The sequence below is a fragment of the uncultured Sanguibacteroides sp. genome, from assembly GCF_900543425.1.
GTDB lineage: Bacteria > Bacteroidota > Bacteroidia > Bacteroidales > Marinifilaceae > Gabonibacter.
Window position 1 is genome coordinate 115,343 of sequence record NZ_UQRQ01000001.1, and the last position, 57,671, is coordinate 173,013.

Below are 57,671 nucleotides of genomic sequence, written 5' to 3' on the forward strand. Positions count from 1 at the left end.
GCGGTGGTCGTATTCGGGTTGATCGGTATCGCTTCTGTCATTTGGTCTCATCAAGGTACTGCACCGAGGGAAAATATAAAGGTATGCCGGGAAAAAGCGGTTACCCTAACCCTATCCGACGGAAGAGAGGTCGACATGACGCAGGACTCTTTACTTTTATCGAAAGAAGTGAGAGAAGTTGTTCGGTTTCGTGAAATAAATCAACGAAAAATAGTGTATGAAATGCAAGACACTTCGGTGTTAACCGATCAGTCTGAATTGATCTATAATGAAATCGTAGTGCATGCGGGAGAACGTTTTTTCGTGCAACTATCGGACGGAACAAAAGTATGGATCAATTCGGAAAGTTCATTGCGCTATCCGGTTTGTTTCGGTAAAGCGGGCCGGGAGGTTGAGGTTCGGGGAAATCTCTATTTTGAGGTAGCAAAGGATTCTGCCCGTCCCTTTATTGTTGTTGCCCAAGAGATAAAGACCGAAGTATTGGGAACCTCTTTTGAAGTCAATACCTATGGAGACAAGGGCGAGGTGAGCACGACTCTTGTAGAAGGGAGAGTGAGAGTATATGCGGGTAATCATATTGAAATAATTCACCCCGATCAAAAGTTCCTTTTTCATACGAATAGCGGAGAATTTGAAATAAAGAAGGTGGATGCTACCAATAAGGTAAGATGGAAGGACGGCATTTTGGTTATCGATAACGAATCGTTTGACGATCTTGTTTGGAAATTGGAACGTTGGTATGGTGTTGCTATTCTAAATGAGACGGGGGTTGTTTTTACTCAATCGTTTAGTGGAGAATTTGATAGGGAGAATATTCAACATGCTATTGAGACTATTTGTGAAAATTTGAATATTTCTTATTCCATGGAAGAAGGTAGAATTTTATTGAAAAGATAACAAAAGGAGTACCTCCTCGTGCGACCAACACTTTTAGATACTCCCGGCGTTAAGCTTGTTTTTATTATAAACTTAACTTTACAAAATTATGAAAAAAAAGCGGTATTCTCTGTCCGCGTCGGTAAAAAATGCCTGTTGGGTATTTTTACTGACCTTTTTATGGACAAATTTATTGTGTTTTTCGGCGAAAAGTAATCCGATCGAACCTCAACGTGTGACGTTGGATTTGAAAGATGTTTCTCTTTCCGTGTTATTTCAGGAAATAAAGAAACAAACTTCCTACAAATTTTTCTATAACGATGAACAGGAGAAGATTTTGGGAAAGATTTCTGTCTCGGTAACGAATGAGACGGTGGAAAAGGTATTGGACAAGGTATTTGCGGGAACGGAATATACCTATAAGATTTCGGGAGAACAGGTGGTTGTTGTCAGTCGGAAGACCGAGAAAGCGGATGCTGGAAAAGAGAAGAAAATCCGGATACAAGGAAAGGTAACGGACGAAAAGAAAAATCCAATTCCCGGTGTAACGGTCATGTTGAAAGGGACGACGTTGGGAACGGCAACAACTAAGGAGGGGAATTATGTGTTGACCTTATCTTATATGGAAAAGTTTTCATTGCTTTTTTCCTTTATCGGAATGGAAACCCAAGAAATCAAATATACAGGAAAAGATACGATTAACGTGACCATGAAGGAAGATAAAATGGAATTGGAGGATGTTATCGTGACGGGGTATGCAAATGTGAAAAAATCCAGTTTTACCGGATCGGTTACCCAGGTGAAGAAAGAGGATCTTATGAAAGTGGGGACTAGCAACGTGGTTGACTTACTTCAGGTATTTGATCCCTCTTTGCGTGTTGTAAAAAATAACGAGATGGGATCAGATCCGAATACGCTTCCTGAGTTTTATGTTCGTGGTCGTTCCGGAATTTCTCAGGTAAAGGAATTGGATAAATTGCAGTCCGGTGATATTTCCGAGTTCGCTTTGTCCAATAACCCGAATTTGCCGATCTTTATTCTGGATGGATTTGAAGTAAATGTTGAAAAGGTGTATGACCTTGATTTAAACCGGATAAAAGATATTACTATATTAAAAGATGCTGCCGCTACAGCTATTTACGGTTCTCGTGCGGCAAATGGTGTAATCGTGATCGAGACGGTTGCGCCCTCTCCAGGTGAACTTCGTGTAAGTTATAGTGGTAATTTGGATGTTACTACTCCGGATTTAAGTAGCTATAATTTGATGCATGCGGAAGAAAAATTGGCTGCAGAGTGGGCTGCCGGACTATTTAAGCCAAGGCTGCAAGGATTAGGAGCCGGGTCGGATGAGCAGGAGTTAAATGCTTTGATGGGACATTATATCGAAAAAAGGAATCGTATCCTCCGGGGAATTGACAATTATTGGTTGTCTCAACCTTTGACGACCGAATTGAATCATAAACACAGTATATATGTCGAAGGGGGAACCGAGAGTATTCGTTTCGGGATCGAATTACGCTATGATAATCAGAACGGAGTCATGAAGAAGTCTTATCGGGATCGTGTCGGAGCCGGGTTGACGGTGGATTATCGTTATAAAGGATTACAGATACGGAATCAAATCTCTTATGACGTGATGAAGGCAAAAGATTCTCCTTACGGTAGTTTTAGAGATTATACGAGCAAACAGCCTTATGATTTGTGGGCGGATGAAGAGACCGGAGAGATGCTCGAGCAGACGACTCAATGGGGAAATTACGGCGGTAGTTCTAAAAATCCTTTATATGAAGCTATGTTGGGTAATTTTAGTAAGAATGATTATAAAGAGTGGACTAATAATCTTTCCTTAAATTGGTATGTCAATGATTATTTATTGATCAAAGGGCAATTGGCTATTACCACGAAAGAAGCTAATACATCCGCATTCACGGATCCTCTTTCCGGGACTTACGGCCGGGATGATCTTTTTAAGAAAGGAGATTTATACCTTACTGAGACCAGGACAAATACCTTAAATCTTAATTTGTTCGGTGCTTATAATCGTATGATCGGGAAACACAATATAAACTACAGTATGGGTATCAATATCAGGACAACCGATCAGACGTATTCAAGATCTCATTACCGGGGTTTTCCGGACGCCCAAAGACATCAACCCGCTTACGCTTATGAGATCGTGACCAAACCTAATTTTACAGATAACGAAACACGTTTATTAGGAGGATTCGTTACATTTAATTACAGTTACAATAGTATCTATCTTTTGGATGCCTCTTATCGTTTCGATGGTTCTTCCGAATTCGGAGCAGATCGGAAATGGGCTCCTTTCTGGTCGGCAGGAGCTGGAATCAACTTGCATAATTATGATTTTATGGAGCGTTTCGGTTTTATAACCTTGTTTAAAATAAAAGGAAACGTGGGAGAAACCGGTAAGGCTAATTTCCAACCATATATGGCGAAAAATGTGTATGAAGTATTGCTGGATGACTGGTATCCGACAGGAATAGGGGCATCTCCCATTGCCATGGGAAATAAGGACTTGACTTGGGAAAAAACTCTCGCGTGGAGTATTGGTGCGGAATTGGGTGTATGGAAAGACCGGATTCTTTTTAATATTGATTTTTACAATAAAACGACTAAGGATGGAATTACCGAAGTTTCACTTCCTTCTTCTTCCGGATTCTCGACTTACATGGATAATATGGGCGAGATTCAAAACAAGGGGGTGGATCTTACCTTGAATATGCATGCTTTCAGCTCAAAAGATTGGGACGTAAATCTCTTTGCAAACTTATCTCATAACAAGAATAAGATTACTAAAATATCCGATTACCTGAAACAGTATAATGAACGGGTGAACGATTATTATAATGAATATAATCAGGATAGTTATACGGGGCCGTGGGTGCTGATTACCCAGTCCAATAATAAAGAGTACGCTAAACCTCTTTTAAAGTATGAAGAAGGAGCATCCTTAACGGCCATTTACGGTATGAAGTCGTTGGGTATCAACCCGGCAAACGGTAAAGAAGTTTATCAGAAGCGGGATGGAACAATTACTTATGACTGGAATCCGAACGAGCAACAAGTGATTGGAGACGAAGAACCCGACGCTCATGGGGCGTTCGGTATAAACGTGCGTTTCCGTCGTTTTACGTTGTATACTACATTCCTGTATGAATGGGGTGGGGATAAATATAACCAAACCTTGGTCGATAACGTGGAAAACGTGAATTTGAATGACTATAATGCGGATCGACGCGTATGGACGGATAGGTGGCAAGAGATAGGTGATGTTACTCCATTGAAATCTATTCAGGATCGGTATTATGTTACGCGGGCGACCTCTCGTTTTGTACAAAAGAATAATTACGTGACTTTCAACTCGTTGTCGGTCGGATATGATTTTAATCCTACCTTAATCGGTAAAATAGGTCTTAGTATGCTGAGGTTGCAGTTTAACATGAAGGATATAAAGACTTTCTCTACCATAAAACAAGAGATGGGATTGTCCTATCCTTTTGCACGTACGTTTACGTTCACGTTAAATGCCAGTTTTTAATGCTAACAAAAAGAGATTATGAAAAAAATATGGATTTATATATTGTTACTGGGATTATTACCTTCCTGTAACGATTTTTTGGATGTGACATCCGATACGGAACTTGTCGAAGAGGACTTGTATGCGGATTACACGGGGATACGAATGGTTGTAAATGGAGTTTACAAATCGTTGTCTTCAACTGATTTATACGGTAAGAATTTAACATGGGGATTTGCCAGTGCTATTGGACATAATTATGAAACCAGCAGTACTTCTTATCTACCGAATGATTTGTATTATGCCGCTCAGTTTGATTGGGAAAATGCAGAAAATGTTACGGATGCTATTTGGAGTAAGGCTTATAAGACGATCGCTTCCTGTAATGATATCATTCAACATGTAGAGGCAAAAGATACCACTTTTTTTGAACTCGGGTCCGTTGAAAAAAATATGATATTGGGTGAAATGTACGGGGTGCGTGCTATGTTGCATTTCGATCTTTTTCGTCTTTTTGCTCCGGCTCCCGTCGCTAATTACAGCGGAACCACTATTCCTTATGTGACCCAATATCCGGATCATCAACCGGTACACAAAAATGCGAAAGAGGTAATGACTTTGATTATCGAAGATATGGAAAAGGCCAGAACCTTGTTGACAGAAGTGGATACCGTTTTCTGTGTTTCCTGGTGTAAATCTACTTCTGCCCGGTTGCGTTATTCGAACTCTTGGTCATCCGCTCCGCCTAATGACTTTTTCAGTTATCGCGGTCATCGGATGAATTATTGGGGAGCAACAGCTTTACTGGCACGCATGTATCTATACCTGGGAGATGAGGAGAATGCTTATAAAAATGCCTGGATTTGCTATCGTTTTCATCAACGGAACTGGTTTCAATGGACTTCTTCCTCCTATCTGGGGCAGATTACGGATAAAGATTATATTTATCCGAAAAAACCGGATGAGATTTTCATGGCTTTTTCCAATAATAATAACTATGATAATTGGGAAAGTACGATCGGAACGAGCAATTATGCTTTCCGAATGAAAAATATGAATGAGCTATTCGAAGGAGATGCGGATGATTATCGGTTGGTCGGATATTACAATCGGTATGGTTATCAAAGATATCTCACTTGGATCAGACCTGCCGGAACTTCTTACACGGCTACCTCTACTGCTGCCAATCAGGGGCCTTATCTTCCGATTATCAGTTTCCCGGAGATGTATCATATTTTAATCGAGTGTATGATAAATAAAGGACAGATAAAAGAAGCCGTCGACTTGTTCAATACCCTCAGACAGAAGAGAGGGGCCAAAACCAATATTCTGGAGACGATTCAGGCTGACGAATTAAAGGAGAAGTTGGTGATAGATATCATTCGGGAGACATTGACTATGGGACAAACTTTCTATATGTTTAAACGGTTGAACCGGGATATATTTAACGGGGCAACGAATATAAAGATGAATCCGGAAAGTTGGATTATTCCGTTACCGCAAAGTGAAACAAATTATCAATTCTAATGCAGAAAATTATGAAAAAGATATATACGTTATTGTTTGTAGCTGGTTTTTGGGGGATGATGCTCTCTTGTGACAGGGATGACATTATGTTATACACTGCCGGCGATTATATCCAATTTGTCAAGAATCTTGTCGATTCTTCGACTTGCTCTTTTCTGGCTTATCCGGACGATAATCAATTACTCTTTCCTGTCGTGGTAGAGGTCGTTGGAAAGCCGTCGACAGAAGATCGGAATTATAAGATTGTGGTTGCCGATGAGTATACGAATGCGACAACGGCCAATTATGATCTTCCTGCCAGTTTTGTTATGAAAGCCGGAAAGGTAATCGATACCTGTTGGGTTACGTTTAAGAAAACAGATGAGATTGCAACCAGAGCTTTGAGGTTGTCTTTAAAATTGGAGGTAACTCCTGATTTTAGGTTAGGACAAACGGATCGTTTGGGAAATATTATTTATGTTTCCAATATGATTGCCAAACCGGATTGGTGGAATTCTACCGTAACGAATAGCTATCTCGGAGAGTATTCTGATAAAAAGTACCGTTTATTCATTCAGGAAACCGGTATGGCAGATATCGATTCCGACAATACGGACGAGTTACGTTATTACACGATTATATTTAAAAATTATTTATTGAAAGAAAAGGATAAAGGGACTCCGGTTAAGGAAGAGAATGGAATGGAGATGACGGTTGAATTGATAGGTGGATAATTTTAAAGATTTGGATTATGAAAATAAAAATAGCAATTATAACGTTATGGGCATCTTTATTAGTTGCCTGTTATGAGGATAAGGGAAATTATGATCTTGTGGATTATAATAAAATCACGATTACCACGAATAATGCGGAAACGAAAACAACGGTTAACCTGGGAGAGACAGTAAAGATAACCCCTAAAATAACTTGGAAATATCCGGATCGGGACACGACCACGAATGCTTTTGAATTTGCTTGGGTTCATACCTGGGGAGGAGATACGTTGGCAAAGACCAAAGTGTTGGAGTATACTCCGGAGGAGTGCGGTCAATTCAGTTGTTATCTGTATGTAACGGAAAAAGCGACCGGAGTGGTAACTCGCTGGCAAGCGTCTGTAACGGTTAATACCCCGTACAAGAACGGTTGGATTATTCTAAGTGAGAATAACGGTAAGGCCACTCTAAATTATATTCGCCGCGATTCATGGAAAGATGATGAGAATAAAACCCATTATTTCTGGACGAATTTTATCGATCTATATACCCAACTACATCCGGATGATCCTTTGGCTTCCGAAGTACCTTTAAGGGCTGATTCTTATATCGTAAGTGATAAGGATGACGAGGTAGTTGTTATTTTCGAAGGAGGAAGGGCTTCCGTGCTGAATGGATTAGATTTCGGGAAGGTGTTGGAAATTAAGGATGAATTTCCGGGAGGTGCCTATCCTGCCGATTTTAAAGCTAAACAGTTTATACGGGGAGGATACTGTGACTTTGTCTTGGGAACCAACGGTAGTTTATACTGGAGAAGAAATTCGGCAACGACAGAAATGAAACATGAGCAGATGTTTATGAATGTAGCTGTTTATTTCCCCGGTGGAGGAGCGGAAATCTCTGAGTTTTTCGATATAAACGTGTATAAGGCTGATTTTATCTTGGGGTATGATCAACTTCATAAAAGATTCGTGGCCTGTTACACGAGCTTCAGTTCCGGAAACTCGTATTTGGGAGGAAAAATAGATATAATTAATACGGTGGATCCTACTACGTTTGCCGATATTTTGAATCTTGACGGGTATAAATTGTTGTATTGCGGAGATTTTACGGATGGAAAGAATTACGTGAATATATTGAAAAATGAAAGTACGGGTAAATATTTGATACAAACCTATAAATTATCCGGAGGTACTACCAGTTTAACCGTGCAGGAAGCTTCTCAGGAAGAATTTGTGGGAGGAGATAAGGTTTCCGACAATACCGTGTTCCGTAGATTACGTTTGGCCTCTTACCTCTATTTTGGAGAGGGAAATAAACTGTATTTCTATGATGTCAATACGAAGCAGGTTAAATTGTATACCGCTTTTCCGGATGGCGGTAGAATTACTCATATGATGGAAGATGCCGAAGGAAAGATACTGGGAGTAGCCACGGATAACGGGTATTTCTATTTGATAGATGCTGTCAGTGCGGAAATTTTAGGCGCTCCGGATCCCGGAACTGTCGGTATTATACATCAAGTTTCCGGCTTGGGTAAGATTAAAAGTCTGACCTGGAAATGGGGAGGATCTTTTAATTGGATTTTTGGCGGATATAATTATTAAATATTAAAATTATGGTGTGAAACGATGTAATTCATACCTATCGTAGATTTTTTTCAAATAAATGCGCATCGAGGGAGTATCCAAAAATATTCCCTCGTTTTTTACTGTTTAAGGTTTACCTATTTTCCGTTCTTTTGAAGATAAAACTGGAATTGATTTTTTTGAGTATGTACGATTGTCTGATTCATAATGACGAACTATAGTGGCCGATGATCGGTAATATTAGATGTTTATGTGTTAATTATGGAGTTTATTCGTGATAACATTTGTGTATTTATAATATATACTTATTTTTGATATTCCAATCTGAAAATAGAAACTTGGAGAAGATCGTAAGTGAAGTGTGAAAAAAACGGTTTTATAATTTTTATGGAAATTCATATTTTAAATATATATGGTTAGGAATTACTCGGACGATAGCGAATTGCAAGATCTGTTAAAACAGGGAAAGGTTTCTGCTTTCGTCCATATTTATACCATGTATTACAGTTCGTTGTTAGATTATGCTTATAGATTATTGCATGATATGGAGGCGGCACAGGATGTTGTTCAACAAGTATATTATAAAATATGGGAAGGTCGGGAAGTTTTATCCATAACCTTTTCCGTTAAGACTTATCTTTTTAAATCGGTTTATTATCGAAGTTTAAATACATTGGCTCATAAGAGGAATATTCAAAAATATGAGCGAGAACAGTCGGAAGAGGTTTATTACTCTACGATTATTCAATTACCCGAAGCCGAATTGAAGTTGCAGCAAACGGATATTGATGCGGCCATAAAAGAAGCAATAGCCACATTACCTGAGAAATGTAGAGAAGTGTTTATTTTGAGTAAGTTGAATGGACTGAAAAACAGGGAAATTGCTGAAAAATTAGCTATTTCCGAGAAAACGGTGAAACGTCATATCTCTATTGCTTTGAGTAGATTGCGTGAAAAATTGGATTATCTGTTACAAATTATTTTATTTATTTAAATTTTATCTTTGAAATAAAACTAATTTGAACTATTTTTTGAGATATGAAGACGGAAAAGTGATTAGGATGATCTTTGTATGTATGTTTTTATCTCCATATAATGAAATTAATAAAAAAATAAATGAATAAATAATTTTTTTTTAAAAGCATTCATCTTGTAAGAAGGTTTGCGGTGTCTTAATAAAGAATTGTAATAGATATTGAAGTTAAATCCATGTACTATTAAGAAAGGAGGTAAAAGAAGAAGGTATCATGAATTTTTCTATTGTTCCACACTAAATTTTAAACATATGAAAAAAGTATTTTTTTGGAAAAAAGGTGTTTTTGTCGTGCTAATAGTGATTGTAAGTACGATAGTCGTTTTCGCTCAGCAACGAACCGTTTCTGGAAAGGTTGTAGACTCTTCAGGTACTCCAATTATTGGTGCTAACGTAGTAGTTAAAGGAACTACCATAGGTACTGCAACAGATATAGACGGAAATTTTTCTCTTAATGTACCTCCCGGATCAACTTTGCTTGTTTCTTATATAGGGTATGCAACACAGGAAATCTCTTCATTCGGGACTAATTTAAGAATAACTCTAAGAGAAGATTCTGATGGGGGAGCAAATGATTATTGGGAAGCCGGGTATTTTTATTGTCGTTGTAAAAATGATAGTGGCGGAAGTAAGAATTGTTATGGAGGAAATGCTGTTTCGTTAAGAGCTAATTGCTATAAGGGAACAACGAGTATAAGTTGTTCGTCTTATAATGCGAATTGTCGGTAATAAACAAGGGGGAGGTTATTAAAAGCTTGGAAGATTTGATAAAATTCTAAGCTTTTAATACTTTCCTCAACAAAAGTAGAATATGAAGAAAAACCTATGTGTTTTGCTATTGTTGATCCTTGGAGTCGGATGTAGACAGATTCAAATTCCAGAGGGACGAAATAAGATCGCTTACGATGCTGTTGAAAATTATTCGTGCAGGGATATAGCATATCCTACATCGTTGTTTTTGGATACACTGTATTTTAGTGCAAAACAGGCATCGATGGAAGGAGATTTTTTGATAAAAGATGATACTCTTTATTTTGTAGATCGGGTTTTATCGTCAGTTCTGGTCTATGATAAAGAGGGGCGATATGCTCGTTCTGTTTTGGGTTTCGGGAGAGGAAAAAATGAAGTATCCGGTTTAAACCAGATGACGGTGGCAGACCGGGATCGTTTCATCATTTTGGATAAGCAATGGTTTATTTACCTTCTGGATAGTAATTTGAATGTAGATTCAAAATTTTTTATTCGTTGGGATGGAGAGTTTATCGACAGTAGTAAATTTGAACACCCCGATCCTAATAATCCGAATATTTATGAAGTAGAGTATGGGAAAAATAAAATAATTGCTTATGACGAGTATCTGTTTTTTCCGGTAGTAACCGAACACTTTAAATTTAATGCTTACGGGGAGGGACATACCCCACAATATTATTCGGAAAGTTTTAATTTGGCAAAACTCTCTTTAAAAAACGGGATGATTGAACAGTTGTTATGCAATTATCCGCCCGTGTATAAGCGTTTCCGTTATCTTTCAAATTTTAAGTATTTGTTGTTTGACTTACATAGAGATAGTTTATTTTTTTCCTTTGAGGTAGACACTCTTATCTATCGTATGAATTTGAAGGATTCTACGGTAATTTCATTTGGTAATAGCGGGATGAATATGAATACAGCTTATCCTGAATTTAGAACTTTTGAGGATAGTGATATTCATTTTAGTGAGTGTCGTCAAAATTATGGTTATTATCGGTATTTGAAATGGGTTCCGCAAACAAATGTTTTGTTTCGAGGTTATCAGAAACAGAAGGCTCCTTTTGAAGATGGTTTGCAGGTTTACCGGGATCGTTGCCTTGTTGCAGATTTCAATGTCCCGCGTGGATTTGAAGTTATAGGGTATATCTCTCCCTGGTATTATGCGAGTAGTAAGCCGGATTATGTGAATGAAAAGTTTATCATTTATCGTTTTAAATTATGAGAATTAGAATGTACGTTTTAAGATTATTGTTGTTGTTTGTATTCGTGTGTTGTGTTTGTGTTTTGCATGCCGAATCACTTCCTGATTCTTTGAGAGTACAGGTAACGAATACTTCTTCTGATCCCTTGTTCGGGGTTTATGTTGTTAACCCGAATAGACATTGTCTTGTTACGACAACAGATGAAAAAGGGTATTGTAGTTTCTCAACCAGAGGTATCTCCTTACTGGATTCTATTCAATTTTCGTATTTGGGCTATAGAGATTCTATCGTTGCTGTTCGGGATTTGGTGTCGATGAAACGATTGGCTCTTTCTACGAAAATGGAGTTTTTGCAAGATGTAAATGTTGTGGGAATGAAGAGTGCTGATTTATTAGAAAAGGTGATAAAGGAATTACAACCTGTTTCTCCGAAAAATAATATGAATTTTTACGGGAAAGCCCAATACACGAAAATAACGACCTGTTTTTCCAAGGCTGTGGAATACAGAAGGGAATATGGTTTTTTTTTAACGTCGGGACATGTGAAGCAAAAAGAGAAATGGGATTTGGACTATAATTTCGAATTTATTCCCGTCTATTCGGCAAGGAGTTTTAATTTACTTCCTGATCGTTCGGATACATTAAGGACTCCGTATATAGAGTCGTCTTACAATGCGGAAAGTAAAAAGATTTTTCCAGCCTTGCGTGCTGTATTTTTATGGGGACCGTTGTTTTCCAAATTGAAATATTATGATATACAGCCGATTGAGCCGGATAGTAATTGTTACAAATACGTATTTTCGACGCGGGAAAAATACTATCCTCAAGATATAAAAATTTATTGTAAAGGAGTTTTGTTTATCGATAAGGACGATTTCAGATTAAAAAGACTTGAGATCGATTACTTGGATTACCATTTTTATCAATTGGTCAATTTAACCAAAACTTATGCCCCTTTTTCGACAAAGATGCAGATAGAGTTGGCTTATGACGAGGAGGGAAACGTGTTTGTTCACTCGTGTAGACAAGAGACCGTCTGGAAACATAAATCGGACCAGACCGAATTTGGAAGTATTGAGATGCCCTCGAGGCGTAATCCGGAGAAAAATATGTTGGTTGAAACAGAAGCTTTCCAAAGTATGACTTATCAGAGAATTCCCGCTTATGCTCAGATGCAGTTTTTACGAGAAAAAGCGGTTCTTGTCGCTTCATATCCTTTTGGAATATATGATACAAGAGCGTTTGATGGGTTACCGGATTTGCTCAATAGCGGTCAGGCTATTACCGACCTGAGCGAGTATAAGGATATAGAAGCTCAATTTTTACATCATGGTAATAAACCGTACTATCCGCAAAGTTATTTGACAACTTTGAGACGCAATGATTTTACTCCTACGATTCCTTTTGTTGTAAAGACAAAAAATGGATTATTAAGATTGTTTTTTAAATAATAGACGTGATGAGAATTATTGTCATATGGATGTTAATGAGTCTGTTTTTCTCTTGCCAGAGTAATGAAAAGAGGATAGAGAAAAATATGCAGAAAGAATGGAAGGGGAAAAAGATAGCTTTTCCTTCGACGTTAGAAGCGAAATTTTTAGGTGAAGATACAACGTGTAATGATTTATTAAATAAATATTATTCTATTCTTGTATACGTGGATTCGAACGAATGTTCGGAATGCAGGCTTCAATTATACGAGTGGTACAAAAAGATAAAAGAAACTCAGGCATACTCGGATTCTCTTGCATTTTTGTTTGTTGCGCATGTAGAAAATCCGAAACAGGTTGTTATCCTGTCTAAGCAAAATAATTTTAAATATCCCATTTTTTTTGATAAAAAAGGAGGCATGGGAAAATTAAATAAATTCCCTGATAACTATCAGTTTAAGACGTTTTTGTTGAATGAAAAGAAAGAAGTTGTTTTAGTGGGAACACCTATTGGGAATGACGAGCTTTGGCGATTGTATAAGGAAGTCATTGCAAGAGGTATAAAAAGAAAATAATATGAAAACTGGAATGATTGCATGGGTCGCTTATTATGAGTACCGTTTGCTTTGGCGTAACGGGGTATTCCGGCTATTGGCATTTTTACTATGGATCCTTGTTTTCTGTTGTCAATATGTATTTCAGGGAGATCTTGCAAGCCTTTGGTTTATGTTGGCTTTACCTTCTTCCATGCCTTTTGTAAATGCCTATCTTGTAAGTGTTTTTCAATCATTTCTGGTTATATATTCAGTATGTGAATGGAGATCGTCAGAGGGACAGGCGGATAGTTTAGAGGCAATAAGGATACGTCCGGTTGACAATGCGGAATATTTGTGCGGAAAGGCGATCGGTGTGGTGATGACAATTGTGGTTGTGCAATTCGTTTCGATGGTGATGGTTTTTTTGTTGAATTTGTTCGGTAGTGATTCTCCTTTTGGAGGATGGGCGTACTTGTTTTATTGGTTGACACTTTCGTTTCCCGCTTTGGTATTTTGTACCGGTCTGTCAATGGGTATTACCGGATTATTCAGAAAGCAGGGAATTGCTTTGCCGGTGCTGATCCTTTTTTTTATCGTGACCTATTGGTGGCTTGCGGGGGTGTTGCACGGGATTCTGGATTTTGTTGCAACGGATTTACCGAATGTGTTTTCTGATGTTGTAGGGCATGTCGGCTTGGGGAATTACCTTTTACATCGGTTTGTATTCCTGTTGTGGGGTGTCGGCATATGTTTATGGACGGTTGGTAAGGAAAATAGATTGCCGAACCGGAACGGGGGCCGGATATGGGTCGTGGTGGTCGGGAAAGGACTGATGCTGTTAGGTATATTATGTGGTGTTTTTTATTTGTATCCTTACGAAAAGACTAACCGGGTTCGGGATCATTATACGGAGACAGGAAAAAAGTATGATAATGATCGTTTTATTCGTGTAGTACGGCATGATTTGCAGGTGAAGCAGATTGATGACAGGATAGAAGCCAGTAGCAAATTGTCCGTGGTAAACCGTGGTCATGAGCCTGTTTCACGTTTTGTTTTATATTTGAATCCGGGGTTAGAAATAACCCGTTTTTCAGATAAAAAGGGTCGTTCCGTTAAGTTCACTCGGGAGAATCAGGTGGTGGAAGTTAATTGCCCCTTGGGGAGCAGGGATACGGTAGTTTTTTATTTGGAATACGGGGGAAAAATAGATGAACGGGTATGTTATTTGGACGTGGAAAAGGAAGCGTATTGGAAAATGCAATGGCGGAATTGCCCGTTGCGTTTCGGGAAACGTTATGCTTTCATAGGAGATCGATACACATTATTGACACCGGAGACGATCTGGTATCCGGTAGCAGTTCCTCCCGTGAATTTGTCCTCCGTTTATATGACTGCGAAAGATTTTACGGATTTTTGTTTACGGGTTGTCGATCCAGGGGAACGATCAGTAATTTCTCAAGGTGAATTACGACGGAAAGGAGATACGGTATATTTCCGAAACGAGCAAAGTTTGACGGGGTTGACTTTATGTATAGCTACTTACGAGAGCAAGACGTTAAATGTGGATTCTGTCAAATTTGAACTTTATTATTTTAAGGGACATGATCACGTGATGTCTTTGTACGAAGGGATGCCGGAAGAGATGCTGCAGAAAGCGATAAAGGAACAAGAGAATAAATTTCCCTCCTATTCTTTTCGTAAATTTGTATTGTTAGAGACTCCCGTTTCTTTCGGGACGTATGATCGTAATTGGAAAAACGGAAGTGAATTCGTACAACCGGAAATCGTGATGTTCCCGGAAAAATGGGTGACCAATCAAATCATGTATATCGAGCGTTCCGTGATGATGATGGATAGTTATAGGCGGGAATTAATAGGGTTGGTTGAGGATAAAACAAACGGGGAGTATTTTTTGGATTTATTACAGTCCAGTTTAAGACAACCATCTGTATATTATATGGATAAAAATATTTTTTTGACTTTTTTCCCTTGGGGAGGGGTACAAAAAAACGTGATGAACGGACAATGGGTATCTCCGATGTTTCTCAATTACCTTCACGCCGTTTTTTCAACGGAATATCCGGTAATGGATAGAGTGTTATTTACAATGTCTGACAGGAGAAAAGCTGTAAGAGCTAACTTTTCTGGGAATGAAGCAGCATTTCGGGCTACTCGTTATTTGGAGAAGTATAGTTTCGAAGACGCTTTACAGGATGGTTCTCTTTCAAGAGATATATTGGAAATGATTATTCAGTTGAAAGTGGATTATTTGAGAGATTATATAACGTTAAAGGTACCGTTGGATCGATTTTATGATTTTTTGACAAAGTTTGAAGCCCGGCATGCTTTTCAGGAGTTTTCTTTAGAAACATTGTGTGACGAGTTAAGGTCTGAGTTGGGAATTGACCTAATGGGTATTCTGCCGGATTGGTACCGACAACGGGGAATTCCTTCCTATTTGGTAAAAGATGTCGGAAAGGATAAAGTACTTGTCGATGGGGAAGAAAAGTATCGCGTACGCTTTAAGATATTTAACACGAGTACAACGGATGGAATTATACGATTAACTATTGCTGATATAGAGAATCGAGGCGTTGATTATTGTTATTACATTCCGGCCGGAACTTGTAAGGAAATAAAAAATATAGTGGATTATTTGCCTGTTTATAACCTGAATTTGAATTTATCCCGCAACTTCCCGGCGGGTTATGATGAATTATTGTTATTTACGGATGTTGCAGAAGTTACAGATACTGCTTGTGGTGTTTTTGATACTGATAAACGTTTTTTTCAACCGGACCACAACGAATTTATCGTGGATAATGAAGATCCGGGGTTCTGTTTGATAGATTCGGATAAACGTCGGGGTCTATTTACTTGTTCCGGAGAGGAAGAAAGAAAGTACGTTTACGCGAATGAAGTATTGATGAATATCAAAAGTAAGTTACCGCTCCGTTGGACCTATTGTATGGGTACCTTAATGTATGGTGATGTAATCCGGAGTTCGGTTTACAAAAAGACTGGGAACGGGGGGTGTAAAGCTGAGTGGAGAGTCGATTTACCCAAGGAAGGAAAATATGAAGTTTGGGTTTATATCGGGTATCGTCAGGTTCGTTACACGGGAGAGGCTGCTCAATATTACGAGTTATCGAGTCGGAATGGGAATCAGGATATTGTCTTACGAACCAATATGCAGGAAGAGGTAGGATGGTTTTCTTTAGGAGAGTTTGATTTGAATGCCGGAGAAAATCGGGTGGTTTTGAGTGATCGGGGGGCAAATGAAGAACAAGTGATTTATGCCGATGCGGTAAAATGGATCTGGAAAGGAAAATAATAGGCATTTAATAGGTTGTAAATAGCTTGTGATGAGATAAATCGATTGAATATCAATCGGTTTATTTTTTTTGTGAAAAAGTTTGATGTAATTTTTATGTATTTTCTTTTTGCAGTTGTGGCTTTTCTTATTTATTGTTCTTTTAGGGAATAAAATCATGATCGGGATACATTACCCGAGAAATGCAAAAAAGTTTTTATCTTAAATAAGATCGATGGGTTGAAAAACAGGGAAATTGCTGAAAAATTAGCTATTTCCGAGAAAACGGTGAAACGTCATATCTCCATTGCTTTGAGTAGATTGCGTGAAAAATTGGATTATTTGTTACAAATTATTTTATTTTTTTCGATCTTTCGTTGGGACTAAAACCATTTTCAACTGTCTTTAAGATATGGAGACGGAAAAAATGAAATCCGACAATTTTGACATAGATGAATTACTGGTTTGTATTTTGATGGATTGTGCAAGCCGGGAAGAGATCGTTTATTTTATAAAGTGGATAAAACAAGAGAAGAATCGGATCTATTTCGAGAAATTTAAGAAGGTATGGCATCTGACTTCGGGTATGGATGTAGATCAGGAGATATTAAAAAACGGTTTACGAGATTATCGTCGTTTTATGAATACACCTTCGAAACGTAAACGTCACGTGAAATGGTTGTGGTCTGTTGCCTCCGTGGCAGTAGTCGGATTAATCGGTATCGTCTTAATTGTGTGGCCCCGTATGCCTAAAGAGGTTGTTTCGTTGGAAAACAACTTGGAAATATGCCGGGGTAAGGAGATCACTTTGACTTTGTCCGACGGGCAAAAGGTAAGTGTGATGCAGGATTCGTTATCCTTACCGGATGAGTTAAAAGAAGTTGTTCGGCTTCACAAGATAAATCGACGGGAGATCGTGTATGAGGTAAATGGCTTTTGGGAGGAGACGAAGCATTTTGAAAATATTTATAATGAGATGGTTGTGCCGGCGGGAGAACGTTTTTCCGTGCAACTGTCTGACGGGACGAAAGCGTGGATTAATTCAGAGAGTTCGATCCGTTATCCGGTTTGTTTCGGAAAGGAGAAAAGGGAAGTGGAAGTTCGGGGAAACGTCTATTTTGAGGTAGCGAAAGATTCGTCTCGTCCTTTTATTGCCGTTGCCCGGGAGATAAAGACCGAGGTGTTGGGAACCTCTTTCGAGATGGATACCTACGGGGATGAAAATAACGTGAGTGCGACTCTTGTCGAGGGGTCCGTACGGGTACATGCCGGAGAACATGCGGTTACTATTCGTCCCGATCAACAATTTTTGTTGAATACGGGTAACGGAAAGATAAAGATCATGGAAGTGAATGCGGCAGATAAGGTAAGATGGAAGGAGGGTATCCTTGCTATCAATAACGAACCGTTCGATGAATTGGTTCGAAAATTAGAACGTTGGTACGGAGTTCGTATCGTGAATGAAACGGGAATCGTTTTTAATCAATCATTTAAAGGGGTATTTGAAAAGGAAGACGGTGTTGAGGTAGTCATTTACTCCATGTGTAGAAATTTAAATATTACTTATACTATAGAAAAAGATCGAATTATTTTGAAAAGATAACAAAAGGAGTATCTCCTGTGCCTCCAACACGATTAGATACTCCCTGCGTTAAGCTATCCATTTAGTATTAACTTAACATTACAAAGCTATGAAAAAAAAGCGATGTTTTTTGTTCGTGTCGATAAAATTTATCTGTAAGGTATTTTTATTGATTCTTTTAGGAACAAGTTCATACTGCTTGACGGCAGAAGGTCGTCCGGTAGACCCCCAGCGGGTGACTTTAAACTTGAAGAACGTATCTCTTTCCGTATTGATTCGAGAGATACAAAAACAAACCTCCTATAATTTTTTTTATAACGACGAGCAGGAGAGAGCTATAAAGGAAATCTCTGTTTCGGTAACGAACGAGACCGTGGATAAGGTGTTGGATAAGGTATTTTCGGGAACAAAATACACTTATGAGATATCCGGAAACCAAATTATAGTATTTCGTCGGGATACTAAAAATGTCTCGGAAAAAGAGAAAAGAATCCGAATTTTAGGAAAAGTGACGGATGAAAAAGGGAGGTCTATCCCCGGGGTGACCGTTTTGTTGAAAGGAACTACCTTGGGAACAGCCACGGACAGGGATGGAAAGTACGTTTTATCCTTGCCTTATCTGGAAAAATTTTCTTTGCTGTTTTCTTTTATCGGAATGGAGTCACAGGAGATCAAATACACGGGGAAGGATACCGTTAACGTGGTATTGAAAGAGAATGTGAAACAGGTAGATGAGGTGGTGGTGACCGGTTACGCGAATATCCGGAAAGAGAGTTTTACGGGTAATGCGGTGACGGTAACCAAAGATCAGCTATTAAAAGCCAATAATAAAAATGTGATTGCTGCTCTTCAGGTTTTCGATCCCTCGTTTCGTATCCGGGAAAATTCAATATGGGGGTCCGATCCGAATGCTTTACCCGAATTTAATATCCGGGGTGAGTCCAGTATTGCCATGACAAAGGGGTTAGACGTGGAGGATGCGAAACGAACGCAACGAACCAGTTTGAAGGATAACCCGAATTTACCGATTTTTATTCTGGACGGATTTGAGGCGAGCGTGGAGAAGATTTACGATATGGATATGAACCGTATCGAGAGTATTACGATTTTAAAAGATGCTGCCGCCACGGCCATGTACGGTTCTCGGGCTGCCAATGGGGTGGTTGTAGTGACTACCGTTGCTCCTAAAATGGGAGAGATGCGTGTGAATTATAGTTTTAACGGAGGAGTTGAATTACCGGATCTGTCGGATTATAACCTTTGTAATGCGGCTGAAAAGTTGGAGGTGGAACGACTGATGGGAAAATACACATCGGAGGACCCCAATTTACAACCGTTGAGGGATATAGAATACAACATGATACTGCAACGTATTCAGCGGGGTGTGGATACGGATTGGTTGGCCCAACCTTTACGGAATGTGTTTAATCATAAACATAGTATGAGTATAGAGGGGGGAGAGAAGAGTATGCGTTATAACTTAAATTTCAATTACGACAGCAACAAAGGGGTTATGATCGGTTCTCACAGAACCAGAGCCGGAGCTGGTCTGACATTAGATTTTAGAAGTAAAGAGTGGTTGCAGATCCGAAACGATATCTCTTACAGTTCGACCCGTTCCGAAGATTCTCCATACGGTAGTTTCAGTACCTATGCGACATTGCAACCTTATTATGAAATTTATGATGATCAGGGAGAGTTGGTAAAAGAGCTGGTTGGAGCGGGCTTTGATAGAAAGGAAAATCCCTTGTGGTCGGTTGAACATTTGAAAAGTTATAGCGGTAGGGTTCGGTCCAATGATCTTACAGATAATTTAAGTATCAATCTATTTATTATGCACGGACTGCAATTTAAAGGGCAATTTAGCATAACAAAAACAGATTCGAAGAGTGAGTCTTTTACAGATCCCAAGGATTTTTCTTATGAAAGGGTACCGGATAAAGAACGGGGAGAGTTGTTCCGGTCTTTTTCCGATGGTTATAATTGGAATATCAATGCGATGTTTTATTTTAACCGGCAGTTTGGGAAGCATTTTATTAATGCTACTGCCGGAATTAATGCCAGAGAATCTTACTCGGAATCAACGAGTATGCGATTTAAAGGTTTTATGATTGGAAATCTGAATAAACCGGCCGATGCGGCCATTCAACCTAATAAATCGGATGTCTCCTCCACGGAAAGTCGATTATTCGGTCTTTTGGCCTTGTTGAACTACTCCTATAATGATGTTTATTTGTTGGATGCCTCTTACCGTCTGGATGGTTCCTCCCAATTCGGTTCGGATAAACGATATGCTCCGTTCTGGTCTTTCGGTGCCGGAATAAATTTTCATAATTACAGTTGGTTAAAAAACAATTGGCTGATCAATATGTTACGGATTCGTGCTTCATATGGAAGTACCGGTAAGGTGAGCTTCCCCGCTTATGCCGCGATTACTACTTTCAAAACGGATAAGGATAATTGGTATTACACGGGACCGGCTAATTCGTTGGTATATCTTGGTAATCCAGATTTGACATGGGAGACGACGAAAACATTGGATACCGGTATTTCAATAGGCTTTTTTAATAATAGACTCTATTTGTCTGCCAGCTATTACCGCAAAAAAACAGAGGATCTGATTGATGAAGTGACTATTCAGAGTTCTTCCGGTTTCGGTACCTATAAATCGAATAGCGGTTCGGTACTTAACAAGGGATTTGAGATTAACATGAATGCTACGGTCTATCAGGATAGAAACTTTAACGTGGTGGTGAATGCCAACTTAGCTTCTAATAAAAATGAGATTGTAGAGTTGGGAGCAGCTTCTAAAGAGTACAATAAGAAAGTTCTCGATAATTATAATTCCGATTGGCCAAGTTATAGAGATCTTATAACAACACCTTTGATTATGTATTACGAGGGAGCTTCCACCACGGCGATTTATGCCGTTCGTTCGGCAGGTATCGATCCGGCAAACGGAAGAGAGAAATTCATTAAGAAAGGAGGAACGAGTACCTATACCTGGAACGCAAATGATCAAGTAGTTGTAGGAGATCGCCTTCCGGATGCACAAGGAAATATCGGAATAAATATAGGTTTTCGGGGTGTTTATCTGAATGCCTCCTTTCTGTATCAGTGGGGTGCGCAAACCTATAATTCAACCCTATTGACGAAGGTGGAGAATGCAGATATTGATTATTCTAACGTGGATCGGCGAATTCTTTCCCAAAGGTGGATGAAGGTGGGAGATATAGCACCTTTTTATGATATAAAGAATAAGATTACCACCAAGCCAACCTCTCGTTTTGTACAGGATTACAGTTTTTTAAGTTTTTCCGGTTTATCCATAGGATACGATTTTGACCAAAAACTAATAAGTAAAATTCGGTTGACTTCTTTAGGACTCCGTTTTAATGCTAATGATATATGTCGTTGGTCGACGGTAAGGGAGGAGAGAGGAACCGGTTATCCTTACGCGAAGAATTATAGCTTTACGGTAAATGTGGGTTTTTAATTTAAAAGACAATGATTATGAAAATCTATACTTTTATACTAGTAATGTTGTCCTTTCTATTCTTTACTTCTTGTAATGATTGGTTGGATCTTCAACCTGAAGGGCAGACGACGGAAGAGCAATTGTTTAAGACGGGAGATGGATATCGAACCGTGTTGAATGGATTATACAAATCCATGGCGACTAATAATTTATATGGTGGGGAACTTAGTTTTGGTATGGTAGATTGTATCTCCCAGCAATATAATTTGGAGTTGATGGCCCGGGGATATCCGTTTACTCAAAAATATATTGCAGCCGGTGCTTTTGATTATGACGATATTTATGTCAGTCCGATGATCGAGAAAATCTGGAAATCGGCTTTTAATATGATAGCCAATGCCAATTGTTTAATACAGAATGCAGAAAAGGCTTCTCCGGAGCTGTTTTTCAAAGGGGATATAGAGCGAAAAATGATCATTGGGGAGGCATATGCCTGTAGGGCGCTTATGCATTTCGATCTGTTGCGTTTGTTTGCTCCCGCACCGATAAACGATGATAAAAAGATTTATGTTCCTTACGTGGAGAATTATCCTGATATCCATGCCGTTCGTGTGGGAGTAGAACCCTTTTTAGAAAAAGTAATTGCGGATTTGGAAAGGGCCTGCAATTTAGTGGCAGAGTACGATACTTCCGAATTGGGTAAAGGCGTTAGCGCCACGGGAGAAGCACGTTTTTACAATAAACTTGAATGGGATATGCCGGGATATGGCGATAGTTCAGTTGAGTCTTTTTTTAAGGGCCGCGGATATCGGTTGAGTTATTACGCGATTGAGGCTCTTTTGTCTCGAGTATATCAATATGCCGGTAGAGACGATGATGCTTTTAAAATGGCTGAAAAGGTGATGTCATACGAGTTAAAAACAGACTATTCTCGTTATTCTTTCTTCTCGAAGGATGATTTCAGTGGAGTGAAGGCAACAACCTCATTCGAGTCGAAAAAGAATTTGAAAATAGTTTCCAATCTGATTTTTGCTGTTTATAACGAAAAAGCTTACGAAGATTACAATATGCGTAATTGCTTCTGGAAAGGTAATAGTGCAATCTCTTGGTTAATGGTGAATCATGAGCTGCAGAAAACGTTTTATACATCTGGTGGAGAGATCAATGAATTCAATAAGGATTACCGTTCTTCGTGTATGATTTTTTATCCTCGCGGGGATAGTCGTTTTCCGGTGTCTGGCAAATGGTATATAAGTGATAATGAAGAGATACGGGATAATAATATTACGATTATGCCTATTATTCGTTCCACGGAGATGCGTTATATTATGGCTGAGTATTACGCCCGGAAAGGTAATTTCGGAGAAGCTCAGAATATTCTGAATCAAATTCGCCAAAACCGGGGATGTACGGAATCCATTACGGTAACGGATTGGAACTCTTTCGTTAAAGAGCTGATATGTGATGCCCGTAGAGAGTGGATTTCGGAAGGACAGCTTTTTTACCTCTACAAACGATTGGATGCACCTGTCGATTTTGGAAAAGGGATTGTACGTTCATTAAATAGGAATGAATATTTGCTTCCGATTCCGGATGATCAGATTTTGTAAATTTTTTAAGTATATAAACTATGAAAAATAAATTAGTTATCATATTCCTGTTTATGGCTATCGGTTTTTATGCTTGTAGCGAACGGGAAACGACACTGTTTCAGGATGGACATGAGATCTATTTTAAAAAGTTTTACGTCAATGAAATGCATCCTGGTACGGCAGAAGCAGATTCTACGGTAGTTTCGTTTTTCTTTTACCCGACCGGAACGGAGGACGTGGAGGCCGAGTTGATTGTGAATTTGTCCGGAACACTTTTAACTTCCGATATTGATTTCGGGATTAAGGTTATTCCTGAAGAGACAACGGCCCGTCCGGATGAATACGATTTAGATGAATTGTATACCTTCCATGCAAATACGGTGGGAGAAGATGCAACTGAAATTAGCGATACCATTCGGATAAAACTGCATCGCAGTACACGGTTGGATAATATGCCCGAAGGAGTGAGACTTGTGTTGGAGTTAGTTCCTAACGATAACGTTCGCTTGGGACAGGTAGAACGAATACGGGCTAAAGTGATCATAACTACCATGGCACGAAAACCGGATTGGTGGACCAAGGAGGTCGAAATTAATTTGTTGGGTGACTATACACCGAAAAAGTATAAGTTATTTTTAGACCATGCGGACAAAAAAGCCGAGATGAGTCTGGATTTAATAAAGAATAAACCGGATCAGGCTATCCGTCTGGCCATGTTGTTCAAACAATGGTTGAACGAGCAAACTCCTCCCGTAACGGAAGATGACGGAACAATAATGAAATTACCAATTTAAAAATGAATCGTATGAAAAATATTGTTTTATTAGGTTGTTCCTTGTTATTATTACTATTGACCGGTTGTTTTGAAGATAACGGAAGTTATGATTATAAGGATCTGAATGCTCCGACTTGGTTGCTGGATGTAAATTCAAGTATAATTCGGATGACATGTTACGAAAATAGACAGGCTAAATTTGCGGGACGTGATTATTTTAAATGGGAAACAGATTCTGCCCTGCATGAAGCCAATGTACGCTATGAGTGGAAATTGAGGGATAAGGTATTCGGAAAAGAGGCAGATTTTGTAATAGAGACTGATTCGTTGATGAAAATTCTTGAATTGGAAAATCCGTTTGATGAAAAGGGGCATGCGGGAACGTTCAGCATTATTGATCAAACGACGGGGATTGCTTTTATGGTAAGATTTTACCTTAAAATTAAAGCTCGTTATTCTGAAGGGAATTGGTTGGTATTGTCTGAAAAAGGAAATCAATCCAAACTCTCTTACGTGGAACGAAAGTCAAGGTATGGAGTTTCCGGGGCAATAGAAGTATTTTATGAACTTACGGATGACGTTTTTAAAACGGTAAACGAAAATGATATTCCGGGAAAGCCCGTCACTTTAGCGAAAGCAGTAGCAAAAAATGTTGGCAGTCTTGGTTCTACAACTATATTGACGGATAAGGTTGCTTATGTGATCAATAATGAAACGATGATTAAAGTGAGCGAGTTAAAGGATGAATTTCTGAATGGTACACCCGAAAATCTGCATGTAGTCGATCGGCATGATTGTGATAATTATACTTTTATTACTACCCTTGACGGGAGAATATTCCGAAGAATTATGTCTGAGAATTATTTGGGAGGAAAGTTCGTATCCGAACCTTATAGTATGGATGAAAAAGGATATCATGTACGTACCTTTGGCCATTCTGAAAGTAATATAAAGAATGTCCCTTGTTATGATGAGAAAAATAGACGAGTGTTAAGGATTACTTTTAAAAGACAAGTTATATACAATCCTGGTTATCAATTAATCACGATGAATACGATTTTGCCTGTGACAAAAGGAGTCGGGAATAAGGATAATTTTCCTCCCGTGTGGGAGATGCCGGAAGGAACGGAAGTTTTATATTTGACAAGGTATAATACAAGGGATAACAGTGGAGAATGGTATACTATTTTTTATAACGATCCTAGTGGAAACACTTATATGGGAGATTTTGCTCTTTCTCCCGAATGTGTCTGCCTGGCGTTTGACGGGACGTATGTACAACCTTTTCCCGGGGGAAATTTGGATAAGAACTCTTTGTTTCTAACCAGTGTTATTTATTCCGGACCTCAAAAAATCGTCATGTATACAAAAGGCAACGAGATTCGTTATGTAGATAGAGAGGTAAATAGGGATTATCTTTTTATACGATGTGCTTCAAAAGTGACGTATATCGGATATCCGACTCTTTATTCTACTGATTCGTATAAAAAATTTGTGGTCGGACTTGAGGACGGGACTCTTTTATTTTATGAATTTAATCCTGGAGATCGGCAAATACCACCTAAATTATTATCGAGTCTGAATGTGGGAGGAAAAATCGTATCCGCAAAAGAGTTAGGTCACACGTATAGCGGTGATGCCTATTAACTGGCTGTTCGTTTTTTAATTAAAATCTATTGTATGGAAGAATCAATTGTAAAAGTTGAAAACTTGTCCCATCGTTACACGATTCAGTGGGCGATTCGGGACATCAATTTCGAGATTACCAGGAACGGTATTTACGGTTTGCTCGGTTCCAATGGAGCCGGCAAATCCACGACTATGAATATCATGTGCGGTGTATTGCGACCTACGGAAGGTAATGTGTATATAAAGGGGGTGAGTATCCGGGAGAATCCGGTTGAGGCGAAACGACATATGGGTTTCTTGCCTCAGACCCCGCCTTTGCACCCCGATTTGACGGTAACGGAGTACCTGGAGTATTGCGCCGGTTTGCGTCACGTGCCTGACAAGGATATCTCCAAGGCGGTGAAAGAGGCGATGGGCCGCTGTGGGATCAGTCATTTCAATAAGCGATTGATTCGTAATCTCTCGGGCGGTTACCAGCAACGTGTGGGTATAGCGCAGGCAATCATTCACAATCCCGAGTTCGTAGTTTTCGACGAGCCGACGAACGGTTTGGACCCGAACCAGATCGTGGAGATCCGTCATTTGATTAAAGAGATTGCGGAGGATCGGACGGTTATCCTTTCGACGCATATCCTTTCCGAAGTTCAGGCGACTTGCGATTACATCCGAATGATTGAGCAAGGGAACCTGGTCTTTGCCGGCACGGTAGACGAGTTTGATAATTACATCATTCCTAATACCTTGGTGGTTACACTGGTAGCAGCCCCTCCTGCAGACGAGTTACGTTCGATACTTGGTGTCGGAGTCATCGAGGAGCTGGGAGGGATGAAATACCGGGTTCAATACACGGACTTTCAGGAGGTAACGGAGCGTTTGGTAGAGACAAGCGTGGCGCGTGGCTGGCGTTTGACCGAGATCTATCAAGAGAAGAGTTCCCTTGATGCTGTTTTTGCCGAATTATCCAAGAAGTAATAATTTAAAAACACGTTTAGAATGAAGACAATATTGAAAATAGCAAAGACGGAATTGCAAACGTTGTTCTATTCCCCGATCGCCTGGTTGATCCTGATCATATTCACGTTTCAATGTAGTATGACCTTTTCCGGTTTGATTGAAAATTTTGTGCGCCGCGAATCCTTGGGTTATGGAAATTGGGCGCTTACATTGGGGCTTTACGGGGGATGGAGCGGTTTATTCACGGCCGTTCAATCATATCTTTACCTTTACATCCCCTTGTTGACAATGGGTTTGATGAGCCGGGAGCTGGGAAGCGGTTCCATTAAGTTGCTTTACTCCTCGCCGGTAACGAACACGCAGATCATCATGGGAAAATACCTCTCGATGATGGTATACGCTCTTGTTTTAATCGGCGTTTTGACGGTTTACACGATTTACGCCGCTTGCGTTGTAAAGGATTTTGATTTTCCGGTAGTTCTTTCGGGGATGCTCGGTATATACCTTTTGATCTGTGCTTATGCGGCGATCGGTCTGTTTATGTCGAGTTTGACCTCTTACCAGATTGTTGCTGCTGTCGGCACCTTGGCTATCTTAGCAGCTTTGTCTTACGTGAAAGGATTGTGGCAGGAGATCGATTTCGTGCGGGATATTACTTTTTGGTTAGCTATTTCCGGACGTGCCGGGGAGTTTGTAAACGGTTTGATCTGCTCGGAAGACGTGCTTTATTTCTTGATTGTTATCGTTTTATTCCTCTCGATGTCTGTCGTTCGTTTGCAATCGCGGCGTCAGAAAGCATCTTGGATGGTAACATGGGGAAAATACGTCGGTATTTGGTGTGTGGCCATGTTTATCGGTTATCTCTCCTCCCGTCCGGCGTTGATGTCGTTTTATGATGCTACGCAGACGAAGACAAACACGTTAACCCCGAACAGCCAGAATATAGTGGCGAGGATGGACGGCAAGTTAAAAATTACCACTTACGTGAATGTTTTGGATGGTTTTGCCTGGTATGGTTTACCTTCCAGTCGGAATTGGGATTTGCAGCGTTTTAGACAATACCTTCGTTTTAAGCCGGATATGGAAATGAGATACGTTTATTATTACGATTCGGTGAATATGGAAGAATTGGACAAGAGATTTCCTAATACGACAATGGAGTGGAAGGCTAAAAAGATGATGGAAAGTTTCGGTTTGGACTCTAATAAAGTATTGAAGCCGGAACAGATTCGTGAAAAAATCGATTTGTCGGGAGAGAAAAATCGTTTTGTTCGTTTACTGGAACGAGAGAATGACCAGAAAACCTTCTTGAGGGTATTCGATGATCCTCAAGTTTTTCCCGGAGAAACGGAGATTTCAGCTGCTTTTAAACGTTTGGTGATGAAATTGCCGAAAGTGGGCTTCTTGACCGGACATGGCGAGCGTAACACCGAACGTGAAGGCGATCGTGATTACAGTAGCTTTACCCAGGATAAACCTTTTCGTTATTCTTTGATTAATCAAGGATTCGATTTTGAAAATCTCACTTTGAATAAAGAGATCCCGGAAGATATTAATATTTTGGTTGTAGCCGAGATGCGCTACCCGATGACGGAAGTAGAAAAAGTGAACTTTGACAAGTATATCGCCCGAGGCGGTAACTTGTTTATTGTCGGAGAACCGAAACGCCAGGAGGTGATGAACCCCGTAATCGAGCAATTCGGAGTGCAGTTCATGCCGGGTATTCTTGTACGCCCGACGGAAAACTTCCAGGCTGATCTTATCGTTGCTACCCCGACAAAAGAGGCTGCTGATTTCTCTTATATTTACAAACGTATGAAAGCCTGGGGATACGTGGCCACGATGCCGAGTGCCACGGGGTTAGATTATGTAACGGATAAGGGGTATACGGTAACGCCTTTATTTGTCAGCGACACGATCGATTGCTGGAACGAGTTACAGATGACGAATTTTGTTGACGACACGGTACGCTTCAATCCGGAGACAGGAGAGTTGCAAAAGACTTTCGTAACCGGTTTGGCATTGTCCCGCAAGGTGGGAGGGAAGGAACAGAAAATTATGATTTTCGGGGATGCCGATTGTGTAAGTAACGGTGAGTTCAGTCGTTCTCGTAAAGGCATCAATGCTTCTAACTACATGATTATACAGGGAGCCTTCTTTTGGCTATCGGATGAAGAGGTGCCTATCGATGTACGTCGTCCTCCTATTCCTGATAATAAAATATACGTGGGAGAAACGGGGGCTCATATTATCAAAATAATGTTTATGGGAGTATTTCCTGTCGTCTTACTTTTCTTTGCTCTATTTATCTGGATCAGGAGAAGAGGAAGATAAATGTCCGGCCTTTTTCGATCCAGAGAACGCGAGGAAGATTACAAGGGGAACGAATATGATTCGCTCCCCTTACTTGTGTGCGGAAAAGATTATTGCTGCTTTTTACGATAATCGATTGAAAAATGCTTGCTTTTCTTTTGGAAAACTTTCCGGAAAGTAATTCATATTTGCAAAAATTTAAATACTATGGCAACAGTAAAAGTTAAATTACGCAATTCAACGGTCGCGGGAAAAGCCGGAACGGTTTATTATCAATTATCCCACAGGGGGAAAAGTCAGCAAATAACAACTCGGATACATCTGTTACCTGACGAATGGAATTCGAATACCGGGCAGGTAATCTCTTCTTTTAGAAATGTGGTTCCGATACAAAAACAGATAGATAATGACCTGATATACCTGAAACATATTATCAGACTTCTCGATCGTCAGGGAAGAACATACACGGTAAGTGATATTGTCAGACGTTATAAAACCGCTAACAGTCCAGTGTCTATACTGGCTTTCATGCAAATGCAAATCGAATTTTTGCAACGTTGCAATCGGTGGGGAACGGCAAAAAATTATGAACGCACGAGGAATAGTTTTTCTTCGTTTCTTGCCGATATGGATCTGCCTTTTGTGGCTATGACCGAGGAGCTCATCGACGATTACAGTATTTTTCTTGTCAGGCGCGGGATTGTCCGTAACTCCATCTCTTTTTACATGCGTGTTTTGCGGGCGATTTATAACAAGGCGGTCCGGCAACGTATAGTCGAGCAGACCTACCCGTTTCAAAATGTCTATACTGGTGTGGACCAGACGCGTAAACGTGCGGTTGATGAACAAATCATACGCCGGCTTCATAAACTCGATCTGTCACGGAATGCAGCATTAGCATTTGCCCGTGATCTTTTTATATTTAGTTACTGTACGAGAGGTATGGCGTTTGTGGATATCGCCTACCTGCGTAAATCGGATATTCAGAACGATATGATTTGTTATACGCGACATAAGACCGGGCAACTGCTTTGTATTCGGCTTGAACCCAGTATTCGGGCTATTATCGTCCGATACGAGAAAGCGACTGAAGATTCGCCCTATGTTTTCCCGATACTGACGACGGACGATAGGTCAGTAGCTTACAGGCAATACTTGGCTGCATTAAATAATCATAATCGCCTGCTTCATAAATTGTCCGGATTATTATTGGCGGGATGTAAAATCACTTCATACACCTCCCGGCATAGTTGGGCAACTATGGCCCGCAATTGCAATGTTCCGATTTCTGTTATCAGTGCGGGATTGGGACATACGTCCGAACGAACGACTCAGATTTATTTGACAATGCTGGAAAATTCTATCATAGATTCTGTGAATCAGGAGATTATAGAGATGTTGGATCAGTAGATCTCTATGCAAGAAACATGATATATTACTCGCAAAAATAAAATATTTTCGTTATTGAATCAAAGAAATTACAGCATCTTTTAACTAAAAAAAACTATTCAATTGTGTAGAATGCTATATAATAGTATTTTATATACATAGTTAAAAAATCGAGATTTAATCATTTAATGTTAATAATAAATAAAATTTAAGATGGGATTATGAATCTGGAAAAATAAAAAATTATAAAATATATAAAAATCAAATCACGTCTTTTATTATTGTTCTAATAGTCAAATATTTAATCTACATAAAGATTTCTTGCATAGAGATCTGCAATTTATTGTAGTGTATGTTGTCGTAGATAAAATATAGATATGAGAAAATGAAGATGAAAGTCGAAATTAGAACAATTCTGTTTTTATGCATGGCACTGGGGAGTCTTTGTGCCAAAAGTCAAAATGTGGCGGTTAAAACTAATCTGCTTTATGATATTGCCGCTTATACTGTGAATGCAGGTGTGGAGATGGGACTTGCATCCCGTTGGACCTTGGATGTATCTGCCAATTACAATGGCTGGACGCTTTCGCACGAGCGAAAATGGAAACATTGGCTCCTTCAGCCGGAAGCCCGTTATTGGTTTTGTGACCGTTTTGCCGGGCATTTCGTGGGAGCGCATGCTTTGGGTGGTCAGTATAATATAGGAAGTTTGAAGAATAGTATTTCTTTTCTTGGTACTGATTTTTCGAATCTTTCCGATCGTCGTTATCAGGGATGGTTCGTCGGTGCGGGTATTGCTTACGGTTACGCGTGGATACTGGGTAAACACTGGAATTTGGAAGCGGAGTTGGGAATAGGCTACATTTACACTCGTTATGACAGTTATCCTTGCGCTACCTGCGGGAAGAAACTTGCGAAAAATAAGTCACATAATTATGTCGGTCCAACGAAGGCCGCAGTCAATCTGGTATATACGTTTTAATTCATAGGGATTATGGATGTGAAGAGAATAATGAAAATACTTTGCGGTGGCTTGTTACTCCTGCTTAGTATAATGGAAGCCGAGGCGCAAACAATTATGAATGGAAAGGTAACGGTATCGAACCTTGCTGTTTCCCGTACGGAGGACAAATTATTCGTTTCGATGGATATCGATGTTTCGGCTTTGGAATTGAAAAGTAATCGGGAGGTGGTGTTCACCCCTTCATTGGCAGGAGAGGAAGACAGTTTGCGTCTTTCTTCGGTAGTGGTCGCCGGTCGTAACCGTTACTACTATCATTTGCGTAACGGTTTTTCATCGGATGATATGACACTTTATCGTTGCGGAGAAGCTTCGGTTATCGAATACCGCACGGTGATACCCTACGAAAAGTGGATGTCCGCGGCGATACTTACGATGGAGGAGGGAGAGTGTGGATGTCAATGCGAAATATTGATGGAAAACGGCGAATTGCTTACTTCGTTAAACCTCGAGCCGGAAAAATTCAGACCGGAATTTGTCTATATACCTCCGAAGGCGGAAATTAAGATGCGGGAAGAGAAGGGTTCTGCCTATATCGATTTTCCCGTGAACCGGACGGAAATCCATGAAAATTACCGGAATAACCCGGCGGAATTACAAAAGATCAAAAGCACGATAGATGCTGTACGGAATGACCCGGATATGTGGATTACCGCTATCAATATTAAAGGGTATGCTTCGCCGGAGGGTTCCTATGCCAACAACACTCGTTTGGCCAAGGGGCGTACGGAAACGCTGATGAAATACGTACAAGGATTGTATGATTTTGCCGATACACTCTTGTCGACGGCTTATGAACCGGAGGATTGGGCGGGATTGGCCCGGTATGTGGAAGGTTCCGACTTGACCAATCGGCAAGGTATTCTGGAACTGATTCGAAGCAATATGGATGCGGATGTCAAAGAAAATAAAATCAAGTTGACTTATCCGGCGGATTATCGCTTTTTGTTGAAAAACGTCTATCCCGGTTTGCGGCATTCCGATTATACGGTGGAATATGTCGTGCGCCCGTACACGAATGTGGACGAGATAAGAAGTCTTTTGGCTACCAGTCCTCAGAAATTGAGTCTTCAGGAAATGTTCCTCGTTACGCAGGAAATGGAGCCGGGTAGTGAAGAGTTTAACGAAGTATTCGAAATTGCGGTGCGGATGTATCCTACCGATTCGACGGCAAACCTTAATGCAGCCAATACGGCGATGGCTATGGGTGATTTGAAAAAGGCAGAGCGTTATCTCCGTAAGGCAGGTAATACGGCAGAGAGTGTATATGCCCGGGGAGTTTATGCCGCACTTGCGGGCGATTACGATGCGGCAGAGAAATTTTTCGTTGAAGCCGGAGAGAAAGGTATTGTGAAGGCTGAAACTATGTTAAAACAAATCGGAAAACTGAAAAATGAATCTATTCAAAAACAACCTCAGCATGATAATAACAAAGCAAATGAAACATTGGAGTAAATTTTTAGCTGTTTTTTTCGTAGCCGGATTAATAGTTGGCTGCCACAGCGAAGAGAAAATTCCCGACGGATGGCCTGATGATGAAGGAGAGCGGGAGATGTTGTATATGAATGTGAACGTGGCATTACCGACCAAGGCATTGGCGCGCAGTACGACGGGGAATACCGGTCAGGAGGTGGGCCAGGATTATGAGAATCATGTGGCTTCCATTCTTCTGGTGTTGGCCGATACGAAAGATAAATACGTGACACATGGTATTGTAGGCGGACTTCCGGTACAACCCGGAACCCGGGCTACTATAACCGCTACTGCGGCAATCAGTAGAACAGGTATCCAAAAATTGTATGATAACAACGGAAATTTAAAGGATCCGGGCAACAATAAAGTTCACGTGTATGTATTTTGTAATCCCACGCAGGACCTGATTGACGAGCTGTCTAACATAGAAGAAGGCCATGAAGCAGATTGGACGAACAAGGTTTGCCGTGTGTTACAGAATGATATCGAGGGTAGCGACAAGAATACCACCATTTGGTCTAACGGGTTGTTTCTTATGTCTAATGCGGGAAAGACCGAGCGGTTGATTCCCAATACGTTCCAAGAGTGGGTGGAGGCATACGCTACCGAAGCGAATCCCTTCAATCTGAGCGGGGATAACGGTGGAAGTTACGATAATGCTACGAACGATAGGGGAGCGATCGATGTGGAACGTTCCGTGGCACGTTTTGATTTCAGGGACGGGAGTGGTACCGGAAAGAATACGTACAACATCGGAAGGACGCCCGAAGGAAAGGAAGACGACGGCTTGCAAGTACAGTTGATCCGCATGGGTTTGGTCAATATGAGCAAAGAGTTTTATTACTTGCGGCGTGTGTCTGCGGACGGGAAGGGAGAGAATGCGGTAATCGGCGGCAAGGAAACCGCTTCCAATTACGTTGTAGATACGGATGCAGAGTTCAAACAAAATGATTTGAACACACCTGAAGTAATCAATAAACTGAAAGATCATTTTAATTTTCGACTGTTTAACAACGATGGCCGTATTGATGCCAGTACACGCAGGCAATGGGACAATTACTGGATCGACGATGTGATCAAGGGACGTGAAGACAATGACGAAGGCTGGACGCCGGAAGCAGGAACTTCGGTCGTGAAGGACTATCGTATCTGGCGCTATGTGACGGAGAATACGATTCCGGGGAATGACGACCACCAGAAAAACGGCATTTCGACGGGGATCGTTTTTAAAGGGAAGCTACTTGCCGGAACCAATCTTGAAACGACGAATGAGCAGCTTTATAAGGCTATCCGGGGCGAATATACTTTGCCTGAAGGTATAAAGGGATACACGTATAACGTGGAAGGCAGCAATGCTGTTTACCCCATTTTGTATACTTTCCAAAATCAGATATACGTGGGGTGGAACACCGGGGTGAAGGTGGCAGCACAACAGGCGGCTCCGGGACATCCGCTCCATTCGGCAGCGAGGATCGGCGAGGAGAGCGGGCCGGATAAATTATACCAGCAGCTGATAGAGATTTGGGATGAGGGCAAAGGGGATGTGCAGAAAACGGAGGAAGCGCTTGCCGCTTTCCGTAAGGCTGCTACCGAAGCCGGTTTCACTCTTTATCAGGCAAGCAATGATGCGGAGATGGATAAAGACAATCATGCCGGAGTGGGATACTATTTCTACTATTATTACTGGAACCGTCATAATGACAATGGTTTTCCCGGTACGATGGGGACAATGGAATTCGGCGTGGTACGCAATAACGTGTATAAACTGGCAGTAACGAGTATCAGCAAGCTGGGGCATCCCCGTATTACAAGTAACGATCCCGACCCGGTGGATCCCGACGATCCGGATGAAAGCGGTGAGGTATACCTGACGGTGTCGGTGGAAGTGTTGCCTTGGACCGTACGTGTCAATAATATCGAATTTTAAAAATGAAAAGTAACAAACAGTTTATAATATCACGCTTCATCGGCATGGTGCAGAGCGTTATGTTAGCAACGGCCTTACTTTCGTGTGAACGTATTTATGAAGACCTCGAACCTTGTCCGCAGGGTGTGTCTCTGCGTTTCGTGTACGATTATAATATGGAGTATGCCAATGCGTTTCCGAAAAAGGTGGATTGTCTGACATTGCTTGTGTACGATGGGGAAGGCCGTTACGTGACGAAGCGGGTTGTGACGGGGACCGAGTTACGGGATGAAGCATTCCGGATGACCTTGGATTTGGAGGAGGGAGATTACCGTTTTGTGGCGTACGGGGGATTGGCTTGTGAGAAAAGTTCTTTTGTGATGGTAGCGGAGCCGGACAAAAGGGCTGTATATGACGATTTGCAGGCTGCTATGGACAGGGAGTGTCTCACGGTGGCCGGAAAAAAGAGGCTGCATGATATGTACTGGGGAGAATTGAGATTACGGACAGCTGACTCCTACAGGGAAGGAGTGGTGGAGATGATGAAGAACACGAATAACATCAGGATTGTTCTGCAACAGACCAATGGCGATCCGGTAAACGATGAGGATTTCGAATTCGAAATTACGGACGACAATACACTTTTCGGTGCAAATAATGATTTGATCGGCAATGGGGTAGTGAGGTATACACCCTGGGCGCAGGGACAAGCGTCAGCAGGGGAGGTGGAGAGGGGAAAAGAGGCGATAGTGGCCTACGCGGAGTTTTCGACGTCGCGGCTGATGACGAAAAACAATCCCCGGTTGGTTATCAAGAGGAAGAAGGACGGAGCGGAGATTATCGATATCCCTCTCAATAACTATCTGTTGTTATTGAAGAGTGAACTTTATGCCGAGATGGATGCACAGGAGTTTCTCGACCGAGAGAGCGAATGGTCGTTGATTTTTTTCCTTCGCTCGGATTATTCCTGGCTCAGGACTTATATCAAGGTTAATGACTGGACCGTGAGACTCAACGAAACAGAGTTATGAAAATAATAAAATTGTTGGCATATATCATACCGTTTCTCATGTGCCTTATTTTCATGGGATGCAGTCGCGAAGGAATTGAAGAGACACGGGAGGGAGAAGACACGTTGGTAAATCTGGAAATCGACGTGGCTTTATCCGGCGTACCGGTACGGATGCGAAACAGCGAACCGGCGTCGAACGAAAACGAGAAGATGAAAACGTTGCGCATCGTCGTGGTGCGTCCCGACAATACGGTGGAAGCAAACCGTTTGTTGGAACTCTCATCGGCTGTCGAGACATACGGGAACCTTTTGTTCAGGGTGGTAGGCAAAGAAACCAAACGGATCTATCTTTTTGTCAATGAAGAGACGATGATTCCAACGAAAGAGACCGGAGTATTCCGCAAATTGCTGAAGGAGGATCTTTCGGCGATTTATGTCGGGTTGCCCTTTCCGGAGAACAGGTTGGGGGGATTGACGATACAGTTAGACAATAATTCGGAGCAGATTCTCGGACCATTGCCCATGAGCGAATGCCACAGGATAGAGGTCGCGGACAGTGATGCCTATTGCAGGCTTTACGTGACGCGGGCTGCCGTTAAATTTTCTTTCCGGATAATTAATCGCACTAATAGCGATAGAGTGTTCACCGGATTGAGTATCGATAAGATGGCTCGTCGGGAGTATTACCTGCCGAAAGATACAAAATATAACGAAAACAAGGAGATTACCGAATATGCCGTTCCCACGATAGGGAGTAACGAGTATTACACGTTTGAACGGAAGGAGAATATAAAACTACCTGTTGGAGAGGAGATCACGTTGGACCCGATCTATTTGTTGGAAGGTAAATATACCGATCCGGGCGGAGATCCGAGAAATTACCGGATGTCCATCTCTTTGGACAAGGGGGCGGTGTTGAGCGATTATTTTCCCGACTTGTCATGCCTGCCGCGCAACACGCATGTGGTCGTAAAGATCATTATCAATGACAATCAGGTAAATTGGCAGGTCGATCTCGAACCCTACGGGGAGGTAGTCCTTGAACCGGATTTTGGATTGTAACAAAGGAAGTATTTAAGAATATGAAACGCAATATCTTATATGGTATTTTGTACATATTAACCATCGGACTGGCAGCTTGTACCGATGATTTGATAGGTGGAGAAGATGAATTTGTGCCGAAGGGTGAAAGTTCCTTAATGGCTACCGTGGAGTTTAAACCGCTGGCTGCGGCTTTGGCCGGGAAAGCTAAGACCGCTGGCAATACCATTAAAAGTATTGAAAATCTTTGCGTGTTATTGTATGATTTGGAAGGGAAGCTGGTGAAGCGTCACCTGCTTGTATCCGGACAATTTTCCGTACAAAACGAAAACAGGGAGGGGATCCAAATAGCTGAAACTTCTACGCCCCGGGCCGTGTTTAAATTGACGATACCTTACGGGCGCTATTATATCTATGTCGCAGCCAACATGGGGGATCTCGGCTCTTATGCAGAGAAAATCCAGACGATAGACGGCCTTAAAAGTATCTCTTTTGGTTGGCAAAGCAAGGTGGCCGAAAATAACCAGATGTTCGGTCATTTTACCGAGGAGGATGAAATTCATGATGAGGCACCCGTATTGACTGTCAACAAAAAAAATATGCGGCTGCATGCCTGGATACGCCGTGCGGCTTCGAAAGTGACGATAGCTTACGACGGTACGAACCTTGAGGAAGGGGTTTTTATCTACATTAAATCTGTGCAGATCAGAGATATTCCCGCTCGTTGTTTCCTTGGACAGAAAAATACTCCCGTTAAAACGGACGAACTTATTCGCGAAGGCGAAACGATAACATATGCCGATCCTAAGAATCAGCCTTACGACGAGACCTGGCCGGTACGTGTCACCAAGGGAAAACCGAAGCACGGAAGCGATCATTCCGAAACTGCCGATGCGCTTTTCTTTTATGAAAACATGCAGGGTGAAGGGAAAAGTAAGCGTCAGGATGCAAATGAAAAAGGGGTGATTGCCTATCCTAACGGTAACCAAGAGGGGGCTGACGGTTACAAAGATAATAAGCCTTACGGCACTTATATCGAGGTCCGGGCTTACTATCGTTCCATTAACGAGAATAGATTGGGAAACGGGGATATCGTGTATCGTTTTATGCTTGGCAAGGATGCGGATAAAGACTATGATGCGGAGCGTAACCATCATTATAAATTGACATTGAAATTCAATCATTTTGCTAATGATGTGGATTGGCATATTGATTACGAGGAGGAGATTCCGAGTATACAGGTGCCGGAGCCTTATTACATTTCCTACCTCTATAATCACTCTATGTTGTTACCCGTTAAAGTCAACGGCGGCTCTCATAAAGTGACAGGATTATCGGCAAAAATCGATACGAATGCCTGGGCTCCCTATAATGCTTCCAGCCTCGATTACTGGAGAAATATGGATCCGGAGGTTACTTCGAGTGCCCCTTTAAACCCGTGGAACGGCTTCCTGTCTCTTCGCAGGACAACGCAGACTATTCTTGACGAATCGAAAATCACATCGAACGAGGCGTATTATAAAACGACCAACCGGGGAGAACGGGATTACAAAGAGGTGACGACAGGCGAGTACGGGTCGGATACAGAGGACGGTCGGTATTACGTGGTGAAAGAACCGGAGGAAAATACGGTGACTTATCGGCTTCCCATGTATACGCGTGCCAAACAAATGATTGTTAAGACGAGTTACACGGGTAATAATCCCTATGTCGCTTACCAGCGTAAAGCGGTGGTTACGTTTACGGCAACATTGTCTAACGGACAAAAAATCGTAAAGCCCGCTACCATTATGCAGGTACGTCGTGTCGTGAATCCGAAAGGCATATGGCGTAAACACGATAACAAGCGGCCGTTCCACGTCGTGTTGAAACGACTACCGATGGAAAATGCCACGGAATTCAAAACCTTTACTTCAGAAGGAGCATGGAAGGCTTATATCGTTCGAGGTGATAAACAAACCATCACTTTAGGAAAAGATACGGTGAAGGGCAGCACGGGTACTCCCATCGATTTTCAAGTATATTTTAACGGTTGTGATGAACATGAATCCCGTTGTGCGGTGATTCGTGTGGAGTATCATAACTACAGTTGTTACCATCTGATTTTCGCCCGTCAGGGGTATGCTCCCATGGCGTTAATAGAGAACGGCAGGAAGTGGCATTCGTTTAATATGCGCACGGCCACGCGAGAAGCGGAAGCTCCCACAGAGGAAGGTTCGCTGTTTAAATTCGGTAACTGGGAGCAGCCGATCGACGCTACTAATAATAGAAACGATAAGCCGGTCTGGGTTGACGTATCAGAAGATGATTTCAAAGATCATAAGGATACCCCATTTCTAATTGCAGAAACAGGTACAACTTGTCTTTGGAGCGAAATAAAATCAGAAAATCATTTCGGGAGTTTTTCCGATCCTACTGTAAACGGGAAGAAAGTGTCCGTGGCAACTTATAAAGATTATAATGATTTATGGAGTAGCGACGACATTGAGCAAGGTTTTGGTGTACTCTACGGTGACGAAGCTACCGAGACCCTCTCTAAGATAGAGGAGGTTTATGGTTATCAGTATGATACGAATCCGAAATTCGGCATGCGCGGGGTTTTCGTGTACAACAAGTCGGAAACGTCAAAAGAGTACGGCGGCAGAAACGTGTTTTTTCCTTTGGGAGTTTCCGGGTACGGCCATCGGAAAGACGGAAAGAACGAAAATGGGAAAGTGGCGGTACTCAGATATGCTTCGGGGCGAAGAGCTCCTTTTCCCACGCCTGATAATAACCCGCTTTTCTACGATCTTTATATGCGACCGGGAGCTATTTATTGGTTAAAACAGAAAGAGAACAATGGCAGGGAAAGAGATGCTATTGCTTGGGATTTTAATTATTTTACCTTCGATTTCAATTTGATAACCAGCACTAACATTTTCACCAGTAACGAGAAGGCGAATACCAGCGATGCATGTTTTATACGTTGTGTGGAATAGGCGGGCGGAGTGTCGTTTTTGTATATGAAATAGAGAAGATATGAGAATTGCAGGCGAAATATTCGTTTTATCGCTGTTGTTTGCCGTTTGGGGAAACAGTGGGGTAGCTCAACCACGGGATACGGCGATCAGCAGTAAGACTTTAGGGGATACCTTGTTGCCTCGGGAACTTCCTCTTCCTGAAATCCCTTCGACTCTCCGGAGTGCTCCCGAAAGGGCGGCTTATGTGGTTACGCATTTCTGGGACGATATGGACTTCCGGGATACGCTATGCGCTCGTGATACGGCTTTTATGGAACAGAATTTTGTCAATTTTATCGCTTTGTTTCCTCATGCCGAATCGACTTCGTTGCAGCTGGCTGTCCGGGACCTGATGCGACGTGCCGAAGTAGATCCTGTGGCCTATACGCTTATGATGGAAATAGCTGAAAAGTATCTTTACGAGTCTGCTTCCCCGATGTTGAACGAGGAGTATTTTATCTTTTTTCTGGAGGAAATTGTGCGTACGCCTGTTTTGGGAGAATACGATAAAATGCGTCCCGTCTATTTGTTGGAAGCGGCAAAGAAAAATCGCCCCGGAATGAAGGCTGCCGATTTTACCTATTTTACCCGGGATGGGAGACGGCAGACACTCTACGCTACGAAAGGGCGGCGAATATTGTTGATCTTTTATGACCCTGATTGCGATCACTGTCAAAAAATGATGGAGAAATTACAAGGAAATGAATTTCTGCGGCAACAAATTCATGCTGAACGTTTGACGGTGCTCGCTATTTACGCGGATAATGACCGGAAGGCATGGAACCGCACGAAAAACGATTTCCCGACGGAGTGGATTGTCGGATTGGACGGAGGTGATATTCGGGAGCGGGAACTTTATGTTATGTCAGTCATGCCGACGCTTTACCTGCTCGATCGCAACAAAAAAGTGGTTTTGAAAGAGGTGCCGTTGCAGACACTGCTCGGTGTGTTAGCCGATGATTTGCATCGATAATTTTTAAAGGTATTTTAGAGGATATACGTAAACTTTTTTCAGAACGAATCTTTCTTGTCCGCTGAGGCTTTTGCTTACATAAGTCTTAGAACAAATATTTTTGATTTTCAATACGATAATAGTTGGAAGAATATATAAAGAATTATAATATATTAATATATTTTCGTTAATGCTGTTACAATTAAAATACTATTTTTGAGAAAATTAAAAATAGTTTGGTTTTATGAATTTATATAATATCAACACGGTTGCTTGCTTCGAGGCAAGAATTTTAAGACGCTCTTGGCTATTTCGTGTATTCACTCCGCTTTCATTGTTTATTGTTGCTTGCTTTCAATTAGTGGTACAAGGAAATTTACTACCTTGGAGTTCTTGGAATTTTATCGCTTTGTCTTCCTATATGCCTTATCTGAATGCAAGTATTGTGAGTGTGCCTTTGGTCATCATGGTCGTTTTGCTGGCAAAAGATTTTTGGAGTGGCAGTAAATGGGATACGATGGAGATGGTGTATGTTCGTCCGATGAGTAATGCCGATTTCATTATCGGTAAGGCATGGGGAAATATTCGGGTGTTTATGGGGGTGGCTTTGATCTCCTTGGTGATAGGTGCTATGATCAATCTTTTTCTTAGTGATGCCCCGTTTAGCGGTTTTCTTTATCTTTTTTATTGGATTGTTTTTTTGTTGCCCTCTTTGGTATTTATTTTAGGGTTAACTTTTTTTATCGCAAGTCTGATTCATAACCGGGCATTGACGATACTGTTTTTATTGGGATTCGTATTTTTGACTCTCTATTTTTTAGATACTAAGGGACACGGTATTTTCGACTTTTTAGCTTCCACGATTCCTAATACCTATTCCGACATAACAGGTTATCCGAATTTAGGTTTTGTTCTATTACAGCGATTGGGGTGGCTTTTGCTGGGATTTGGTTTAATCGGCTATTCGATTACTTTTTTGAGGCGTATTCCGAATCGTCCCGGAAGTCGAATGGTTCAATTCAAATTTTCTACCTTGTTCGTGATCGGGGGTATCTTATGTGGTTGTATGTTATACTTATCCTTTTATCAAGTTGAAACTCATCGTGCGAAATACATAGCGAGTTACGATAGATATAGCTTAAAAGATAAATTGACATTGGATCGACAGACGATTACTTATCGGCAGACGGGTGGAAAAATAGAGGTAAATACTTCTTTACAGCTTGTAAATACTCATGATAGGGAGGTGAATTCGGTCATTTTGTATCTGAATCCCGGCCTGCAAGTGAAGCGTTTGTTGAAAGGTGATCAGGAGTTGGCCTATCTTCGAGATAATCAGGTGATTGAGATAAAAGAGAATGTGCCGTCCGGGGATACGCTTGTGCTTGTGTTGGAATACGCGGGGCGCATCGATGAGAACGTCTGTTATCTGAATCAACCGGAAAAAGATATATTCGATAGTCAAACGATTGGTTATTCTTTTTTCCGAAACGGGAAGCGATATGCTATCGTAGGGAAGGAGTATACGTTATTGACACCGGAATGCCTCTGGTACCCGGTAAGCGAACCTCCTGCGAATCCGAAAAACCGGTACGATGTTCGGATGAATTTTACTTCATATCGTTTGAAGGTTGTAGATACCGGGGATAGGACGGTTTTATCACAAGGCGAATCGAGCCGTAACGGAGAAATCACGGAATTCAAGCCTGAATATCCTCTACCGGGAATTTCATTGTGTATCGGTTCTTACAAGAAGTACTCCGTAAACGTGGATTCGGTATCCTTTGAACTGTATCTTGTTGAAGGACATGACGATTTTATGCGATACCTGACTCATATAAAAGACTCGATGGAAATGTTCGTATCGAACACAAAGGGGATATTGGAGGGTATGAAAGGACGAGATTATCCGTATCGTCGTTTTATGCTAATAGAAACTCCGGCTTCCTTTGCCTCCTATTATTGTTTCGAGCGGGGAGGAAGTGAACGTTTACAACCGGAGATGGCATTGATACCGGAACGGGGAATCGGTTTTTGGACTATGAATTTTAAAATATCTCAGCAATACATGAAGCAAATATACGGGAAGGAGACTTCTCCGATAGAGACAGAGCAGAAGATGTTGGATCAGTTTATTCAGTCCGTGTTTTTTAATGAATATGCTGCCGGGAATGAAAATGTATCCGTTGGAATCTTTTCAAGCAACGCATCTACGGATTTTGCTTTAACCGGTAATCAGTTTGATATTTCGCCGTTGTTTTTTAATTACACGGGTCAATTGGACGTACCTGATTACCCTGTTATGAATGTGGTATTGACTGATTTGATGAAACGGCAGGATGGTAAGGAAAAAGGGCAAACAAGTAATTGGGCGACGTATAGCAGCTCTCAAAAAAAGGCTATACGTTACCTGAAAGATCATAGTCTTAAAGAGGCATTGGAAGCTTCCGAACTCTCTTCGGATGTGTTGTACCAGATCGTAAAATTAAAATCGTTGATGTTAAAAGAGCAGTATTTTATGCCGACGATACCTGCTGCCGATTTTAGGAAGTTTATTAATAATTATTTGTATGAACACCGGAATGCTCAAATAGATTTTGTCGCTTTTGATGAGGAGTTTGTAAAACGTTTCGGAGTAAGTTGGTTGGAGGTTTTACCGGAATGGTATATGACCAAGGGAATTCCTGCCTATCTGATTCAAGATTATCTTGTCGAGGAAGTGGAAGAGGAGGGAAATAATTTGGACGGAAGAATGGGAAAACGGTATCGTCTTCAAATAAGTGTGTATAATGATTCGGATATTGCCGGAGTGGTGACATTCGGTTATACGCAAATAGCTACGATTTCGAATGCCTTCGGGAATATAAGTGTTACGAGTAATATGACTTCCGGTCGTTCTGAGAATATTTTGATCGGTCCGAGGGAAGCGAAGAGAATTGTCATAATGTGTGACGGTGAATTTGTCAACGCAACGCTGAATACGAATCTTTCTTCCAATCTTCCTATTGCTATTAATTATTATTTGGATGGAAAATTGGGAAAAACAAGGGAAACTACTACGGGCGTGACGGATATCGATGCTGCCGTTTTCTTTCCCAAAGAGGGAGAACAGATCGTAGACAATGAGTCGGAAGGATTTAAAGTTATGACCTCTTCTTCCGGTAATAAAATGCGTAAATGGATGAAAGCGAACGAAACGACGGAATACAAAGATTTTTATACGATGACTGCTTCCGAGGAGTGGTCACCGGTCGTGTCGGATGAGTTTTACGGGGGACACATACGTAGCGGGTGGATGAAAAAGGGGGGAGACGGTAGTGCTAAGGTCGGGTGGTCGACCCGGTTGGATAAAGCCGGTTATTACGAACTTTCGGTCTTTATACCGAATAGCTTGGAGTTATATCGGATAGCCGTAAACGGTAAGGGAGAGGTGATACAAAATGCGAATGCAGTAAAGCAGTATTATACGGTATACCATAACGGGGAAGAAACGGAGGAAGAGGTCGAGATCCCTTTATCGGAAAGAGGGTGGTTATCATTAGGACGTTTTTATTTCTCACCGGGTGAAGCTACAATTGTACTTAACGATAAAGGAAGTGTTGCCAATCAGACCATATACGCGGATGCGGTGAAATGGGTTTTTGATGGTGAAAAGTAATATTTAGGTATGGATATAAGTGTGGTTCTATCGGTCGTGATTGCAATATGTACGGCCTTGTATACCGTAATCAACCTGATGATGTGGTTTGAAAGCCGGGCTACCCGTAAGCAAAAGATAACACCTTTTATTGTGGCTTATCTTCAATCGACGGATTCCCATATGGTTGAGGTATTGCATATAAAGAATATAGGGGAGGGGTATGCAAAAGAGGTTCGGTTTAAAGTATTGAAAGATTATAAAAGATTAGGAGAAGAGTCTCTGTTACTTTCTGAATGCGGAGCCATCAAAAGGGGCGTTTCCTCTTTTCCTCCACAATATGAAGTAACCTATTATATTGAAAGCTGGGGAGATATCGGCGAGAGAAATATAGAAGATGTAATCGAATTGGAAATTTCTTACAAAAGGATGGATGGAAAAAAAATCATCAATAAGTATACTTTGCCACTAAATGAACTGACCGATCAGAATTATAGTAATCCTCCCGAAACTTATATCGGCCAGATTCCGCATTATTTACAGGAGCTTAATAAGACTTTAAAGAACTATTTGGAAAAAACATGATGACTTTGATTGCTTTTTGTTGGATAAAGGTAACTTATTGTCGGGTTACGGTCAATATGAAATAGAGAATGGTAAGAACCTACACAGCTATTATTGTGAAGTTATGCAATGGGGCTACCGAAGAGAGGCAAAGTATTCTTTTTAATTTAGGCGATTCTCTGGACTGTATTTGTATGGTATTTTTTTCCTTGTCCCGATGATTCTTTGATATATAAGAATTTTCTATTTCGTGGAATTTTTCACCGGTAAAATAAGTACTTTTGCCGATAGGCAGAATAAAATGAAATGGAACATTTTCTGGAATATTTTGGTGTCGTAACGGGGATTATATACCTGATACTGGAGATCTTACAGCATCGGGCGATGTGGGTTGTCGGGTTCCTGACCTCTTTTGTCTATGTCTTTGTTTTTTTCTTTTCTAAGTTTTATGCAGACATGAGTTTGAATGTCTACTATGTTTGTATGAGTGTATATGGTTTCTGGCAATGGCAGAAAGTCGGAAGCAGGGAAGAAGAGAAAGAGATTGCTATATTGTATCGTCATTTGAATCTGAAGCTATTCTTGGGGATTATAACGGTAACAGTAATATTGTATGGGGTTTTATTTCAAATACTTGCTAATTATACCGATTCTCCTGTCCCGGCCGGTGATGCTTTTACAACGGCATTGAGTATTACGGCGACGTGGATGCTTGCCCGTCGGATACTGGAACATTGGTGGTTTTGGGTCGTTATTAATTTTGTATCCGTGTATCTTTATTACCAGCGGGGACTTTATCCGACTTGTTTTCTTTTTATTTGCTATGGAGTATTAGCTGTTGTAGGATGGATTAATTGGAGGAAAAAGGGAATTTTATATGATGGAAAATTATAAATGTGTAATTGTTGCTAACGGCTTATTTCCTTCCGGAGAGTTAGCGTTGAAGATATTAAGCCAGGCAGAGTATGTCATTGCCTGTGACGGGGCTGTAGTTCATCTGGAACAACATGGAATTGTTCCGGATATGATCGTGGGGGATCTGGACAGTTTACCGGAAGAGTTCTCTGTCCGTTACGCCGATCGTTTGTATCAGGTGAGGGAACAGGAGACCAATGACTTGACAAAAGCTGTTCGTTATGCAGGAGAGAAAGGAATCCGGGAGGTACTGATATTGGGAGCCACGGGGTTACGTGAAGATCATACATTGGGAAATATCTCCCTATTAATGCAATATGCTCCTGATTTTGACCGGATTGAAATACTATCTGATTACGGTTTATTTACGCCGCTTTTGAAAGATGCGACATTGGCGTGTCGTCCCGGGCAACAGGTTTCGCTCTTTTCTTTATATCCTCATGGCATTATTTCGACCTCCGGTTTGCGTTATCCTATCCGGAAGCGAAGACTTTTGTACTGGTGGGAGGCCACTCTAAACGAGGCTTTAGGGGAGACCTTTTCTGTTATCTTGGAGGAGGGGGCTAAGCTTATCGTTTATCGTCAAATGTGATAGAAAAAGTTATTTCATTTTGAAACCACAGGCAGTAATATTTGTTTTTTATGTAACCTGTAAATAGTTTTCAGGGTATAATCCGAGTAACCAAAAGGATTATGAAAGCTGTTTATTGGATATTATGGATGACGGGAATCCTATTTTGGGGATGTTCAGAGTCGACGACTACCCTTATATCGGAAGGGAACGGAAATGTAATGTTTTCGATTGTTTCGAACGGAGAAATCGACAGCGCCCAGGTCTTTTTTTTCAGAAAACGATTGACAAAAGATACGTTGATCCATCGGGAGGTAATAGGGAATATTTCGGAGACGCCCCGCCCTTTTGTTTTCGAGCTACCGGCAGGTTATTATTCTGTGGTGATTTACGGAAATGTATCTACAAAAAGGATAGTGGCTTTACCTCCTTACGCTCAAGAAAATATTTTATTGGATTACAGTAATGGGGAGGAACATCCTATGATTTATTGGGGACGTCAAGTGGTTAACGTGGGAAAAGATGAATGGGTAGCTTCGGCTTTGCTTGAAATTACCTCTTACGTGGAATTGACTATAAAGGGGGTTCCGGCAGGAGTGGATCAAATAGATGTTGATCTGTTGAACACGGGGGCAGGTGTTTACCTGAATGATATTTTGTGGCAAAAGTTGACAGAGCCGAATTTAATACAGTCTTTGTATGATGTGAAGGCAGATACGACTTATGTGGTTCGTTTTGCCTGTTTCCCAACGGTTGAATCTCTGGGTATGACTTCGTTGGATGTAAGATGTTACGATCGGGAAGGACTTTTGGTATACCGGGGAAAATCGGCTCCTTTTTCTGCTATTTCCAGAAGCTATATTACTTGCTCATTCGGGACGAATATTAGCAAAAGTACTTTTACCGGGAAGGATGATCATATAAATAATATAATACAATGGGAATACAATGAGGTACATCGTTAGTTTTTATGTCGGGTTGTTTTTGTTGGCTTGTAACACGGACCACGATGCATTACCGTTGGGAAATGGTATTACTCTGAAAATGGCTGTCGAGGGGGGCGAAGTTTTTGAAGATAATATTTATTCTTTAAATATATATGCTTTCCGGAAGTCTCGGGAAGGGGAGTATGTGTATTACCGTACTTTGGCAACACTCGGAAAAGGAGAAATAGACGCATTGGAAGATGGAGCTGATAATAAGTTGTTTACGACACGCTTGAGTTGGGGAAATTACAAACTATTTTTTGTTGCCAATGCAAGTGAAAATTATAAAGGAGAGCTACAACCCTATGTTACAAAACCGTCGGATGTGTTTCTAACTATGCCGGAAGGGGGAGTGGACAGTGTCTATTTTTTGGGTAATACCTTATTGAAGGTGACAGACGAAACAATACATCCTATACCGATAGAATTGAAACGGGCGGTAAGTCGCTTGGGAGTGGTTCTATACGGGGTTCCCGAGTCGATAGACAGTATCCGTTTTGATTTGCACAATATAGCGACAAGGATAGCTATCGACGGGTCTGTTTTTCCGGAAAATACCACTCTTTCTGGTAGTTACGTTATGGATAATAACGACGTGTATCGGAAAGATACGATGAATTATAGCTTTCTTACTTTCCCGACAGCCGTGGGAAAATCTGATTTGAGTTTGACTTTCGTGGGAAAATCCGGAGAAGAGAAGTCCGAGGTCATTTCATCGGTTGTATTGATGCCGGATCAATATGCGGTCGTAAAAGGAGATATCGACGATCACATGGGAGCTTTTCTGAGTTTTCATGTGACAATTCACTATTTTATTTTAGATAATAGTAAAGATTTCTTTTTACCCGATTTCACGTTAACTCCTTCAAAGTAAGATTAATTATCTTCCTTTTCTTCCTCGATGACTGGTTCTTTTGTTTCCGGTAACGGATAGTTAAATATATCGTATTTATCCTTGGGTTGGAGGTACTTCAACCATTGGAAACCTTTGAGTCTGGCTTCTTCCGGGTCGACAAGGAACAGGGGATTCAGTTCTCCTTCCGGTTTGTTTATAAAGATGATATCCGTCACCTTTCGATTTTTTATTTTGATACGTATGTCCGAACTGGTAGCCCGGTTCATTCCGATAATGACTCCTTTGTCGTCCGGATAATAGATACTCTCTCCGTTCCCATCCACGTATACCATATATAGCTCATTATCTTTAAAATAACCGGTCATGTTCCTTCCCTTGAGCTGGTCAAACATTTCGGTTTCTTCCCGTCTGGCTATCATCATGGCTTGTTTTTTCAGGTAAAATTCTTTTACGGTTCCTTTTCCGGTCAGAATAGATATGATTTCTCCCGTCATTTGATTGCCGGAAGCCCAGACCACCGGCTGATTATAAATGGAAATCAGAGAATCGACCGTTAAATAGACGACGGAATCGCCTACTCCTTGCAGGTCTTTACTATAGAACCTGACCTTGTAATAGGCTTTTAAAATATTATTACCTAATGTATCTTTGTTGAGAAAAAGTGTGTCGCCGTGTAAAAATAAAGAGTCCTGTTTTCCCGTTAGAATTAATAAAGCGCTATCGGTAACAAAGGCGTCGTTACTTTTTTGGTTGACCATTCCGTAATTCCCTTTTACAATAATATCGTTAATTGTATCGGTAAGTACCACATCGTCTATTAAAAGAGCCTCTTGCGTAATGCTGTCGATTACCATGGTTTTGGCTGTTCCTCCATAGGAGAGGTAGGTGATGTGATTATTTTTATAAAGTTCGGCATGCCCTGTTAACGTGTTGTACCATCCATCCTCTGAATATAAAGTGGTACCCTCTTCGCTCTTTCCGTATATATTCGTAGGTCCTAATATGGAGACGATTTTCGTCTCCGTTTGGTATTTTAGAGTATCCGAATGAATAATATAATCGGGAGCATCTACTCGTACGCTGTCTTTAAAATAAGCCAGTTTTGTTTTGGTAAAGTAGTTTCCTAACTTACTGGTTAGAACCGTTACACTATCTTTTATTTGTCCGCCGTTAAAATAATAGCCTATTTCAAACAAACCATCGTAATCCAGAAAGTTGGTCGTTAATGTGATCTTGGGATCCCTTAAAGAAACATTATTTCTGATTTTCACCATTTTCGTGTTACCATCATAATGCATGTAATCACCTGCCAGGTGTATGCTATCGTTTTGTATAGCCCTTACATGACCAAAGGCTTCAATGTAGTTACTGTCGGGATATTGGTAAAGACTATCGCACCACATAAGCATATTTTCATGAGCCATATGAACATTACCAATAAATTTATTTATTTTTTTCAGGTTATCGATCTTCAGGTTGTCGGCATGTTTTATATCAATCTTTGCCGGTTTTTTATTTTGTGCAGAAACACTTCCCGCGAATCCTCCCAGACAGATGCACAATATGATTCCCCAGACACGTAGCATTTTGTTTACGATTGATGATTGAAACATAACCTTATTCCTTTAGAAATTTATTTTATCCAGCCATCAAAATTAAATTTGGCGTTCTTGTACTCATCGTCAATATGTATATAAGTACTTTCTTGTTTTTCTTTAATCCATTTCTGAAAAGCTTCTTGCCGTTTCTCTATTAATAAATTATTCTCAAAAAAGCTCCAGTCGTCTTGTAAATTGGCTTTATGAGTAGGATAGTAAGCCTTGATTTTTATAATTTTATACTCTTCGATAGGACCGGATTGATCCCAGAAAGGGTCTGAGATTTCTCCTACTTGAAGATTTTTTACCTGTTTGGCCATCTCTCCTTTAATTTTCTCCAGAGGAAGTTTAGGATTGGCTTCTTCATCCACGATTAACCCGTAATTATTTCTTGTATTCTTATCATCGGAACTCATTTCGGCTACATATTCAAAAGGCACACTATCTCTTTGGATATACTTTACAATAGAATCCATTCTCTGGATAGCTTCCTGACGTTGGCTTTCTTCCACACGCGGGCGTAACAAAATATGACGTACGTTTACTTTGTCTCCTTGTCTGTCTATTCCCTGTATGAGATGGAATCCATATTCTGTTTCTACGATTTTAGACAGTTTCCCCGGTTTTAAGGCGAAGGCTGCTTCTGCAAATTCAGGGGCCAATTGACTTTTTGCGATATATCCTAATTCTCCTCCCTTGGCAGCTGATACCGGATCTTGCGAATACAGTCCGGCCAAAACGGTAAAAGATTGTTTTCCGCTTAAAACCTCATCCCGGAATTCTCTTAATTGGTTTCTAATCCTCTCTTTTTCCGAATCGCTGATTTTAGGACGAATTACAATTTGTTGAATTTCATATTGAGCTCCGACATCTCTTATACTGTCTTTATTTAATTTTTTGTAGTAGTAGCGAACTTCAGAAGGAGTAACTCTCACGTCTTTTACGATTTTTTGTTGCATTTCCGATGTGATTTCTCCCTCTTTTACAACAATTCGCATTTCGTTTTTGAGTTCTTCCATTGATTTTCCGAAATAACTCTCCATTCTTGCCTGAGAACCGATTTGACTGATAATGTTGTCTATTCTGGCATTTAGTAGTCGCTCCACATCCTCATCTGTTACGACAATACTGTCTACTTTTGCCTGTGCCAATAATAATTTATTTACCAGAAGTTGTTCCAGTACCTGGGTTTTATAATCGACTTGCGGATCGAGTATATTTTCACTTCTTAATTGCATCAATTGATTTTCAATTTCCGATTTTAATATGATTTCTTCTCCCACGACAGCCACAATCTTGTCAATTACATTATTTTGCGCCGAGGCGTAGCTTATAAAGAATGATAACGTAAGTAGTACTAAATATCTCATAATTTATTTGTAAAGTTATTTCAATAAAAAACGCTCTAAACTAATACTTTTTATTCAAAAACACGGAATAATCCGTCTATTTTCTACGATTTCAATATATTTTGACGTAATTTTTTTCTATTCCCTCTTCATTGATCTGTTTTTCCAAATTATCTTCGAAGTTCATTTTCTTCTTATTACGTAAAATGATTTCAATTTCCTGCTTCACGTAATCTGCCGGGGCAGTATCGTGTTCATTTAAAATTTCCTTGATTTTCAAGAAAAAATAATTTTCATCATCTTCTATTTCTATGTATTCTTTGTTTTTGTATTTCTTTTCCCAATCTTCTTGAGTAATGGGTAGAATATTTAATAAATATCTTAATTCTATCCATTTGTCATTGAAGTTATCATACTTTTTGGCATTGGTGATGCAATACTCTTCTAAAGCTGCTTGGTCGTTTGCTTCGTTGGAGCGGATCCATTTCCGGACATTATTAATGTTAGATGCCGATTTCGGAATAATGATTAATTGAGCTCTGACAACAGGAGTTCTCAATACAAAATTGTATTTATTTTTTTCATAATATTCGTCTATTTCTGATTGACGGATTTGAGCCTCTAATTTTTGGGATATCAATTTTTCCTTGTATTTATAGATCAAAATAGAGGAAGAGTATTCTTCTACTTGTTTGCGAATATCTTTTTCTTTATCGGAAAGATTCTGTAAAGCCTTATTTAGTAGTAATTCTTTTGTAATCCAGTTCCTCACGTATTTTTGTGCTATCAACGTACTGTCTGCTTTGGACGTACCCGTCGGAATTATTTCATTTACTTCGGAGAGAAGTAGGTATTTGTCCAATACTTTGGCTACCGGAATATCATTCGGATTGATTTTGTTACCGCATCCGCTTAGAAATAGAGTGAAGAATACGAGTATAAATATTGATTTCATGTTGTTGTTAAATAGTTGGGCGAAAATAGTAAAAAACCGTTTTAAATAAATCTTTTTACGGATGAAAGTTGAAAATAAGAGTAGTAATTTTTTAGAAGCGACTTATTTTGTACGTTTGTGGGGAAATCCGATAAAAGATGATGAAGATCGAGGATATATTGAAAGAGTATTGGGGATATGGTGAATTCCGTTCCTTGCAGAAAGAGATTATTCTGTCCGTTTTAGAGGGGAAGGATACACTTGCGTTGATGCCTACCGGAGGAGGAAAGTCCTTGACCTATCAGGTATCGGGTATGGCTCTTGATGGTATTTGTCTGGTCGTGACACCGTTGATCGCTTTGATGAAGGATCAGGTGGAAGATTTGAGAAGTCGGGGTATCGCTGCTGAAGCCATACATATGGGAATGGATGCGGACGAAATTGCATCCGTGATCAACAAGTGTATTTACAAAGGAGTTAAATTCCTGTATGTTTCTCCGGAACGATTGACTTCCGAACATTTTCGGATGAAATTGAGGGAGATGCCTTTGTCTTTGATTGCTGTGGACGAGGCACATTGTATTTCTCAATGGGGATACGATTTCCGTCCTTCTTATTTGCGTATTGCTGAAATTCGGGATTTTTTTCCCCACGTCGTAGTACTGGCATTGACGGCTACGGCTACTCCAGAAGTCGTTAAGGATATTCAGGAACAATTAAAATTTAAGACACCTCACGTGTTGTCGAAAAGTTTCCGCCGGGATAATTTATCTTATGTCGTCCGGAAAGTAGAAGATAAGGCCGGTGAGTTACGGATGATTCTTTCCCGGATGAATGCTCCGGCTATTGTCTATGTACGTAAACGTAAAAAGGCAGAGGAGTTGGCTGATTTTTTACAGAAATCGGGTATACGGGCTGATCATTACCATGCCGGGATGTCAGCCTTGCAGCGGGAAAGGAAACAGGAGGCTTGGAAAACGGGAGAGGTTCCCGTGATTGTCGCCACGAATGCTTTTGGGATGGGGATCGACAAGGCAGATGTCAGGGTAGTCGTGCATTATGATATACCGGATGCTCCAGAAGCTTATTTTCAGGAGGCCGGGCGGGCAGGTCGTGATGGGCAACGGGCGTATGCCGTTTTATTATATAACAATGCTTCTTTGACGGCTTTAAAAAATCGTGTGGAAAAAGAGTTTCCGGAAAAAGATTACGTGAAACGGGTATATGAAGCTTTGGGAAATCATTTTCAATTGGGGGAAGGAGAGGGGGCCGGACGGGTATTCGAATTCGATCCGGACCATTTCGCTTCCTGTTTTGAGCTGGATCAGGTAAAAGTGCTCTCGTCCATCGGTATTTTGAGTGTGGCGGGATACGTGGAATGTACGACGGATATCAACTCTCGTTCCAGGGTAAGATTTTTAATATTACGTGATCAGTTGTATGACGTGGATTTGGGAGATGAGTTATTGGAGCGTTTGATGGTCGTGTTGATGCGAAGTTACGCGGGTATATTTGTGCAGGACGTATACGTGGATGAAGAGTATATTGCAAGGGAATTGAATGTGGACAGGTATAGACTTTATCAGTCTTTTATCGTTTTGGCTAAACAAAAAATTATCCGTTACGTTCCGGGAAACAGCAGGCCTTATATTTTGTATCATCAGCCTCGTATGCCTTTGTCTTATTTGTCGATCGGTCGTGAAGTATATGAACTTAGAAAACAGGCTTATCAGAAAAAAGTGGGAGCTATGTTGGGATATATCGAATTAGAAGGGACCTGCCGACAATTGTATTTGATGGATTATTTCGGACAGAAAGAACATGAAAGGTGCGGGATATGTGATGTGTGCATAGATAGAAAAAAGAAATCAGAGAAACCGGGAAAGGAGAAAATCGACAGAGAAATTCTTGCTAAACTTTCCACGGGAAATATGGATATAAAAAAATTGGTTTGTTCCGTATCCGATGATCGGGATTCTGTCATTGCCCGTATTCGTTTTTTGCTGGACGAGGGTATTATTTATTATGTTACGCGTACTGATTTGGGTATAAAAAAATAAAGGGATGAAAGGCGCTTTTTTAGAGACAGAACGGTTGATTCTCCGAAAGATGTCCGTAAAGGATTTTTCCGTTTTGTCTACCATGTTACAGGATCGGGAAGTTATGTACGCGTGGGAGTATATCTTTACCGACGAACAGGTGTACGCGTGGATCAGACGGATGAACGAGAGTTATGAAAAATGCGGATACGCTTATTTTTTGGCGTGGGATAAGCAATTGTGCGAAGTAATCGGACAAATTGGTTTGTTGCGGGAAGAGATAGAAGGAAACGAATATATCGGTATCGGTTATATACTGTGTAAAAAACATTGGGGTAAAGGATATGCCACGGAGGGAGCAAAGGCTTGTATGGAATATGCTTTCCGTGTTCTTGGCGCTTCGTCTGTGATCGCTGACATTCGTCCTGAAAACTTATCGTCTCGTACCGTGGCGGAAAGGATCGGTATGAAAATGGCCGGTGAGTATAATAAGATGGTAAATGGTAAAGTGATGCCTCATTTGATATATCGTGCTACTAATCAGTAATAAGATTTTTATACCCCTTGTCTGTTACCGAAAAGAGAGATATGGAGACGGTCGCAGTAGCGCCATCCGTAACGGATGCAATGCTCCAATGTCTTGGGTATAGTACGTTCTAACTCCTGAGGAGTCGCTCCCATGGGCATCAATAAGATGTCTTCGTTTTGCCAATCCGTGAGTTGGGTCAACAACTCTTTTATTTCCTCTATATCCTGTTCGGCGGAGTAAACAAATTTGAGTTGAAAATCCTTCTCGTTTTCACGGGCATGAGTAATGAACGATTGGATGTTTTTCAGGTTTATCCGGGTGGCATCGTGCTGATGATCGTATGGCGAAGGAGGAATGGAGCCGGTTAATTTGGGAGAGATACTGAAAAAATCGATTTCAGCGGCACAAGCCTTATCGAAAAGGGTCCCGTTTGTTTCAACGGTAATGTGGAGCGGAGCTTCCTGTTTCAACTTCCGGCAAAGTAGCGTCACTCCTTCGGCTTGAAGGAAGGGTTCTCCGCCCGTGATGACGATATGACGGATATTTTCCCGATTGTGTTTGACGATCTGAACGATATCTGCGATAGGAAGTCGGAAACTATCCTTGATCTTAAAAGCGGCATAAGCCGTGTCGCATTCAACAACCCCTTCCGGAGTTTGCCAGCAACAATGTAGGTTGCATCCCGCTAACCGGATAAATAATGAAGGTATGCCATTCAACTTTCCTTCACCTTGAATGGTTCCCGGAAAAGTGAAGCCGGAAGCCGGAAGTTTTTCCAATGGATTACCCGCTTTATCTCGGGTGATAGGGAAGATACCGTCTTTTGCCAGTTGAATAAGCATAATGGTTGAATGAGTCGTTTTAGTTCAATGCTTTCCACCACAGATCGTCCTTCCATTCTTCCTGAATGGCTTCGGAGAAACAAATATCTTTTAGGGTAAAATCGACCAACAAGAGATCTTCCCGGAATGCTTCGGCATAACCGGTCGCCGTTTCATGTACCCGTACGGAATTTAACCGTACGTTTCCTTCTCCGTTTTTGTGTTCCGTGTGTTGCAGTATTTTGTCGATCAGGAATAAAAAGAGTAAGGCATAACCTTCGGCAGAGGGGGATACGGGAATCTCTGCCACTCGTCGGTTATAACGGTATACGAATTGCTTTAAATCTTCTTCCTCTTGCTTCCAAAGCGAATAAGAGTGATCGAAGCTGTCGATCAGTTCTTTTACCTTATCCAGTAGTACGAAATCCATGACCATATATCCTTTATCCAGCTTATCGGAGGTAATGAATACTTCCACGATATAGGAGTGCCCGTGAATGTTTTCTCTGCATCGTTGCGACGAACAGTTCCGCACGATATGAGCTCCTTCGAATTTAAACAATTTACGAATTAACATGTTGTCATTTTTTGAGTTATTTTATCGTGGGATCTTCAATTCCGGCTTCGGCAAATGCTTTTGCCCGTAAGAGGCAACTGTCGCATGTCCCGCATGGTTGGTTTCCTCCCCGGTAGCAACTCCACGTCAGACCGTAATCTACTCCTAAAGTGGTTCCTAAACGAATCTCTTCGGCTTTGGTCATATGCATAAAGGGGGCGTGAAGGGTTATATGGCGTTTCTTTTCCGCACCTAATACCGTTCCCAGGTTTATGGCGTTTTCCATAGCTTTGATAAATTCTTCCCGACAATCCACATAACCGGAATAATCCACTTCGCTAACTCCGATAAAAATATCGGTAACACCCAAGGCATCCGCGTAAGAAGCGGCAACGGACAAAAATACCATATTGCGGGCCGGAACGTAAGTAGCCGGAATATCAGTCCGTTCTATATTTCCATCTGCAACCTCCAGTTTTTCGTCGGTAAGCGAACAACCGTCCCATTGATTCAGCAGCAACTCGACGATTTTATGCTCTTTCACGTCGACGGCTTTTGCCACGGCCTTGGCGGAAAGTAATTCCTTATCGTGTTTTTGACCGTATAGGAAGGTTATAGCATACAGTTCGTCGAATCCCTGGTGTTTTGCCAGATAAACTGCAGTCGTCGAATCCAATCCTCCCGATAATAAAACAATCGCTTTCTTCATAATGTCTTCTACTTCTTGTTTTGTTTTACAAAAGTAGTGAAAATATTTTGCTTGACAAGGTTATTCATAGTAGGCTGTACAGGGAGAAAAATAACGGCGAGTCAATGAGTTTTTAATATTGTGACATAATCTTGTCGTAAGATATTTAATTAATGACTGATATTGTTGTAATTGCAGTCATTTTTTTCTAATCGTAGATCTTTCTTTTGTGTAAGTAGTATATGATCAAAAAGTATTTGCCGATGCGGTGAAGTGGGCAAAAGTAAAATAATTGTTTTTTCATTCGTTAAAATAGGATATATTTGTCTGAAATGTAATATGAGTATGGATAGGACAAATGTAGAAGTAAGACGAGTGGCTTTCGACAGGAAACGTTATTTGGATTTGTTGTTGGATGCGGATCCTTCGGAGGAGATGATCGATCGTTATATCGAAGAGGGAGATATGTTTGTATTGTTATTGAGAGAAATGGTCGTCGGAGAAGTCGTTGTGGACCGGAAAGGAGAGATCAAGAATCTGGCAGTTTATTCCGAGTACCGATGTCAAGGGTACGGAGGTTATCTGTTGGATTACTTATCGGAGTATTATCGAAACCGATTCGAATGGTTGTGGGTTGGAACGAGTGAGTCGGGAGTAGGGTATTACGAGAGAAACGGTTTTGAATACGATCATACGATCAAAAATTTTTTTGTCGACAACTATTCGGAACCTATATGGGAGGACGGGAAACAATGTGTTGATATGTATTATTTAAGGAAAAGGCTGTTTTGAAGGTTATTCGTTATTCTTTTGTATTTAGTTTGAGTTTTATGGAATAAGTGGGAAAAATAAATTCAATCGGTTATATTTGTACAATGTATATGTGTTTTACTAAGAACTAATAAACTCATGGGTATATTCAATAAGTTATTTGGTAATGGAGAGCGTGTTAAGGTAGAAACTCCTGCCGACAAAATAGTGAGTGTTATTCGGGAGAAGACAAGTATCCCTTGTATAAAAATGC

41 protein-coding genes and 2 pseudogenes (2 of these 43 running past the window's edge) are annotated in these 57,671 nt (G+C 40.8%); 37 read left to right on the forward strand and 6 right to left on the reverse strand.

Annotated elements, in window-relative coordinates:
• The 33 genes and pseudogenes from QZR76_RS00435 to QZR76_RS00595 form a co-directional block, all read left to right on the forward strand.
• On the forward strand, positions 1 to 897 hold the 3' portion of the coding sequence (locus tag QZR76_RS00435) for a FecR family protein (RefSeq protein ID WP_294139415.1). Its footprint begins 270 nt before the window's first position; only the last 897 of its 1,167 coding nucleotides appear in the window; the start codon falls outside the window, past its left edge; its stop codon occupies positions 895 to 897.
• An 88-nt stretch (positions 898 to 985) separates the two neighbouring features.
• Positions 986 to 4,438 carry a SusC/RagA family TonB-linked outer membrane protein gene (locus QZR76_RS00440; protein ID WP_294139416.1) on the forward strand — a complete coding sequence of 1,151 codons (3,453 nt, stop codon included), beginning with the start codon at positions 986 to 988 and terminating at the stop codon, positions 4,436 to 4,438.
• An 18-nt stretch (positions 4,439 to 4,456) separates the two neighbouring features.
• Positions 4,457 to 5,944 (forward strand): RagB/SusD family nutrient uptake outer membrane protein, encoded by a 1,488-nt coding sequence (locus QZR76_RS00445; RefSeq protein WP_294139417.1) that lies wholly within the window; start codon positions 4,457 to 4,459, stop codon positions 5,942 to 5,944.
• A gap of 11 nt (positions 5,945 to 5,955) precedes the next feature.
• Positions 5,956 to 6,657, forward strand: a complete 702-nt coding sequence (locus QZR76_RS00450) for a DUF4843 domain-containing protein (RefSeq protein ID WP_294139418.1) — start codon at positions 5,956 to 5,958, stop codon at positions 6,655 to 6,657.
• Positions 6,658 to 6,674: 17 nt separating this feature from the next.
• Entirely contained in the window at positions 6,675 to 8,243 is a 1,569-nt protein-coding gene (locus tag QZR76_RS00455; protein WP_294139419.1) for a PKD-like family lipoprotein, read from the forward strand.
• A 394-nt stretch (positions 8,244 to 8,637) separates the two neighbouring features.
• Positions 8,638 to 9,219 (forward strand): RNA polymerase sigma-70 factor, encoded by a 582-nt coding sequence (locus tag QZR76_RS00460; RefSeq protein WP_294139420.1) that lies wholly within the window; start codon positions 8,638 to 8,640, stop codon positions 9,217 to 9,219.
• Positions 9,220 to 9,510: 291 nt separating this feature from the next.
• Entirely contained in the window at positions 9,511 to 9,987 is a 477-nt protein-coding gene (locus tag QZR76_RS00465) for a carboxypeptidase-like regulatory domain-containing protein (RefSeq protein WP_294139421.1), read from the forward strand.
• A gap of 82 nt (positions 9,988 to 10,069) precedes the next feature.
• Complete coding sequence (locus tag QZR76_RS00470; RefSeq protein ID WP_294139422.1) at positions 10,070 to 11,230, forward strand: hypothetical protein; 1,161 nt, start codon at positions 10,070 to 10,072, stop codon at positions 11,228 to 11,230.
• Positions 11,227 to 12,660: a hypothetical protein gene (locus QZR76_RS00475; protein WP_294139423.1), complete on the forward strand. Its 1,434-nt coding sequence runs from the start codon at positions 11,227 to 11,229 to the stop codon at positions 12,658 to 12,660. Before QZR76_RS00470 ends, QZR76_RS00475 begins: the two co-directional genes overlap by 4 nt.
• An 8-nt stretch (positions 12,661 to 12,668) precedes the next feature.
• The gene (locus QZR76_RS00480) at positions 12,669 to 13,214 is read left to right on the forward strand and encodes a hypothetical protein (RefSeq protein ID WP_294139424.1); all 546 of its coding nucleotides are present in this window, start codon (positions 12,669 to 12,671) and stop codon (positions 13,212 to 13,214) included.
• A gap of 1 nt (position 13,215) precedes the next feature.
• Entirely contained in the window at positions 13,216 to 16,509 is a 3,294-nt protein-coding gene (locus tag QZR76_RS00485; protein WP_294139425.1) for a hypothetical protein, read from the forward strand.
• 177 nt (positions 16,510 to 16,686) lie between these two features.
• Positions 16,687 to 16,875: pseudogene (locus QZR76_RS00490) on the forward strand (sigma factor-like helix-turn-helix DNA-binding protein); the annotation flags it as partial.
• Positions 16,876 to 16,900: 25 nt separating this feature from the next.
• A complete protein-coding gene (locus QZR76_RS00495) occupies positions 16,901 to 18,091 on the forward strand; it encodes a FecR family protein (RefSeq protein ID WP_294139426.1) in 1,191 nt (396 codons plus the stop codon).
• An 88-nt stretch (positions 18,092 to 18,179) separates the two neighbouring features.
• Positions 18,180 to 21,566, forward strand: a complete 3,387-nt coding sequence (locus QZR76_RS00500; protein WP_294139427.1) for a SusC/RagA family TonB-linked outer membrane protein — start codon at positions 18,180 to 18,182, stop codon at positions 21,564 to 21,566.
• Positions 21,567 to 21,583: 17 nt separating this feature from the next.
• Positions 21,584 to 23,158 (forward strand): RagB/SusD family nutrient uptake outer membrane protein, encoded by a 1,575-nt coding sequence (locus tag QZR76_RS00505; protein ID WP_294139428.1) that lies wholly within the window; start codon positions 21,584 to 21,586, stop codon positions 23,156 to 23,158.
• Between the two features lie 20 nt (positions 23,159 to 23,178).
• On the forward strand, positions 23,179 to 23,934 hold the full coding sequence (locus QZR76_RS00510) for a DUF4843 domain-containing protein (protein ID WP_294139429.1): 756 nt from the start codon (positions 23,179 to 23,181) through the stop codon (positions 23,932 to 23,934).
• 11 nt (positions 23,935 to 23,945) lie between these two features.
• Entirely contained in the window at positions 23,946 to 25,562 is a 1,617-nt protein-coding gene (locus QZR76_RS00515; protein ID WP_294139430.1) for a PKD-like family lipoprotein, read from the forward strand.
• A 33-nt stretch (positions 25,563 to 25,595) separates the two neighbouring features.
• Positions 25,596 to 26,516, forward strand: coding sequence for an ABC transporter ATP-binding protein (locus QZR76_RS00520; protein ID WP_294139431.1), 921 nt, complete (start codon positions 25,596 to 25,598; stop codon positions 26,514 to 26,516).
• Positions 26,517 to 26,537: 21 nt separating this feature from the next.
• Positions 26,538 to 28,832: a Gldg family protein gene (locus QZR76_RS00525; RefSeq protein WP_294139432.1), complete on the forward strand. Its 2,295-nt coding sequence runs from the start codon at positions 26,538 to 26,540 to the stop codon at positions 28,830 to 28,832.
• A gap of 186 nt (positions 28,833 to 29,018) precedes the next feature.
• Complete coding sequence (locus tag QZR76_RS00530; protein ID WP_294139433.1) at positions 29,019 to 30,221, forward strand: site-specific integrase; 1,203 nt, start codon at positions 29,019 to 29,021, stop codon at positions 30,219 to 30,221.
• Positions 30,222 to 30,591: 370 nt separating this feature from the next.
• Complete coding sequence (locus QZR76_RS00535) at positions 30,592 to 31,182, forward strand: DUF3575 domain-containing protein (RefSeq protein ID WP_294139599.1); 591 nt, start codon at positions 30,592 to 30,594, stop codon at positions 31,180 to 31,182.
• A 12-nt stretch (positions 31,183 to 31,194) separates the two neighbouring features.
• A complete protein-coding gene (locus QZR76_RS00540) occupies positions 31,195 to 32,676 on the forward strand; it encodes a DUF3868 domain-containing protein (protein WP_294139434.1) in 1,482 nt (493 codons plus the stop codon).
• Positions 32,642 to 34,621 carry an Mfa1 family fimbria major subunit gene (locus QZR76_RS00545; RefSeq protein ID WP_294139435.1) on the forward strand — a complete coding sequence of 660 codons (1,980 nt, stop codon included), beginning with the start codon at positions 32,642 to 32,644 and terminating at the stop codon, positions 34,619 to 34,621. Before QZR76_RS00540 ends, QZR76_RS00545 begins: the two co-directional genes overlap by 35 nt.
• A gap of 2 nt (positions 34,622 to 34,623) precedes the next feature.
• Complete coding sequence (locus QZR76_RS00550; RefSeq protein ID WP_294139436.1) at positions 34,624 to 35,631, forward strand: FimB/Mfa2 family fimbrial subunit; 1,008 nt, start codon at positions 34,624 to 34,626, stop codon at positions 35,629 to 35,631.
• A complete protein-coding gene (locus QZR76_RS00555) occupies positions 35,628 to 36,674 on the forward strand; it encodes a hypothetical protein (RefSeq protein WP_294139437.1) in 1,047 nt (348 codons plus the stop codon). Before QZR76_RS00550 ends, QZR76_RS00555 begins: the two co-directional genes overlap by 4 nt.
• Before the next feature lie 20 nt (positions 36,675 to 36,694).
• Positions 36,695 to 39,631, forward strand: coding sequence for a DUF4906 domain-containing protein (locus QZR76_RS00560; RefSeq protein ID WP_294139438.1), 2,937 nt, complete (start codon positions 36,695 to 36,697; stop codon positions 39,629 to 39,631).
• A gap of 40 nt (positions 39,632 to 39,671) precedes the next feature.
• Positions 39,672 to 40,625: a DUF5106 domain-containing protein gene (locus QZR76_RS00565; RefSeq protein ID WP_294139439.1), complete on the forward strand. Its 954-nt coding sequence runs from the start codon at positions 39,672 to 39,674 to the stop codon at positions 40,623 to 40,625.
• A gap of 223 nt (positions 40,626 to 40,848) precedes the next feature.
• A complete protein-coding gene (locus QZR76_RS00570) occupies positions 40,849 to 44,262 on the forward strand; it encodes a hypothetical protein (protein WP_294139440.1) in 3,414 nt (1,137 codons plus the stop codon).
• A gap of 9 nt (positions 44,263 to 44,271) precedes the next feature.
• Positions 44,272 to 44,826, forward strand: coding sequence for a hypothetical protein (locus tag QZR76_RS00575; protein WP_294139441.1), 555 nt, complete (start codon positions 44,272 to 44,274; stop codon positions 44,824 to 44,826).
• A gap of 285 nt (positions 44,827 to 45,111) precedes the next feature.
• Positions 45,112 to 45,699 carry a nicotinamide riboside transporter PnuC gene (gene pnuC / locus QZR76_RS00580; protein ID WP_294139442.1) on the forward strand — a complete coding sequence of 196 codons (588 nt, stop codon included), beginning with the start codon at positions 45,112 to 45,114 and terminating at the stop codon, positions 45,697 to 45,699.
• The gene (locus QZR76_RS00585; RefSeq protein WP_294139443.1) at positions 45,683 to 46,312 is read left to right on the forward strand and encodes a thiamine diphosphokinase; all 630 of its coding nucleotides are present in this window, start codon (positions 45,683 to 45,685) and stop codon (positions 46,310 to 46,312) included. The genes pnuC and QZR76_RS00585 overlap by 17 nt, the downstream gene beginning before the upstream one ends.
• A 101-nt stretch (positions 46,313 to 46,413) precedes the next feature.
• Entirely contained in the window at positions 46,414 to 47,256 is an 843-nt protein-coding gene (locus QZR76_RS00590; protein WP_294139444.1) for a hypothetical protein, read from the forward strand.
• Positions 47,240 to 48,151, forward strand: coding sequence for a FimB/Mfa2 family fimbrial subunit (locus tag QZR76_RS00595; RefSeq protein ID WP_294139445.1), 912 nt, complete (start codon positions 47,240 to 47,242; stop codon positions 48,149 to 48,151). Before QZR76_RS00590 ends, QZR76_RS00595 begins: the two co-directional genes overlap by 17 nt.
• A gap of 2 nt (positions 48,152 to 48,153) precedes the next feature.
• Here QZR76_RS00595 and QZR76_RS00600 read toward each other — a convergent pair whose 3' ends face one another.
• The 3 genes from QZR76_RS00600 to QZR76_RS00610 all read right to left on the reverse strand — a co-directional run bounded on the left by QZR76_RS00600 (position 48,154) and on the right by QZR76_RS00610 (position 52,035).
• Positions 48,154 to 49,746 carry an OstA-like protein gene (locus QZR76_RS00600; protein ID WP_294139446.1) on the reverse strand — a complete coding sequence of 531 codons (1,593 nt, stop codon included), beginning with the start codon at positions 49,744 to 49,746 and terminating at the stop codon, positions 48,154 to 48,156.
• Between the two features lie 20 nt (positions 49,747 to 49,766).
• Positions 49,767 to 51,101, reverse strand: a complete 1,335-nt coding sequence (locus QZR76_RS00605; protein WP_294139447.1) for a peptidylprolyl isomerase — start codon at positions 51,099 to 51,101, stop codon at positions 49,767 to 49,769.
• Between the two features lie 91 nt (positions 51,102 to 51,192).
• Positions 51,193 to 52,035 (reverse strand): peptidyl-prolyl cis-trans isomerase, encoded by an 843-nt coding sequence (locus QZR76_RS00610; protein WP_294139448.1) that lies wholly within the window; start codon positions 52,033 to 52,035, stop codon positions 51,193 to 51,195.
• A 137-nt stretch (positions 52,036 to 52,172) separates the two neighbouring features.
• Here QZR76_RS00610 and QZR76_RS00615 point away from each other — a divergent pair, with 137 nt between their 5' ends.
• Positions 52,173 to 54,074 (forward strand): ATP-dependent DNA helicase RecQ, encoded by a 1,902-nt coding sequence (locus tag QZR76_RS00615; protein ID WP_294139449.1) that lies wholly within the window; start codon positions 52,173 to 52,175, stop codon positions 54,072 to 54,074.
• A 4-nt stretch (positions 54,075 to 54,078) separates the two neighbouring features.
• Entirely contained in the window at positions 54,079 to 54,600 is a 522-nt protein-coding gene (locus QZR76_RS00620) for a GNAT family N-acetyltransferase (protein ID WP_294139450.1), read from the forward strand.
• Positions 54,601 to 54,608: 8 nt separating this feature from the next.
• Here QZR76_RS00620 and QZR76_RS00625 read toward each other — a convergent pair whose 3' ends face one another.
• From QZR76_RS00625 to queC, 3 genes and pseudogenes are all read right to left on the reverse strand, one after another.
• Complete coding sequence (locus QZR76_RS00625) at positions 54,609 to 55,424, reverse strand: 7-carboxy-7-deazaguanine synthase QueE (RefSeq protein WP_294139451.1); 816 nt, start codon at positions 55,422 to 55,424, stop codon at positions 54,609 to 54,611.
• A 19-nt stretch (positions 55,425 to 55,443) separates the two neighbouring features.
• The gene (locus QZR76_RS00630; protein ID WP_294139452.1) at positions 55,444 to 55,980 is read right to left on the reverse strand and encodes a 6-pyruvoyl tetrahydropterin synthase family protein; all 537 of its coding nucleotides are present in this window, start codon (positions 55,978 to 55,980) and stop codon (positions 55,444 to 55,446) included.
• Positions 55,981 to 55,996: 16 nt separating this feature from the next.
• Positions 55,997 to 56,674: pseudogene (queC, locus tag QZR76_RS00635) on the reverse strand (7-cyano-7-deazaguanine synthase QueC); the annotation flags it as partial.
• 318 nt (positions 56,675 to 56,992) lie between these two features.
• Here queC and QZR76_RS00640 point away from each other — a divergent pair.
• Entirely contained in the window at positions 56,993 to 57,439 is a 447-nt protein-coding gene (locus QZR76_RS00640; protein WP_294139453.1) for a GNAT family N-acetyltransferase, read from the forward strand.
• Between the two features lie 117 nt (positions 57,440 to 57,556).
• Positions 57,557 to 57,671: the start of a YwqG family protein gene (locus QZR76_RS00645; RefSeq protein ID WP_294139454.1), read on the forward strand. It continues 755 nt past the right edge of the window; 115 of the gene's 870 nt are visible here — the first part of the coding sequence; it begins with the start codon at positions 57,557 to 57,559; the stop codon falls past the right edge of the window.

Coding starts and splice junctions, on each gene's coding strand:
- QZR76_RS00615 (WP_294139449.1), top strand. CDS start 52,173: ATGATGAAGATCGAGGATATATTGAAAGAGTATTGGGGATATGGTGAA.
- QZR76_RS00535 (WP_294139599.1), top strand. CDS start 30,592: ATGAAAGTCGAAATTAGAACAATTCTGTTTTTATGCATGGCACTGGGG.
- QZR76_RS00575 (WP_294139441.1), top strand. CDS start 44,272: ATGGATATAAGTGTGGTTCTATCGGTCGTGATTGCAATATGTACGGCC.
- QZR76_RS00625 (WP_294139451.1), bottom strand. CDS start 55,424: ATGCTTATTCAACTGGCAAAAGACGGTATCTTCCCTATCACCCGAGAT.
- QZR76_RS00630 (WP_294139452.1), bottom strand. CDS start 55,980: ATGTTAATTCGTAAATTGTTTAAATTCGAAGGAGCTCATATCGTGCGG.
- QZR76_RS00465 (WP_294139421.1), top strand. CDS start 9,511: ATGAAAAAAGTATTTTTTTGGAAAAAAGGTGTTTTTGTCGTGCTAATA.
- QZR76_RS00550 (WP_294139436.1), top strand. CDS start 34,624: ATGAAAAGTAACAAACAGTTTATAATATCACGCTTCATCGGCATGGTG.
- QZR76_RS00560 (WP_294139438.1), top strand. CDS start 36,695: ATGAAACGCAATATCTTATATGGTATTTTGTACATATTAACCATCGGA.
- QZR76_RS00610 (WP_294139448.1), bottom strand. CDS start 52,035: ATGAAATCAATATTTATACTCGTATTCTTCACTCTATTTCTAAGCGGA.
- QZR76_RS00520 (WP_294139431.1), top strand. CDS start 25,596: ATGGAAGAATCAATTGTAAAAGTTGAAAACTTGTCCCATCGTTACACG.
- QZR76_RS00445 (WP_294139417.1), top strand. CDS start 4,457: ATGAAAAAAATATGGATTTATATATTGTTACTGGGATTATTACCTTCC.
- pnuC (WP_294139442.1), top strand. CDS start 45,112: ATGGAACATTTTCTGGAATATTTTGGTGTCGTAACGGGGATTATATAC.
- QZR76_RS00485 (WP_294139425.1), top strand. CDS start 13,216: ATGAAAACTGGAATGATTGCATGGGTCGCTTATTATGAGTACCGTTTG.
- QZR76_RS00530 (WP_294139433.1), top strand. CDS start 29,019: ATGGCAACAGTAAAAGTTAAATTACGCAATTCAACGGTCGCGGGAAAA.
- QZR76_RS00455 (WP_294139419.1), top strand. CDS start 6,675: ATGAAAATAAAAATAGCAATTATAACGTTATGGGCATCTTTATTAGTT.
- QZR76_RS00620 (WP_294139450.1), top strand. CDS start 54,079: ATGAAAGGCGCTTTTTTAGAGACAGAACGGTTGATTCTCCGAAAGATG.
- QZR76_RS00545 (WP_294139435.1), top strand. CDS start 32,642: ATGATAATAACAAAGCAAATGAAACATTGGAGTAAATTTTTAGCTGTT.
- QZR76_RS00590 (WP_294139444.1), top strand. CDS start 46,414: ATGAAAGCTGTTTATTGGATATTATGGATGACGGGAATCCTATTTTGG.
- QZR76_RS00450 (WP_294139418.1), top strand. CDS start 5,956: ATGAAAAAGATATATACGTTATTGTTTGTAGCTGGTTTTTGGGGGATG.
- QZR76_RS00565 (WP_294139439.1), top strand. CDS start 39,672: ATGAGAATTGCAGGCGAAATATTCGTTTTATCGCTGTTGTTTGCCGTT.
- QZR76_RS00600 (WP_294139446.1), bottom strand. CDS start 49,746: ATGTTTCAATCATCAATCGTAAACAAAATGCTACGTGTCTGGGGAATC.
- QZR76_RS00480 (WP_294139424.1), top strand. CDS start 12,669: ATGAGAATTATTGTCATATGGATGTTAATGAGTCTGTTTTTCTCTTGC.
- QZR76_RS00470 (WP_294139422.1), top strand. CDS start 10,070: ATGAAGAAAAACCTATGTGTTTTGCTATTGTTGATCCTTGGAGTCGGA.
- QZR76_RS00605 (WP_294139447.1), bottom strand. CDS start 51,101: ATGAGATATTTAGTACTACTTACGTTATCATTCTTTATAAGCTACGCC.
- QZR76_RS00595 (WP_294139445.1), top strand. CDS start 47,240: ATGAGGTACATCGTTAGTTTTTATGTCGGGTTGTTTTTGTTGGCTTGT.
- QZR76_RS00440 (WP_294139416.1), top strand. CDS start 986: ATGAAAAAAAAGCGGTATTCTCTGTCCGCGTCGGTAAAAAATGCCTGT.
- QZR76_RS00555 (WP_294139437.1), top strand. CDS start 35,628: ATGAAAATAATAAAATTGTTGGCATATATCATACCGTTTCTCATGTGC.
- QZR76_RS00570 (WP_294139440.1), top strand. CDS start 40,849: ATGAATTTATATAATATCAACACGGTTGCTTGCTTCGAGGCAAGAATT.
- QZR76_RS00500 (WP_294139427.1), top strand. CDS start 18,180: ATGAAAAAAAAGCGATGTTTTTTGTTCGTGTCGATAAAATTTATCTGT.
- QZR76_RS00540 (WP_294139434.1), top strand. CDS start 31,195: ATGGATGTGAAGAGAATAATGAAAATACTTTGCGGTGGCTTGTTACTC.
- QZR76_RS00515 (WP_294139430.1), top strand. CDS start 23,946: ATGAAAAATATTGTTTTATTAGGTTGTTCCTTGTTATTATTACTATTG.
- QZR76_RS00585 (WP_294139443.1), top strand. CDS start 45,683: ATGATGGAAAATTATAAATGTGTAATTGTTGCTAACGGCTTATTTCCT.
- QZR76_RS00460 (WP_294139420.1), top strand. CDS start 8,638: ATGGTTAGGAATTACTCGGACGATAGCGAATTGCAAGATCTGTTAAAA.
- QZR76_RS00510 (WP_294139429.1), top strand. CDS start 23,179: ATGAAAAATAAATTAGTTATCATATTCCTGTTTATGGCTATCGGTTTT.
- QZR76_RS00505 (WP_294139428.1), top strand. CDS start 21,584: ATGAAAATCTATACTTTTATACTAGTAATGTTGTCCTTTCTATTCTTT.
- QZR76_RS00525 (WP_294139432.1), top strand. CDS start 26,538: ATGAAGACAATATTGAAAATAGCAAAGACGGAATTGCAAACGTTGTTC.
- QZR76_RS00495 (WP_294139426.1), top strand. CDS start 16,901: ATGGAGACGGAAAAAATGAAATCCGACAATTTTGACATAGATGAATTA.
- QZR76_RS00640 (WP_294139453.1), top strand. CDS start 56,993: ATGGATAGGACAAATGTAGAAGTAAGACGAGTGGCTTTCGACAGGAAA.
- QZR76_RS00475 (WP_294139423.1), top strand. CDS start 11,227: ATGAGAATTAGAATGTACGTTTTAAGATTATTGTTGTTGTTTGTATTC.